Consider the following 54,277-nt stretch of genomic DNA (forward strand, 5'->3'; position numbering starts at 1 on the left):
GGACCGCCGCCGTGCTGGGCGACTCGGCGGAGCCCCTCCGCGCCCGACGCGAAGTCGGGGAAGGTCCAGGCCTCGAACACCCGCTCGCGGGGCACTCGGTGCACGCGCACCCGGACCTCGGTGATGACCCCGAAGATGCCCTCGGAGCCGAGGAACACCCGGACGAGGTCGGGGCCGGCGGCGGAGCCGGGGGAGCGGCCGAGCTCGAGCTCGCCGGTGGGGGTGGCGACGCGCAGTCCAGTGACCATGGTGTCGAAGCGGCCGTAGCCGGCCGAGTTCTGCCCGGAGGAACGGGCGGCGGCGAAGCCGCCGATCGTCGCGTAGCGGAAGCTCTGCGGGAAGTGGCCGAGCTCGAAGCCGTGCTCGGCGAGCAGCGCCTCCGCCTCGGGGCCGGTGGTGCCGGCGGCGAGGACGGCCTCGCCGCTGAGTTCGTCGAAGGAGCGGAGGCCGGTGAGCCGGCGCAGGTCGAGGCTCACGACGGCGTGGTGGGCGCCGCGTTCGGGGTCGAGGGCGCCCACGACGCTCGTGCCGCCGCCGTAGGGGATGACCGCGATGCCGTGCGCGTCCGCCACGGCGAGGCAGGCGAGCACCTCGTGGTGGTCGGCGGGACGCACGACGGCGTCGGGGGCGAGCTGCTCCGCCGCCCGGCGACGGAGGAGGTCCGGCGTGGAGCGGCCGCCGGCGTGCCGGAGCCGGGCCTCGGCCGAAAGCTCGACGTGGGCCTCGCCGACGACGGCGCGGAGCGCGTCGAGCTCCTCGGCGGTCAGGGCGGGCGGCGCCAGTCGCACGGCGTCGAGCTCCGCGGCCGGGGCGGGGCGCCGCACCCGGCCGAGCAGGAGCGGCAGCAGCGTGCGCACGGCGAGCGGCAGTTCCTTGGCCTTGGCGGGGTCGCCCCAGCCGTTCCACCGCATCGGCGGGTCCGCGGCGACTCTGTCGCGTGCATCGCTCATGCATTACAGTGTGACAGATCATGGAAGAACGTCAAGCAATGTTGCCGCCGTTCGGCGCCGAGCTCCCCGAGTGGGACGCCACGCAGTCGCGCGTGCTCGACGCCGCGGACGAGCTCATCCGCCGTCGCGGCGTCGGCGGGGTGACGATCGCCGAACTCTCGCGCCGGTCCGGGCTGAGCCGCCCCACCGTCTACCGCAGCTGGAGCGACGCCGACGACGTCGTCCGTTCGGCACTGCTGCGCCGGGTCATCCGCATCCTCGGCTCCTTCGAGACCCCCGCGAGCACGCGCGCGGGCCTCGTCGACGACGTGCTGCGCTTCTCCGCCCGGTTCCGCACCGACGCGGTCTACGGCCGGTTGCTCGACGACGAGCCGGAGGCGTTCACGCGGTACACCCTGCAGCGCGTCGGCTCGAGCCAGCGGATGATCCTCGCCTGGCTCGCCGCGGCGATCCGGGCGGCGCAGGACGAGGGCTCGGTGCGTCGGGGCGAGCCCCGCGAGATCGCCGTCATGCTCCTGCTCATCGCCCAGTCGGCCGTGCTCTCGCACGGCACCGTCACCGAGCTCATCGACGAGGACGCCTGGGAGCGCGAGCTCTGCGCGGCCCTCGACGGGCACCTGCGGCCATGACCGCGTCCGACGCGCTCGACGCGCGCCGCCGCGGCCGGGAGCTCGAGCGGGCCGCCGGCGAGACGGCGGATCTGCTCGTCGTCGGCGGCGGCATCACGGGGGCCGGAGTCGCGCTCGACGCGGCCGCGCGCGGGCTCCGCGTCGTGCTCGTCGAGGCGCAGGACCTCGCCTTCGGCACGAGCCGGTGGAGCTCCAAGCTCGTGCACGGCGGCCTCCGCTACCTGGCCACCGGCGACGTGGCGACCGCCAGGGAGAGCGCCGCCGAGCGCCAGCTGCTGATGACCGCGATCGCGCCGCACCTCATCCGCCCGCTGCCGCAGCTGCTCCCGTTCCTGCCGGGCGTCTCGCTCCCTCAGCGCGCCGCCGGGGCGGTCGGCATGGGCCTCGGCGACCTCCTCCGCGTGCAGGCACGCACCCCGCGGGCCGTGCTGCCGCCGCCGCGGCCGGTCACGGCGGGGACGGCGCGACGGCTCGTGCCGGCGCTCGAGCGGCGCGGGCTCCGCGGCGGGATGCTCTCATACGACGGGCAGCTCCTCGACGACGCGAAGCTCGTCGTCACCGTCGCCCGCACGGCCGCCGCGCACGGGGCGCGGATCCTCACGCGCGTCCGCGCGCTCCGGCTGCGCGCCGACGGGGCCGAGGTGGCGGACGCGCTGAGCGGGGAGCGGTTCGAGCTCCGCGCGCGGGCCGTCGTGAACGCGACGGGCGTCTGGGCCGGCGGCCTCGACGGGGGCCTCACCGTGCGGCCGAGCCGCGGGACGCATCTCGTGCTCGACGGCGCGGTCCTCGGCGACCCGTCCGCGGCGCTGACGATCCCGCACGAGGGCTCGATCAGCCGCTACGTGTTCGCCCTGCCGCAGCGCTCCGGCCGTGTCCTCGTCGGCCTCACCGACGAGGAGGCCCCGGGGCCCGTGCCGGAGGTGCCGGAGCCGAGCGAGGCCGAGATCGCCTTCCTGCTCGCGAGCCTCAACCGGGTCGTCGCCACGCCGGTCCGGCGGGAGCAGGTGCTCGGCGCGTTCGCCGGGCTGCGGCCGCTCATCGACAGCGGCGCCGACCGCACGGCCGACCTCTCGCGCCGCCACCTCGTCGCCGTGTCCGACGCCGGATTCGTCTCCGTGCTCGGCGGCAAGCTCACCACCTACCGGCGGATGGCCGAGGAGGCGGTCGACCTCGCGGTCGCGACGCGGGCGATCGCGGCGCCGCCGAGCCGCACCGCCCGGCTGCGGCTCGTCGGGGTCGACGACGCCCTCGTCCGCGCGCGGCTGAGCGAGCCGGCCGCCGCGATCGGCGAGGGCGTCGCCGTGCGCCGCGCCGACGTGGAGTACGCCGTGCGCGTCGAGGGTGCGCTCACCGCGGCCGACGTGCTGGATCGGCGCACGAGGATCGGCTTCGTCGCGGCCGACCGAGCGCGCTGCCTCCCCGTCGTCGAGCAGCTCGTCGCCGAGGCGCTCGCCGAGGAGTGACCCCGCTCGGCCGTCGGGAGCGCTCGGGGTTCGGGGTGCTCGGGGTCGGGAATCGGGGGATATCCCCATACCGACCGCGCCGCGGCATCCGTAGCGTTGGAGCCATGACCACCACCATCGATCCCACCGTCACCCCCGTCCACCCGGCGGGCGGGGCTCAGCAGCCCGCCCCGGCGCAGCCCCAGGCGGCCGAGACGAACGGCTTCTCGATCGCGAGCCTCGTGCTCGGGCTCGTGTCGATCGTCGCCGGCTTCACCTTCCTGGTGCCGATCGGCGGTCTCGTGCTCGGCATCGTCGGCCTCCAGCGGGAGCCCGCCTCGCGCACCATGGCCATCTGGGGCGTCGTGCTCAACACCGTGATGCTCGTCGGCACCGTGCTCGTCGGCTTCGGCATGCTCGCCTTCGGCGCGCTCACGCTGCCGTTCCTCCCCTTCTTCGCGACCGCGTTCTGACGCTCGCACCACGGACGGGGGCGCGCCGACGGCGCGCCCCCGTTCCGCGTGTGCGCGAGTTCAGCCGTAGAAGCCGCGCAGCAGCGCCTCGGTGCCGATGAGGTGCTCCGCCATCGCCTGCGCCGCCTCGTCGGGACTGCCCTTCAGGATCGCCGACACGACCGCGCCGTGCTGCTCGTCGGAGTGCGCGATGTTCGGCGCGAGCAGGGGGATGCCGTCGAGCAGCTCGTTGATGCGCATCCGCACCTCGGCCACGAGCGGCGTCACCGACTCCGCCCCGACCACCTCGGCGATGACGAGGTGCAGCCGGGAGTCCGCGACCCGGTAGCCCGCCTCGTCCGCCTGGCCGCAGGCGAGGTGCGCCTGCCAGAGGCGTTCCCGGTCGGCGGCGCTCAGCTCGCTCTCGGCCGCCCGCCGCGCCACGCCGACCTCGACGACGGCGCGCAGCGCCAGGGTGTCGTCGAGCGCCCGCCGCTCGATCGGCCTGGGCACGCCGGGCCCGGGCTCGGGCAGCGGATCGGAGACGAAGGTGCCGCCGTAGCGGCCGCGCCGGGCGACGACCCAGCCCGCGTCCGCGAGCGAGCCGATCGCCTCGCGGAGGGTGTCGCGGCTGACCTCGAGGGTCGCCGCGAGCTCGCGCTCGGCCGGCAGGCGCTCGCCCGGCGCGATGAGCCCGAGCCGGATGGTCTGCAGCAGCCGCTGCACGGTCTCCTCGAAGGCGTTCGCCGGGCGGGCGGGTCGCAGCAGCAGGCCGGCGTCCAGCATGCCCGGCTGCTCCGCTCCCCGCTCGTCCATGCTTCCGAGCCTAGAGGGGCGTGACGTAGGCGGCGCTGATGCCGCCGTCGACGAGGAAGGTCGACCCCGTGATGAACGAGGCGTCGTCGCTCGCGAGGAAGGCGACCGCCGCCGCGAGCTCCTCGGGGTTCGCGAAGCGCCCGACCGGCACGTGCACGAGCCGGCGCTGCGCCCGCTCGGGGTCCTTCGCGAACAGCTCCTGCAGCAGCGGCGTGTTGACCGGGCCCGGGCAGAGCGCGTTCACCCGGATGCCCTGCCTGGCGAACTGCACGCCGAGCTCGCGGCTCATCGCGAGCACGCCGCCCTTCGACGCCGTGTAGGAGATCTGCGAGGTGGCCGAGCCCAGCACCGCGACGAAGGAGGCGGTGTTGATGATCGAGCCGCGGCCCTGCGCGACCATGTGCCGGAGCGCGGCCCGCGAGCACAGGTACACGCTCTTCAGGTTGACGTCCTGCACCTTCTGCCAGGCCGGCAGCTCGGTCGTCTCGATGGAGTCGTCGTCGGGCGGGGAGATGCCCGCGTTGTTGAAGGCGATGTCCACCGAGCCGTAGACGCGCGCGGCCTCGTCGAAGAGGTGGTCGACCTGCGCCTCCTCGGTGACGTCGAGCTGCACGAAGAGGCCGTCGACCTCGCTCGCCGCGGCCGCGCCGCTCGTCGGGTCGAGGTCGCCGATGACGACCTTCGCGCCTTCGGCTGCGAGGCGGCGGGCGGTGGCGAGGCCGATGCCCGAGGCGCCGCCGGTGATGACGGCGACGCGCCCGGCGAGGCGCTGGGTGAGGTCGAGCGGGGTGACGGTCATGGTGCTCCCTGGGTTGCGGTGGTCGGATCGGGGCGTGCGGGCCGGCTCAGTCGACGGCGATGAAGACGTTCTTCGTCTCGGTGAAGGCGGCCGGTGCGTCGGGCCCGAGCTCGCGGCCGAGCCCGGACTGCTTGAACCCGCCGAAGGGCGTCGAGTAGCGCACGGAGGAGTGCGAGTTCACGGAGAGGTTGCCGGACTCGACGCCGCGGGCGACGCGGATGCCGCGGCCGATGTCGCGCGTCCAGATCGAGCCGGACAGACCGAACCGGCCGGCGTTCGCGAACGCGACGGCATCCGCCTCGTCGTCGAAGGGGAAGACCGACACGACCGGGCCGAAGATCTCCTCCGTCGCGGCGCGGGCGTCGCGGGCGGGGGTGAGCACCGTCGGCGGGAACCAGAACCCCGGGCCGTCCGGTGCGCTGCCGCGGAACGCGACGTCGTGGTCGTCGGGCACGAACTCCCGCACCCGCTCGCGGTGCGCCGCCGCGACGAGCGGCCCCATCTCGGTGGCCTCGTCGCGCGGGTCGCCGACCTTCACGCCCTGGACGGCCGGTTCGAGCAGCTCCATGAAGCGCTCGTACACGCTGCGCTCGACGAGGATGCGGCTGCGCGCGCAGCAGTCCTGGCCGGCGTTCTCGAACACGCCGTACGGCGCGGTGGCCGCCGCGCGCTCGAGGTCGGCGTCGGCGAAGACGATGTTCGCGCTCTTGCCGCCGAGCTCGAGGGTCACCCGCTTCACCTGCGCCGCGCAGCCGGCCATGATGCGCTGACCGACCTCCGTGGAGCCGGTGAAGACCACCTTCCGCACCGTCTCATTCGTGACGAAGCGCTCGCCGACCACCGAGCCCCGGCCCGGGACGACCTGGAACAGCCCCTCCGGCAGCCCGGACTCGAGCGCGAGCTCGGCGAGCCGGAGGCTCGTCAGCGGCGTCCATTCCGCGGGCTTCAGCACCACCGCGTTGCCGGCGGCGAGCGCCGGCGCGAAGCCCCAGGAAGCGATCGTCATGGGGAAGTTCCACGGCGTGATGACGCCGACCACGCCGAGCGGCTCCTGGAAGGTGACGTCGAGGCCGCCGGCGACCGGGATCTGCCGGCCGAACAGCCGCTCGGGCGCGGCGGAGTAGTACTCGAGCACGTCGCGGACGTGCCCCGCCTCCCAGCGGGCCTGAGCGATCGGATGCCCCGAGTTGCGCACCTCGAGCGCCGCGAGCTCCTCGACGGCGCCGTCCACGGCCTCGGCGAAGCGGCGGAGCGCTCGCGCCCGGTCGGCGGGCGCCGCGGCGGCCCAGCCGCGCTGCGCCAGCGCGGCGGCGGCGATCGCGGCATCCGTCTGCTCGACGTCCGCGCCCTCGACAACGGTGACGAACTGCTCGTCGGCGGGATTCACGATGGTGTGCGTCATGGCGCGGTCCTCTCGGAGGCAGGGGAGGCGGGGGATGCGGGGGAAGCGGGGGCTGCGGCGGTGCGCTCGCGCGCCGCCCGGTGCGCCCGGGCGGCCTCCACGAGGCCGGCGAACAGCCGGCGGTCGCGGGCGTTCTCCTCCGGGTGCCATTGCACGGCGACGCCGAACGGGGCGGCGGGCAGCTCGACGGCCTCGATGATCCCGTCGTCGCTGCGCGCGGTGACGACGAGGCCGTCGGCGACGCGGTCGAGCGCCTGGTGGTGGTAGACGTGCACGGGCAGGGCGTCGGTCTCGCCGACGAGTCCCGCGAGGCGGGAACCCGGGGCGATCCGCACGGTGGTCTCGCCGAAGACGGCGGGCGCGGGCTGGTACGCCTCGGTGCCGACGACGTCGGGCAGGTGCTGGTGCAGCGTGCCGCCGAGGGCGACGTTCAGCATCTGGGCGCCTCGGCAGATGCCGAGGAACGGCACGCCGTCGTCGATCGCGGCGGTCAGCAGCGCGTCCTCCCAGTCGTCGCGGTCGACCCTGGGCGCACCCGTGCGCTGGTGGGCGGCCTGCCCGTAGCGGGCCGGGTCGACGTCGGCGCCGCCGGCCACGATCAGCCCGTCGAGCGAGGCGAGCACCCGGCGCGCGAGCGGCGCGTCCGCGGGCTGCGGCGGCAGCAGCACGGCGATGCCGCCCGCGTCGGTGACGGCGTCGAGGTAGACCTTCGGCAGGAAGGAGGCGGGGACGTCCCACACCCCGGTCTGCGCCCGTTCCAGGTAGGTCGTGATGCCGATGACGGGCGCATCCGCGTTCGCCGCGCGCGGGCGCTGCGGCTCAGAGTCGTTCGAAGCCACGAACCCGCTCCCAGTCCGTCACGGCCGCGTCGTAGGCGGCGATCTCGACGCGCGCGTTGTTCAGGTAGTGCTCGACGACCTCGTCGCCGAAGGCGTCGCGGGCGACGGCCGAGCCCGCGAAGAGCTCGGCGGCCTCGCGGAGGGTCGCGGGCACCCGGGCGACGTCGGACTCGTAGGCGTTGCCGGCGAAGAGCTCGTCGGGCTCGAGCTCCTGCTCGATGCCGTGCAGGCCCGCGGCGATGAGCGCGGCGACGGCGAGGTACTGGTTGACGTCGCCGCCCGGCACCCGGTTCTCGACGCGCATGCCGTGGCCGTGGCCGACAACGCGGAGGGCGCAGGTGCGGTTGTCGAGCCCCCACGCGATCGCGGTCGGGGCGAAGCTGCCGGCGACGTAGCGCTTGTAGGAGTTGATGTTCGGCGCCGAGAAGAGGGTGAGCTCGCGCATGGCGGCGAGCTGCCCGGCCAGGAAGTGCCGGAACAGCTTGGACATGCCGTGCGGGGCGGACTCGTCGGCGAAGACCGCCTCGCCGTCGGCGCCGCGGAGCGAGATGTGGATGTGGCAGCTGTTGCCCTCGCGCTCGTCGTACTTCGCCATGAAGGTGAGCGCCTTGCCGTGCCGGTCGGCGATCTCCTTCGCGCCGTTCTTGTAGAGCGAGTGGTTGTCGCAGGTCGTGAGCGCGTCGGCGTAGCGGAACGCGATCTCCTGCTGTCCGAAGTTGCACTCGCCCTTGACGCCCTCGCAGTACATCCCGGCGCCCTCCATCGAGCGGCGGATGTCGTGCAGCAGCGGTTCCATGCGGGTCGAGGCGAGCAGGGCGTAATCGATGTTGTAGTCGCTCGCCGCCGTGAGCTCGCGATAGCCCTTGCGCCAGGCCTCGCGGTACGAGTCGTCGAAGACGATGAACTCGAGCTCGGTGCCGACGAAGGCGGTGAGGCCGCGCTCGGCGAGGCGCTCGAGCTGGCGCTGCAGGATGCGTCGGGGCGAGGGCTCGACGGGGGAGTCGTCGAGCCAGCGGAGGTCGGCGGTGACGATCGCGGTCTGCTGCAGCCACGGCGCCATCCGCAGGGTCGCGAAATCGGGGATGAGCGCCATGTCGCCGTAGCCGCGCTCCCAGCTCGACATCGCGTAGCCGTCGACGGTGTTCATCTCGACGTCGACCGCGAGCAGGTAGTTGCACGCCTCGACGCCGTGCGCGGCGGCGTCCTCGAGGAAGAGCCGGGCCGAGACCCGCTTGCCGACGAGGCGCCCCTGCATGTCGGTGAACGAGACGATGACCGTGTCGACGTGGTCGTCGGCGATCGCCTGGCGCAGCTGGTCGAGCGTGAGGGGTCCCGTGGGTGCCGACATTCGATGCTCCTCCTCGAGTGGAATGGTCGGTTGTGGCGACCATTACATCATGAGTGCGCGCCGCTGGGAATGGATGCCTCGCACTCGATCTGGAAGTTTCCGGGAGATTTCTTCGCGAAAGGTCTGTACGGCCGACCATTGACGCCCCTATCATCGTGGCCAACACACCGCACCCCCGCGCTCGCCCCCGAACGGCGCGCGCCATGAATGCAAGGGAGCACCATGGCCAAGGACACGCTCAAGGTGTCGGGCGTCACGTATTCGACGGCCGACGAGGGCTACTTCGAGAAGCGCAGGCTCAAGCGTTCGGCGGGCGTCTGGGGGCTCTGGGGCCTCGCGGTCGCCGCCGTCATCTCGGGCGACTTCTCGGGGTGGAACTTCGGCATCGACTTCGCCGGCTTCGGCGGCATGCTGATCGCCTTCGCCGTGCTCATCGTCATGTACTACGGCCTGATCTTCTCCATCGGCGAGATGAGCTCGGCGATGCCCCACACGGGCGGCGCCTACTCCTTCTCGCGGGCGGCGATGGGCCCGTGGGGCGGCTTCATCACGGGCCTCGCCGAGACGATCGAGTACGTCGCCACCACCGCGGTGATCGTCTACTTCTCGGCCGCCTACGCCGACGGCATCACGAGCGAGCTGCTCGGCTTCTCGATGCCGGCGCCGATCTGGTGGGCCATCCTCTACCTCGCCTTCATCGCGCTCAACGCGGCCGGGGCGAGCATCTCGTTCAAGTTCGCGATCGTCGTGTCGATCATCTCGATCGCGATCATCCTCGTGTTCTCGGCGATGGCGCTGTTCTCCGGCCAGTTCTCCTGGGACGCGCTCTGGAACATCGCGCCCGACGCCGGCCAGACCGCGTTCCTGCCGCACGGCGTGCTGCCGATCCTCTTCGCACTGCCGTTCGCGATGTGGTTTTTCCTCGGCATCGAGGAGCTCCCGCTCGCCGCGGAGGAGTCGCACGACCCCGTCCGGGACATCCCGCGCGCCGGCCTCATCGCCCGCGCGACGCTCATCATCACCGGCCTGCTCGTGCTGTTCCTGAACACCGGCGTCATCGGTGCGGAGGCCACCGGCACCGCGGGGGAGCCGCTGCTCGACGGCTTCCGGGCGATCGTCGGCGACGGCGCGGCCGCCGTGCTCGCGCTCTTCGCGCTCGTCGGCCTGCTCGCCTCGCTCCAGGGCATCATGTTCGCCTACGGACGCAACATGTACTCGCTGTCCCGCGCGGGCTACTACCCGAAGTTCCTCTCGCTCACCGGATCGCGGCAGACCCCGTGGGTCGCGCTCGTCGCCGGCGCGATCATCGGCTTCGTCGCGCTCAACATCGTCGACCTCGCGGGCGGAGCCGGCGGCGTCGCGGGCGCGATCGTGCTCAACATCGCCGTGTGGGGCGCGGTGCTCGCGTACCTCATGCAGATGGTCGCCTTCGTGCTGCTGCGCCGCAAGTTCCCGAACGCGAGCCGGCCCTACCGCAGCCCGTGGGGCGTGCCAGGGGCGATCGCCGCGGCGGTCATCGCGGCGCTCATCTTCGTCGGCTTCCTGCTGAACCCGACCTTCGTGCCGGCGATCATCGCGATCGCGGTGGTGTACCTCGTGATGCTCGTCATCTTCGGCGTCTGGGGCCGGCACCGCCTGGTGCTCTCCCCGGAGGAGGAGTACGCGGTGTCCGGCGGCCTGCACGGCGACCCGCAGGCCGAGGGCTACGGCGGCACGGTCGAGGAGCAGCTGCTCGCGAGCGACGGCGTCGACGCGCCCGTCGAGGAGCGGGGCACGGGCGGACCGGGCGGGGCGACCCCGCTCGGCTGAGCGGGCGACGGATCCCGGCGTGGGGGCGCCGGTGGAGCCGAGCGGCGGGGCTCGGGGGCGCTCCGCCGTTCGGCGCTTCGGGCTAGGCTCGGAGGAGGCGCGGAACCGCGCCGGTACCACCCGCCGGGCGATCCCCGGCGGCCGAGGCGATGGAGCCAGCGTGTCGATCTCCGCACACCCGACCCACGAGCGCCGCCTGGAGGCGAACATGATCGGACCCGACGTCCCCACCCGAGTCGAGCGGGACTCGCTCGGCGAAGGCCACGTGCCCATCGACGCCTACTGGGGCGTGCACACGCTCCGCGCCCTCGAGAACTTCCCGATCACGAAGCGCCCGATCTCGGTCTACCCGGAGCTCGTGGTCGCCCTCGCCTCCGTGAAGCAGGCCGCCGCCCGCGCCAACCGGGAGCTCGGCGTGCTCACCGAGCAGAAGGCCGCGTGGATCGACGAGGCCTGCCAGCGCATCATCGACGGCGAGCTGCACGACCAGTTCGTCGTCGGCGTCATCCAGGGCGGCGCCGGCACCTCGACGAACATGAACGCGAACGAGGTCATCGCGAACTTCGCGCTCGAGATCGGCGGCTACGAGAAGGGCCGCTACGACGTCCTGCACCCGATCGACGACGTCAACCGCAGCCAGTCGACGAACGATACCTATCCGACCGCGGTGAAGCTCGCGATGGCGTTCTCGCTGCGCACGATGCTCACCGAGCTCGACCTGCTGCGCATCGCCTTCGGCAAGAAGGGGCGCGAGTTCCACGAGGTGCTGAAGGTCGGCCGCACGCAGCTGCAGGACGCCGTGCCGATGACGCTCGGGCAGGAGTTCCACGGCTTCGCGACCACGCTCGGCGAGGACGTCGACCGGCTCCGCGAGACCATCAAGCTGCTGTCCGAGGTGAACCTCGGCGCCACCGCGATCGGCACCGGCATCACCGCGGAGCCCGGCTACACCGCCGCCGTGGTCCGCAGGCTCAGCGAGATCACCGGGCTCACCCTGGAGACCGCGCCCGACCTCATCGAGGCCACGAGCGACACCGGCGTCTTCATGACCTTCTCGAGCGCGCTGAAGCGCAGCGCCATCAAGCTCTCGAAAATCTGCAACGACCTGCGCCTGCTCTCCTCCGGGCCGCAGGCGGGGCTCGGCGAGATCAACTTGCCGCCGAAGCAGGCCGGCTCGTCGATCATGCCGGGCAAGGTCAACCCCGTCATCCCCGAGGCGGTCAGCCAGGTCGCGTACGCCGTCGCGGGTGCCGACCTCACGGTCACGATGGCGGCCGAGAGCGGCCAGCTGCAGCTGAACGCCTTCGAACCGGTCATCGCGCACTCGCTGCTGCAGTCCATCACGTGGATGCGCCAGGCCTGCTGGACGCTGCGGGTGAACTGCGTCGACGGCATCACCGCCAACACCGACCGGCTCGAGCACATGGTCTCGACGAGCGTCGGTGTCATCACCGCGCTCATCCCGTTCATCGGCTACACCGAGGCGGCGACGCTCGCGAAGCTCGCGCTCGCGACCGGCCGCCCCGTTGCCGATCTCGTCGTCGAGGCCGGGCTGATGAGCCGCGAGGACGTCGAGCGGCAGCTCTCGCCGTCGAAGCTCTCCGGCATCCGCCCGATCACGACCGCGATCCCGGTGCAGCAGCTGCAGGCCGAACCGAGCGAGTAGTCGAGACGCGAACGGCGCCCCGGCCGAGGCCGGGGCGCCGTGGTGCGTTCGGTGTGCGGCGTCGCCTCAGACGACGCGGCAGTGGGTCGTGAGCGAACCGATGCCCTCGACGGTGATCGTGACGGTGGAGCCGTCCTGCAGGAACACCTGCGGGTTGCGCGAGTAGCCGGCGCCGCCCGGGCTGCCCGTGCTGATGAGCGTGCCGGGCGGGATCGTCGCCGAGCGCGACAGGTAGGAGATGATCTCCGCGACGCTGCGCACCATCTCGTTCGTCGAGGCGTCCTGCAGGATGCGGCCGTCGAGGTTCGTCGTGAGCCAGAGGTCCTGCGGGTCGGCGATCTCGTCGGCGGTGACCACCACGGGCCCCGTCGGGGTGAAGCCGTCGAAGGACTTGCAGCGCGACCACTGCGCCTCGCTGAACTGGATGTTGCGCGCCGTGATGTCGTTCACCACGGTGTAGCCCCAGACGTAGTCGAGTGCGTCGCGCACGTGCACGCCGCGTGCCGGCCGACCGATGATGACGCCGAGCTCGGCCTCGTAGTCGACCTGCGTGGAGAGGTCCTCCGACCAGCTCGTCGTGGCGCCGTGCGCGGTGAGCGAGTTGGGCCAGAGCGAGAAGATCGTCGGGGCGGTCTCGTGGCGCAGCTTCAGCTCTTGCGAGTGGGCGGCGTAGTTCGCGCCGATCGCGAGGATGTGCGGCGGGCGCAGCACTGCCGAGGCGTGCCGCAGCTCGGAGACGGGGGTGAGTCGCGCGCCCGCCTCGAGGGCGACGTCGACCGCGACACGGACCGCGGCGAGCCCGTCGGGGCCCCGCTCGATGAGGTCCTGCAGGTCGCGAGGGGCCGGATCGAGCACCTCGTCGAGGAAGAGCGCTGCTTCGGCGATCACCACCGCGAGCCGGGGGGTCGTCTGGCCTTCGACTCTCAGGTGCGCGAATTTCACCATTCCAAGCTATCGGGTGGCATCCAGGCGAAACCTGACGGCATGTACAACACTCCGGCGCGATCCTTCCACAATGGCGACAGTCGCTTCCGCCATCCGAAAGGGACGCGTCACGTGGCGGCGCGCCAGAGGTGCATCGAGGCGTAACTGCGCCAGGGCGCCCAGGCCGCACCGCGCCGGTCGAGCTCGCCCACCTCGCCCGGCAGGCCGAGCGCCCGCGCACCGGCGCGCAGCGCGAGGTCGCTCGTCAGCAGGACGTCGGGCGCTCGGGTGACGCGCATCGCCACGTAGCCGGCGGTCCAGGGGCCGATGCCGCGGATGGCGAGGAGGTCGGCGGCCAGCTGCTCCCGCGAGCGCTCGGCCGAGACGAGGAGCTCGCCGCTCGCGAGGCGTTCGGCGACGTCGAGGATGGTCGCGATCCGCGCCTTCGGGCCGGCGAGCACCTCGGCGCCGCGCGCCGCGATCGCGGCCGCCGTGGGGAAGAGCAGGGCGAGCTCGCCGGGCGCTGCGGACGGCATGGGCTCGCCGAGCGCGGCGGCGAGGCGGCTGAGCGCGGTGCGGGCGGCGGCGACGGAGATCTGCTGGCCGATGAGGGCGCGGAACAGGAGCTCGTGCGGGTCGAGGCAGCCGGGGACGCGGATGCCGGGCACCCGCGCCACCGCCGGGGCGAGCGCCGGGTCGTCGGCGAGTGCCTCGTCGATCGCGACCGCGTCCGCGTCGAGGTCGAAGAGCCGGCGCACCCGCGCGACGAGCGGCGGCAGGTCGCCGAGGGCGGCGAGCCGGGCCTCGACCTCGACCGCGGCGCCGCCCTCCGCCTTCGTGAACGAGAGCAGGGCTGGGCCGCCCGGCAGTCGCAGGGTGCGCTCGAAGCCGCCCTCGATCGCTCGCTCGACGCCGGCGACGGCGCGGACCGCGAGCCAGGTGAAGACGCCGTCGGCGTCGAACGGCTCGCGAGCGGGCAGCCGCAGCCGCACGTGGGCGCCGCCGTCCGCGGTGGCCTCCGGCGGCGCGCCGCCCGCTCCCGCGCGGTGCGCCGCGTGCCGCAGCTCGAGCGGGCTGCGGTCGTAGACCTCGCGGATCGTCTCGTTGAACTGGCGCACGCTGCCGAAGCCCGCGGCGAACGCGATGTCGGCCGCCGGCATGTTCGTGGAGAGCAGCAGCGTGCGCGCCGTCTGGGCCCGGTGCGCCCGGGCGAGGGCGAGGGGGCCCGCGCCGAGCTCGGCGCCGAGGACCCGGGTGAGGTGGCGGGTGGTGTAGCCGAGCCGAGCGGCGAGGCCGGGCACGCCCTCGCGCTCGACGACACCGTCGGCGATGAGGCGCATCGCGCGGGCGGCCAGATCGTCGCGGAGGTCCCACTCGGGGGAGCCGGGCACGGCGTCGGGCAGGCAGCGCTTGCAGGCGCGCAGCCCCGCCTCGTGCGCCGCGGCCGCGGTGAGGTAGAAGGTGACGTTCGACGGCTTGGGGGAGACAGCCGGGCAGCTCGGTCGGCAGTAGATGCCGGTGGAGTGCACCCCCGTGATGAACTGCCCGTCGAAGCGGGCGTCGCGGGCGCGCATCGCCCGGTACCGCTCGGCGAAGACCGGGTCGGCGAGCGCGGCTTCGTCGCGGGCGGCGGACCGCTGCGGGCGGTCGGTGGTGACGGTCATGACTCCACCCTGCCACCCTCCGCCGACAACGACTCGCGGGAATCGGACACGAGCGGCGCGGCTAGGCTGCATCCATGTCGAACGAGGTCGTCCAGCAGCTGATCGCCGAGCTCGGGGGCGCCGTCGCCCTCGACGAGGCCGCGCTCGACGCGAGCCGAGAGGACCGTTCGGGGCACCGCGCCGCCGCCCGCCCCCTCGCCGTCGTGCGTCCCGGCAGCATTGCGGAGGTGCAGGCGACGATGCGGATCGCGCACGCGAGCCGCACCCCGGTCGTGCCGCGCGGAGCCGGCACCGGGCTCGCCGGCGGCGCGATCGCGAGCCCGGGCGCCATCGTGCTCGACGTCTCCGGCATGGACCGCATCCTCGAGATCGACGAGGACGACGAGCTCGCCGTCGTCGAACCCGGTGTCCTCAACGGCGCCCTGAACGCCCGGCTCGCGCAGCGCGGACTCTGGTTCGCGCCCGACCCGGCGAGTCGGAAGATCTCCTCGATCGGCGGCAACATCGCGACGAACGCGGGCGGCCTGCTCTGCGCGAAGTACGGCGTCACGCGCGAAGCGGTGCTCGGGCTCGCCGTGGTCCTCGCCGACGGGCGGCTGATCCGCACGGGCCGCCGCACGGTCAAGGGTGTGACCGGCTACGACCTCACCGCGCTCTTCACCGGCTCCGAGGGCACGCTCGGCGTGATCGTGGAGGCGACGGTGCGGCTGCGGCCCATCCCGCTCGGCGGACCCGTGACGATCGCCGCCGCCTTCCCCGACGTCGAGGCGGCCGCCGCGGCGTGCACCGCGGTCACGGCGGCGAAGCTCCGGCCGGCCATCCTCGAGCTCCTGGACGCCGGATCGATCTCCCGCATCGCGGAGCACCTCGGCGAGGCGGCGCTCGTCGGCACCCCGCTGGCCGGGCTCGCACCCGGTGAGGCCTTCGTCGTCGCCCAGTGCGACGACGCCGGGGCCGAGGCCGACGCGGTCGCCGTCGCCGCCGTGTTCGAGGCGGCGGGCGGGCGCACCCGCCGCTCGGGCGACGTGGTCGATGGGGAGCGGCTGCTCGGCATCCGCCGCGCGATGCACCCCGCGATGGCCGCGCGCGGCGAGGTGCTCATCGAGGACGTGGCCGTGCCGCGCTCGAAGCTCGCCGAGATGTTCCGCGCCATCGAGGAGATCGGCGCCCGGCACGGCGTCGAGATCCCGACGATCGCGCACGCCGCCGACGGCAACCTGCACCCGAACTTCGTCTACTCCGGCGGCGAGGTCCCCGCGCACCTCTGGGCCGCCGCCGACGAGATGTTCCGCACCGCCGTCCGCCTCGGCGGCACCCTCACGGGCGAGCACGGCGTCGGCATCCTGAAGCGCCGCTGGCTCGCCGAAGAGCTCGGCCCCGACGGCTTCGAGCTGCAGCGGGGCGTGAAGCGGCTGTTCGACCCGCTCGGCATCCTGAACCCGGGGGGTGATGTTCGAGCCGGCGCCACCCGCTCGATAAGCTGCGCGCGTGAGCTTCCATCCGCAGGCCCAGCCCCAGTTCCTGCCGCCCGCCGCGACGCCGCCGCGACGCTCGTCGGGCCTCGTCTTCGCGATCGTCGGCATCTCGATCGCCGGGCTCGTGGGCCTCCTCGTCCTCGCCTACCTCGCGGTCGCGCTCGGCGTGTCGAGCCTCGTAGTGGGCTCGGTGCTCGCCCTCGTGCCGCTCGCCATCGTGCTGCTCGCGGTGCGCTGGGTGGACCGCTGGGAGCCGGAGCCGCGCTGGGCGCTCTGGTTCGCGTTCCTGTGGGGCGCCGCGGTCTCCGTCGCGATCGCGCTGATCGCGGACCTCGGCGTGCAGATCGCCGTCGCGGTGACGACGCCGGGCGGTGCCGGCGACGAGGTGCTGCAGTCCGTGGTGCAGGCGCCGATCGTGGAGGAGACGGCGAAGGGCGTCGGCGTGCTCCTCGTCTACCTGTTCTCGCGTTCGCACTTCGACGGTCCGGTCGACGGGCTCGTGTACGCCGCGACCGTCGCTGCGGGCTTCGCCTTCACCGAGAACGTGCTGTACTTCGGCGTCGCGCTCGCCGAGGGCGGCGCTGAGGAGCTCGGTGCGACGTTCGTCGTGCGCGGCCTCTTCTCGCCCTTCGCGCACGTGCTGTTCACCGCGTGCACGGGACTCGCCCTCGGCATCGCGGCGAACCGCGGCGGCGGCGCGCGGGTCGTCGGCTGGTTCCTTGGCGGGCTCGCACTCGCGATCGGGCTGCACGCCCTCTGGAACGGCTCGCTCGCGTTCGCCGACGCCGTGCTGCTGTACACGACCGTGCAGGTGCCGATCTTCGTCGCCGCGATCGTGCTCACCGTGCTGCTGCGGCGTCAGGAGGTGCGGATCACCCGCGTGCGCCTCGGCGAGTACCAGGCGGCGGGATGGTTCGACGCGGGCGAGGTCGAGGGGCTCTCGACCCCGGCGGGCCGCCGGGCCGCCCTCGCCTGGGCGAAGGCCCAGCGCCCGCCGCGCACCGCCGCCGTGCGGAGCTTCATCGCGGATTCCACGCGACTCGCCTTCACGAGGAACGCGATCGCCACGGGCCGGGCCGATGTGCGCCGGCTCGAGGACGAACGAGTGCTCCTCGAACGGGTCACCGCCGCCCGCCGAGCGATCATGGGGTAGCGGCGGGCCGGGACGGAAGAAGCTCGTCGCCCTGGGCCGGTGATGGGCACAGTGCGCTGCCGTGTCTTGCCACGGACGGAAGAAGCTCGTCGCCCTGGGCCGGTGATGGGCACAGTGCGCTGCCGTGTCTTGCCACGGACGGAAGAAGCTCGTCGCCCTGGGGTGTGGCACTGCCGACAGCTCTCCTGGGCGACGAGCTCCTTAGGGTTCCAGGGTGCACGCTGTTCGCAGTCAGCGCAAGAGCGGAGTGGACGCCCGTCCGCGATTGCTCTCGGCCAGGCCATCCGTTTGGATGGAGGCATGACCGACACCAACAGCAAGCCTGAGATCGACGCCCCCGAGGGGCCCGCCCCCACCGAGCTCGTCATCGAGGACATCGTCGTCGGCGACGGCGCCGAGGCGCAGCCCGGTTCGACCGTCGATGTGCACTACCTCGGCGTCGAGTACGACTCGGGCGAGGAGTTCGACTCCTCGTGGAGCCGCAACCAGTCCATCAACTTCCCGCTGCAGGCGCTCATCGCCGGCTGGCAGGAGGGCATCCCCGGCATGAAGGTCGGCGGGCGCCGCAAGCTCATCGTTCCGCCGCAGAAGGCGTACGGTCCCGCGGGCGGCGGCCACCGCCTCTCGGGCCAGACCCTGATCTTCGTGATCGACCTGCTTGGCGTCAGCTGAGCGACCACGACCAACGACGAGGGCCGGCGGGGATTCCGCCGGCCCTCGCCGCATCCGCCCCGCGCTACGATGCCTGCTGTGCTGCCGCCGTTCCTGCCCTATCTGGTGCTCTCCGTCGTGCACCTCGTGCTGCTCTCGATCGGCCCGGACTGGTCGGTGACCGTGACGAAGGCGCTGCTGATGCCGGCGCTCGCGCTCGCCGTGGTGCTCGCCGCACCGCGGCCGCGAGGCGCGGCGTGCTGGCTCCTCGTCGCGGGGCTCGGCTTCTCCTGGGGCGGCGACGTGGCGCTGAGCTTCCCCGGCGACGGCTGGTTCACGATCGGCCTGGGCTCGTTCCTCGTCGCGCATCTCGTGTACCTGGCGCTGTTCCTGCGGCTCGGCCGCGGGGCGGGCGAGGTGCGCCTGCGTCGACGCCGGCGGGTGCCGCTCTGGGCGCTCGTCGTCTACCCGGTGTGGTTCGTCGGCTTTCTCGCGCTGCTCGGCCCGCACACGGGCGCGCTCCTCGTGCCGGTGGCCGCCTACGGGCTCGCGCTCGGGGCGATGGCGGCGTTCGCGGCCGGCAACGGTGCGATGCTCGCCGCGGGCGGCGCGCTGTTCGTCGTGTCCGACTCGGTGCTCGGGCTCGGACGCTTTCTGCCGGGCTACGACTTCGCGTGGCACGATGCCGTCGTGATGGTGAGCTACCTGGCCGCGCAGGGCCTCATCGCCCTGGGCGTCGTGGTGCACCTCCGCGTCGCGGCGTCGCGGTTTGCCGCACCCGTTCGACCAGCTGCTGCCACGGCCCGGTGAGCTGACGCTCGGCGAGCTCGACCTCGTTCGGCGGGCAGCTGATGCGGTAGACGTAGCGGTCGGGCTCGGGCGGTGCCGCGGGCACCTCGTGCCAGGGCAGCTCGTCGAGGAGCAGCACCCAGTCGTCGCGGTCGGGCTGCGCGTCGACCTCGACCTGCCAGGTGAGGCGGAGCCCGGCGAGCCCGCCGCTGCGTTGCACGATGACGTCCATCGCGCCAGATGCTACTCCGCCGGACGGGGCGCCGGGCGGTCGGCTCCGGCGTCGTCGCTCGCCTCGGGCTCGACGCCCACCGCCTGCCAGCCGCGGAGCACCGCCTGCCGTTCGCGGGATTCGGCGCCGAAGCGCTCGCCGGCGGTGCGCAGCGTCTCGGCGGCGAAGCCGGCGAAGGTCTCGTCTTCGCGGAGCCGGCCCGACACGAGCGCGTCGTACCAGATGCGGCCCACGTGCTCCCAGGCGAAGCCGCCGAGCTCGCGCGCCGCGAGGGCGAACGCGCGGTTGGGGATGCCGGAGTTCAGGTGCACCCCGCCGTGGTCGTCGCTCGTCTCGACGTAGTCGCGGAAGTGGCCCGGCTGCGGGTCGCGGCCGAGCACGTCGTCGTCGTACGCGGTGCCGGGCTCGAGCATGGAGCGCAGCGCCCGCCCCTCGACCTCTGGCGTGAAGATGCCCTCACCGATGAGCCAGTTCGCGGCCTCGGCGTCCTGGCCGAGGGCGTACTGCTCGACGAGAGCGCCGAACGCGTCGGAGACATGCTCGTTGAGCGCGCCCGACTGGCCCTCGTAGCGGAGCCGCGCGGTGTGCTCGGTGACGCCGTGCGCGAGCTCGTGCCCGATGACGCTGAGCGAACCGGTGAACCCCTGGAACACCTCGCCGTCACCGTCGCCGAACACCATGCGCTCGCCGTCCCAGAAGGCGTTGTCGTAGCGGTCGCCGAAGTGCACGGTGGCCTCGAGGGGCATGCCGGCGCCGTCGATCGAGTCGCGGCCGAACACCCGCTCGAACAGGCGGTGGGTGTCGCCGAGGCCGTTGTACGCCTCGTCGACGGCGTCGTCGCCGGTGGCGGGTTCGCCCTCGCGCCGGACGAGTCGCCCGGGCAGCTTCTCGAGGCCTTCGGCGTCGGAGATGCGGCGCACCGGGGCGGAGGGTGCGTCGGGCAGCACGCTCGGCAGCTCGGGCAGCGGGCCGGGGCCGAGCCGGGGCGACGGCGGCCGCAGCAGCGCTCGGCGGGCGGCCTCCGCGGCGAGCGGGAAGCGCGGGCCGGCGGCTTCGGCGATGCGATCGAGGAGGTAGGGCGGGACGATCTCCGGCATGCCTCGATGCTGCCACCGACCGCCGACGGCGGCCACCCTTAGGGTGGGAAGGTGCCAACGCTTCCGACGGGCGAGCTCCGCCGCCATGCGATCGGTCTGCTCCCCGCCGCCGCGGTCTGCGGTGCGGCGGTGCTGCTGTTCGGCGTGCAGCTCGTCTGGCCGGGCTACGCGCTGCTCGCCGCCGGCCTCGTCGGCGCCTGGCTCTGCGACCGCAGCGGCCGCACCGAGCGGCTCGCCGCCGATCTCGCGCTCATCGCGCTCGGCCAGCTGATCATCTCCACCGTCTCGCTGAAGGCCGACCTCTCGAACGAGGGGATGGTCCGCTTCGCCGTCGTGCTCGGGCTCGCCGTCGCCGTGCCGTACCTCGTCTCGCGCTTCCTCTACCGCGAGAAGGTGATCCGATTCCCGTGGCGCACGGGACAGCGCTGGACGCCCGCGCAGTGGGGCTACCTCGCCGCGGTCGTCGTGGCGGGATGGCTCATCCTGCCGTTCTACTTCATCACCTCCGGGGTCTACACGAACTGGCCGACCGTGGTCGCGCCCGACGAGATCGCCCGTCTCTTCGTCGGCGTGAACGCCGTCGGCACCTGGGACGAGCTGTTCTTCATCTGCACGGTGTTCACGCTGCTCCGGCGGCACTTCCCGGTCTGGCAGGCGAACCTGCTGCAGGCGACGGTGTTCGTCTCCTTCCTCTGGGAGCTCGGCTACCAGTCCTGGGGGCCGCTGCTCACCATCCCCTTCGCCCTCGTCCAGGGCTGGACCTTCACCCTCACGAAGTCGCTCACCTACGTGCTGACCGTGCACCTGCTGTTCGACGCGGTGGTCTTCGCGGTCATCGTGTACGCGCACAACGGCTGGCCCGCGATCTTCCTGCTCGCGCCCTGACGCTCCCACGGGCGGGGGAGGCGATTCCGCCGCACGGGGGAGGCGGGCCATCCGCCCGCTCCGCTTCGATGGGACGCATGAGCGATTCCGAGACCACCACCACGACGGTGCCGGGCGCGGCCGGGGCGGGCGCCGTGAGCGCCGCCGACCGCCAGCGGGCGAAGAACTCCGAGCGCGGGCCGGTGCTGCCGAGTGCGGTGCCGTGGCGGGCGGTGATGGTCTTCCTCGTCATCGCGCTCGGCGGCGCCTGGCTCGTCGAACTGCCGGTCTGGCTCTCGGGCGAGGGGCTCGCGAGCCCGTGGTTCGGTCCGCTGACGCTCGCGATGATGTTCACCCCGACGATCGCCGCCCTCGTCGTGGCGTTCTGGGTGCAGCGCGCCCCGAGCGTGCCGCGCTGGCTGGGGCTCTGGCCGCTGCGGCCCGCGGGGCGGACCTGGCTCTTCGTCGCGCTCGGCGCGGTCGGCTTCACCGTCATCCCGTTCGCCGCGCTCCTCCTCGGCGACGCGATGGGGCTCATCCGGCTCGACCTGAGCGGCGTCAGCGGCGTCGCCGCGGCGCTCGCCGCGAGCGGCGGGCAGGGCGCGGATGCCGCGACCGTCGTGACGATCACCCTCCTGATGCTGCCGATCGTCACGCTCGTCAACTGCGGGGCGACGTTCGGCGAGGAGCTCGGCTGGCGCGGTTGGCTGCTGCCGGCGCTGCGCCCCCTCGGCACCTGGGCGGCGCTCGTGGCGAGCGGGGTCGTCTGGGGCGTCTGGCACGCGCCGGTCGTGCTGCTCGGCTACAACTACGGCCGCACCGACGTGCTCGGCGTCCTCTGCATGGTCGTCTTCTGCGTGCTCGTCGGCACGGTGATCGGCTGGCTGCGGCTGCGCAGCGCCTCCGTGTGGCCCGCGGTGATCGCGCACGCGGCGCTCAACACCGCCGGCTCCCAGTTCCTGATCTTCGTCGACGCGAGCGACCTCCCGGCCGATCCGTGGGGGTCGATGCTCGGCTGGCCGGGCTGGATCCTCTACGCCGCGATCATCGTGCTGCTCGCCGTGACGGGCCAGTTCCGGAAGCAGCCGCAGCCCGGCCTCACGCTCGCCGAGTCGCGCGCCTGAGCGGCTCGGGCTCCGGCCAGCCTGGGTTCAGGCCGGCCGCTCGACCTCGGCGCCGTGCGCGGCGAGCCAGTCGAGCAGCACCGCGGCGTGGTTCACCCGCTCGTCGCGCGCGCCGAAGAGGAGGGTCACCCGCGGATGCTCGCGGCCGAGCTCGAGGAGCTCGGTGCCGGCCGTGCCCGCGTCGAGCTCCCGCCGGTACTGCGCGGCGAAGTGGGCGAAGTCCTCGAGCCGGTGATGCCAGGCGGTGCGCAGCTCGGGGGAGGGGGCGACCTCCTTCGCCCAGCGGTCGAGCTCGGCCCGCTCCCGGCTCACCCCGCGCGGCCAGAGCCGGTCGACGAGCACCCGGACTCCGTCGTCGGCGGAGGCGGCCTCGTAGACGCGCTTGATGGCGAACACCATGCTTCCAGTCTGGGGCAAGCCGGGCGCCCGCGCTCTGCTAAGCTTGTTCGGTTGCCGTCCACCGGCCGCGCATGAAGAGAGCCCAGGCATCAGGCCCCGGGCAGCGCGCAACGAGAAGAAAGGGGATCCCTCTATGGCACTGGATTCAGAGACCAAGAAGGCGATCATCGAAGAGTACGCGACGCACCCCGGTGACACTGGATCCCCTGAGGTCCAGATCGCGATCCTCACCAAGCGCATCAAGGACCTCACCGAGCACCTGAAGGAGCACAAGCACGACCACCACTCGCGTCGTGGTCTGCTGCTCCTCGTCGGTCAGCGCCGTCGTCTGCTCGGCTACCTCGCCGACGTCGACATCGAGCGCTACCGTGCGCTCATCGAGCGTCTCGGGCTGCGCCGCTAAGTGCCGCCGGCGCCGCCCTCGTGCGGCGCGCCGAAGTCCGGCATGGCTCTCGATGAGCCGCGAACTTCTTGCGAAGGCCCCCGCACCTGCTCCTCGGAGCAAGGCCGGGGGCCTTCGTCATGCCCGCGCGCGGTAGGCGCGCACGGCCATGCGGTTGCCGCAGCGGGTCGAGCAGAAGCGGCGCGAGCCGTTCTTCGAGAGGTCGAGGTAGGCGGCCTCGCAGTCGTCGGCGTCGCAGGTGCGGAGCCGCTCGAGCTGGTCGGCGCGCACGACGTCGACGAAGGCCATGGCGACCTCGACGAGGATGCGCTCCGCGAGCGGGGCCTCGGCCGAGGTCGCGTGGATGTGCCAGTCGAGCGCGTCGTGCCGGACGAGCCGGGGGACCGCGTTCGACTCGGCGAGGATCGCGTTCACCTCGTCGACCGCCTCGTCGCGGTCGCGCGACCACAGCGCGCGCAGTCGCGCCCGGGCGGCGGCCACCTCGGCGAGCTCCCTGGCGTCGCCGTCGCGCCGGCCCGAGTACCACCACCGGTCCAGGATCGCGACGAGGGCGGCGGGGTCGCCCAGCTCATCGGTGCCGGAGGCGCTGGCCTCTGGAACCGTGTTCGCGAGGGCGGCGGCGAAGTGCAGGGCATCGATCGTGTCATTGGTGAAAATCATTTGACTCCTGACTTCGGCGTGCCGTACTGTCACGAGCATAACGACGTTCACCCATGACTTGGTGGACGTCTCGGCATCGGAGTCGAGGAGGGCTCGTGCGCGGATCGCGCGGCGTGACGGGAATCGCCCTGGGGGTGGCGGCGGGGCTCGCCTTCGGCGTGGGCGGCGTGTTCGTGAAACCGCTGCTCGAGAACGGCTGGAGCCCCGGCGCGGCGGTGCTCGCCCGCATCTCGATCGCCGCCGTCATCCTCGCCGTCCCCGGCGTTCTCGCCCTCCGCGGCGACCTCCGCCCGCTCTGGCGGGCGCGCTGGACCGTGCTGCTGTTCGGCCTCATCGCCGTCGCCGGCGTGCAGTTCTTCTTCTACGCCTCGCTCGAGCGCATCCCGGTCTCGCTCACGCTCCTCATCGAGTACCTCGCACCGATCGCGCTCGTGCTGCTCGCCTGGGCGCGCTCCCGGCGGATGCCGCAGCGCATCGTGCTCGCGGGCTCGGTGCTCGCGCTCGCGGGCCTCGTGCTCGTCATCGGCCCGGGCGGCGGCCGGCTCGACCCGCTGGGACTCGCCTTCGCCGCGCTCGCGATGCTGGGGGTCTGCGTCTACTACCTCGTCGGCGAGTCCTCGGCCGCCCGGCTGCCGCCGCTCGCCCTCATCGCCGCCGGCTTCGTCGTCGGGGCCGTCGCGCTCGCGCTGCTCGGCGTCACGGGCCTGCTGCCGATGCGCTTCGTCTTCGACGACGTCGCGTTCCTCGGCGCCGAGGCGCCGTGGTTCGTGCCGCTGATCGCCGTGGGCGTGCTCTCCACGGCCTTCGCGTACAGCGCCGGGCTCGCCGCGATCGGCCGGCTCGGCTCCCGGCTCGCAGCCTTCCTCGGGCTGTCCGAGGTGGTCTTCGCGGGCATCGCCGGCTGGGTGCTGCTCGGAGAGGTGCTGAGCGCCCTGCAGATCCTCGGCGGGGTGCTCATCCTGGCGGGCATCGTCTGCGTCAAGCTCGAGCGCGGCCAGGCCGCGCCCGGCGGCACCCGCGGCGGGCCGGGCGACGAGGCCTCGGCACCGGCCGTGGAGCTCGGCGCGGAGCCGATCCCCGTCACCGCCGCGCTGCCGCTTCCGCCGCGTGCGGGCGAGGAACGAGGGGCCTAGGCTCGCCCCATGCGCTTCGGCATCGTCATCCTTCCCCAGTTCGCGTGGCCGGAGGCCGCCCGCCGTTGGCAAGCGGCGGAGGCGTACGGCTTCGACGTCGCCTGGACGTACGACCACCTCTCCTGGCGTTCGCTCGCCGACGAGCCCTGGCACGCGACCGTGCCGACGCTCACCGCGGCGGCGACGGCGACCTCGACGATCCGGCTCGGCACCTTCGTCGCGAACCCGAACTTCCGTCACCCGGTGCCGTTCGCGAAGGAGCTCGCGACCCTCGACCAGATCGCCGGCGGACGCGTGGTCGCCGGGCTCGGCTCCGGCGGCACGGGCTTCGACGCCCACGTGCTCGGGCAGGAGGCCCTGTCGCCCCGGCAGCGGCACGAGCGGTACGTCGAGTTCGTCGAGGCGCTCGACCGACTGCTGCGCTTCGAGCAGCCGGGCTCGGGCGGCATCTCGTTCGCCGGGCAGTGGTTCGCCGCGGACCATGCCCGCATGGTCGGCGAGCCGGCGCAGTCGCCGCGGCTGCCGCTGCAGCTCGCGGCCAACGGTCCGCGCGGCCTCGCGCTCGCGGCACGGCTCGCCGACGGCTGGATCACGACGGGGCGCGCCGAGCTCGACGCCGAGGCATGGTGGCGGCACGTCGGCGAGCTGTCGCAGCGCTTCGCGGAAGCGTGCGCCGAGCAGGGCCGCGACATCGCCGGCGTCGCGCGGGTGCTCTCGCTCGACGAGGGCGACCGGTACTCGCTCGCGAGCGCCGCCGCCTTCGAGGACGCCGTCGAGCGGGCCCGCGAGCTCGGCTTCGACGAGGTGGTCGCGCACTGGCCGCGCGAGTCCGGCATCTACGCGGGCGACGAGCGGGTGCTCGAGGAGGTCGCGGCCCGGCTGCCCGGGCTGCGCTGAGCGCTGGGAAGCCGCCGTGAGTCGGCGGCGATCGAGCAGATACCGTTGAGGGCATGCCAGCCCCCCGCCGCAAGCCCCTGCTCCTGTGGGAGCCGTTCCCCTACCTCACGCTCTTCGTCGTGCTGCTCGCGACGAGCTTCGTGCGGCCGGGCGCCGAGCCGTGGCTGTTCTGGCCGCTCATCGTGCTGCTCGCGGCCGCGCTCGTGTACCTCGTGGTCTCGATCGGCCGAGAGAAGCGCGGCGCGAACCCCGACCAGTGGGGCAATCTGCTCGGCGTCGACGACCTCACCCTCGTCGAGGCGCCGTCGGCCGATCGCGAGGTGCGCACCGTCGTCCCCGTCGACGGTGCGGCGCACCGGCAGGCTGCCATCGAGATCGCGCGCACCCAGGGCGGGCCCGAGCAGGCGGCGGTCCTCGTGCCGCGGGCGAGCCGGTGGATGGCCCGTCGGTACCGGGTGGGCGTGCAGCTCGTCGGCGGGCAGCGGCCCCGGCACGCGGGCTACCTCGGCCAGGCGGCGGAGGATCGCTACGTCGACCGGCTCGACGCGCTGCGCGGGGAGGGCAAGTACGTTCGGGTGCCGGCGCGCATCGTGGGCGACGGCCGGCCGTTCAAGGTCGAGCTCGACCTCAGCGGGATCGACGAGACGGTCTGACGGTCCGAATCCGGGCGCGCGGCGCGCGCCCGGCGGGGGTCAGGAGGCCTGACCGCCCTCCTCGCGCGCGAGCTGCTCGCGGACCTGGTCCATGTCGAGCTCGCGCACCTGCGAGACGAGGTCGTCGAGCACCGGGCGGGGGAGCGCCCCGGCCTGCGCGAAGACGCCGATGCCGTCCTTGAACGCCATGATCGTGGGGATCGAGGTGATGTTCATCGCCGCGGCGAGCTGCTGCTGGTCCTCGGTGTCGACCTTCGCGAAGACGAGGTCGGGATTCGCCTCGGCCGCCGCCTCGTAGTTCGGCGCGAACTGCAGGCAGGGGCCGCACCAGGACGCCCAGAAGTCGACGAAGACGGTGCCGCCTTCGAGGATCGTCTTCTCGAAGGTGTCCATGGTGAGCGCGACGGTAGCCATGGGCGCCAGCCTACGGGCCGCAGCTTCGAAGCCGCCCAGTGTTCGCTCTCGGCGATGGCTCGGCGAGGGATCGCCGAGGGGTCGCCGAGTCCCGGCGTCGCGCCCGCGTTCCGCCGATTCGAGCAGCCTCGGCGCTATCGTGAGGGCGTGACTGAGCGCGGTCCAGATGAAGCGGAGCGGGCGACGGATGCCGCCTTCCGGAGCACGCCGGCGGGTGTGCTCGCGCCACCGCCCGCGGGCTGGCAGGCGCACGCGGCCGAACTCGACGCCGCGATCCCCGACTTCGACTGGCGCTCGCTGCCGGACGGTGCCGAGCGCTGCTGGTTCGACGTCCCGAGCGGGCGGCTCGCGGGGCTGACCATGGGCCCGGCCGACGGGCCGAGAGTGCTGCTCGTGCCCGGCGCGACCGGCTCCAAGGAGGACTTCGTCCTCATGCTGCCGCTGCTCGCCGACGCCGGCTACCGCGTCGAGGCCTTCGACCTCGCGGGGCAGTACGAGTCCGCCGGAGCGGGCCCCTGGCGGCTCGACCCGCCGGCCGCGCGCTACGAACGCACGCTCTTCCTCGACGACCTCCTCGCGGTGCTCGCCGCGGGGAACGGGCCGGCGCACGTGCTCGGCTACAGCTTCGCGGGCACGATCGCGCAGGAGGCGCTCACCCTGGCACCGGAGCGCTTCGCGAGCCTGGCGCTGCTGTCGAGTCCACCGGAGCCCGGGCAGGCGTTCCGCGGGGTGAAGCGGATCGGCGCGATCTCCGGCTTCACGACGCCCAGGCAGGGCGCCGCACTCATGCTCTGGGGCATCCGCAACAATCTGAACCGGGTGCCGCCGGGCCGTCTCGCCTTCGTGCGCGAGCGGTTCCGGCTCACCCGCCGCGACAGCGTCGACGATCTCATCGCGTGCATGATGGCAACCCCCGACTTCCGGCGCGAGGTCGCGGCCTCCGCCGTCCCGAAGCTCGTGGCGGTCGGGGCGCACGACCTGTGGCCGCTCGAGCTGCACGAGCGCTCGGCCCGGGAGCTCGGCGCGCGCTTCGCCGTGTACCGGACCGGGCACAGCCCGTGCGAGACGACCCCGCACCAGCTCGTGCGCGACCTGCTCGAGCTCTACGCGACCGCCTGATCGCCCTCGTCCGCGATGGCGGTGTCCGTCGCCGCCGCGCGGTGCTCGGCCCGCCGCTCGAGCGCCGGCCATTCGCGCCACTCGACCGCGAGGGTGTGGAACGCCATCCGCAGCCGGCGTCCGAGCGCGCCCCAGCTGTCGAACGGCCGCGCCGAGACGCCGACGAGCAGCCCGCGCTCGTAGGCGACGGACATGCCGGGGCGCAGCCACCAGGCGAGGTCGAGGTCGTCGTGCACGTCGGCGCGGTCGCGGTGCACGATCCCGCGCAGCTCGCGCCACGCCTCGCTGCGCAGCGCATAGTTCGAGCCGAAGAGCGGGGGATGGCCGAGCAGGATGCCGATGGCCCAGAAGTAGCCGCCGATGTAGAGGTGCCTGGCGACCCAGCGCGTGAACGCGGTGCCCCCGTAGAAGCGGCCGGGGCCGGTGACCGCGGTGGGGGCGTCGGGTTCCGACATCCGCCGCTCGACGCGGGCGAGCCAGTCGGGCGGGGGCACCGAGTCCGCGTCGAGCCGGGCGAGTAGCTCGCCGCGGGCCGCGTCGAAGCCGGCGGCGGTTGCGGGCCAGATGCCGCGGCGCGGCTCCGTCACGACGCGGGCGCCGGCGGCGCGGGCGACGGCGGCCGAGTCGTCGCGCGAGCCGTTGTCGACGACGATGATCTCGTCGGCCGGGCGGGTCTGCACGGCCAGCGCGGCGAGGCAGGCCCGAAGCATGGCGGCATCGTCCAAGCAGGGGATGACGACCGAGATGCTGCCCATCACTCCGGAGTCTAGCCCCCGGGTGTCCGCGGACGGCGGCGGCAGGGCAGACTGGATCCGCTGCGTCATCCGCCGCTGGTTCGATCGAATCGGTGAAGCGGGAATAGCTTCGGGGGCGAGCCCGTTCCCTATCTATGCAAACGCATTGAAAGCACTCGACCCGCACCCCAGGAGGACGCCGTGCAGTTCGGAATCTTCACCGTCAGCGACATCACGCAGGACCCGACGACCGGCCGCACGCCGACCGAGGCCGAGCGGATTCAGGCGACCATCGCGATCGCCAAGCACGCCGAAGAGGTCGGTCTCGACGTCTTCGCCCTCGGCGAGCACCACAACCCGCCGTTCTGGTCGTCCTCGCCCACGACGACGCTCGCCTACATCGCCGGGCAGACCTCGACGCTGCAGCTCTCCACCGCAACGACGCTCATCACCACGAACGACCCGGTGAAGATCGCCGAGGACTACGCGATGCTGCAGCACGTCTCCGGCGGCCGCGCCGACCTCATGCTCGGCCGCGGCAACACGGGGCCGGTCTACCCCTGGTTCGGCAAAGACATCCGGCAGGGCCTGCCCATCGCGGTCGAGAGCTACGAGCTGCTGCACCGACTCTGGCGCGAGGACGTCGTCGACTGGGAGGGCAAGTTCCGCACCCCGCTGCAGGGCTTCACCTCGACGCCGCGCCCGCTCGACGGCGTGCCCCCGTTCGTCTGGCACGGCTCCATCCGCACCCCGGAGATCGCCGAGCAGGCCGCCTACTACGGCGACGGCTTCTTCGCGAACCACATCTTCTGGCCCGCCTCGCACACCCAGCGTATGATCGCGCTGTACCGGCAGCGCTTCGAGCACCACGGCCACGGCACCGCCGCGCAGGCGATCGTCGGCCTCGGCGGCCAGGTCTTCATGCGCCGCAACTCGCAGGACGCGGTGCGCGACTTCCGGCCGTACTTCGACAATGCGCCGGTCTACGGCCACGGCCCGAGCCTCGAGGAGTTCACCCAGCAGACCCCGCTGACCGTGGGCAGCCCGCAGGAGGTCATCGACCGCACGCTCGGCTTCCGCGACTACGTGGGCGACTACCAGCGCCAGCTGTTCCTCGTCGACCACGCGGGGCTCCCGCTGAAGACCGTGCTCGAGCAGCTCGATCTGCTCGGCGAGGTCGTCGGCGTGCTGCGCACCGAGTTCGCGAAGAACCGCCCGGCGGACGTCCCCGACGCCCCGACGCACGCCTCGCTCGTCGCCGCGAAGTACGGCGACCAGGCGCCCCGCCAGGCGACCCCGAACGCCAACCGCGGCGACAACCTGACCGCGGGCGCCTCGCCCTACCAGGACGCGCCCGCGCCCGCCGGCTCGGCCTTCGGCCCCGCCGCGACCCGTGCAGGAGGTGCACGATGACCACCAAGCAGATCGTCGTCGTCTCGGCGGGGCTCTCCACGCCGAGCTCGACCCGCCAGCTCGCCGACCGCCTCGCCCAGGACTCGGTCGCCGCCCTCGCCGAGCGCGGGGTCGAGGCCGAGGTGCGCACCTTCGAGCTGCGGGAACTCGCCCACGACATCACGAACCACCTGCTCATGGGCTTCGCGCCGCCGAAGCTCGAGGAGGCGCTCGACGCCGTGGCCTCGGCCGACGGGCTCATCGCCGTCACACCGATCTTCACGACGAGCTATGCGGGACTGTTCAAGTCGTTCATCGACGTGATCGACCCGCAGGCCCTCACCGATCTGCCGGTGCTGCTCGGCGCGACCGGCGGCACGCCCAGGCACTCGCTCGCGATCGACTACGCGATGCGCCCGCTGTTCACCTACCTGCACGCGGTGCCGGTGACCACCGGGGTGTTCGCCGCGACGAGCGACTGGGGCGGCGCGGAGGGCGACGGTGTGCGCTCGCTGCCCGACCGGATCTTCCGCGGCGCGAAGGAGTTCGCCGAGCTCGTCGAGCGCACCGACCGCTCGCAGCTCGTGAGCGACCCGTTCCGGCTCGACCGGCCGATGGGGCACCTCATCGGCGGCCTCGCCGGCGAGTAGCCCCACCCGCCCGCCCAACCAACCGAGTTGCCCGACTTTCATGAAAGTCGGGCAACTCGGCGGTTGAGCGGGATCAGGGGGCGAGGCGGCGGACGAACGCGTCCACCCCGAGGCCCGCGAGGATCGCGACGGGCACCGAGACCGCGAGGGCGAGCAGCGGCTGGTCCGCGAACGCGGAGCCCACGACCGCCCCCATCGCGGTGTTGAAGACCGCCCACGCGAGCCCAGCGCACGCCGACAGCGGCAGGTATCGGCCGAGCGGGATCCGCACGGCGCCGGCGGCGAGGTTCACGGCGATCCGGGCGAAGGGCACGTAGCGGGCGGTGAACACGAGCACGGCCGTGCGCCGGCCCACGGTGCGCCGGACCCGCGAGATCGCGGCGGCGACCCGGGGCTTCCGCTGCCACGCCCATCGCTCGAGGCCGCCCGCGCGGCCGATCCCGTAGCAGGCGAGGTCGCCGACGACGGCGCCGACCGCGGCGACCGGGATCACCACGAACGGGTTCGGATGCCCCGTGGTCGCCGCGAGCGCCCCCAGGGCCACGACCAGGGTCTCGCTCGGCAGCACCACGAGGAAGGCATCGCCGACGACGAGCGCGAAGAGCGCGGGCAGCAGCCACGGCGAGGCCGCGAGCTGGGCGAGGGCGTCGTCTGACACCCCGCCTTGCTATCCCGGCGGGGTGAACGGCGGGTGGCCGGGCGGCGAGCGCCGTCAGTCGTCGAGCACGAAGGTCACTTCGAGCGTCACCGACCAACCGGTGATCACGCCGTCGCTCGCCTCGATCTTCTGCTCCTTCACCCAGGCGCCGGAGACGTTGCGCAGCGTCTCGGACGCCCGGGCGACGCCCGCGGAGATCGCGTCGTCGAAGCTCTGCTCGGAGCGGGCGGTGATGGTGGTCACGCGCGCGACGGATGCCATGAGGTCCTCCTCGATCGATGGAGCGGTGCCAGGATTCGGCGCCGCCCTGCCATGCAACGCCGCTCCCGGCACGGCGGCAAGGCTCGAGCGCCGTCCGTCCGGCGACCGATTCGCGACCGGGCGGCGAACGCTCGCCGACGCGGCGGTGAATCCTCGGTGCCCCGGCCCGTGTTCGTACCGAGCGGCGGTGCGGCCGGGGCACCCTGGTCTTGTGAAGGTCGCGATCCTCGCCGAATCGTTCCTCCCGCACATGAACGGGGTCACCCACTCGCTCCTCCAGGTGCTGGGGCACCTGGAGCGCGCCGGGCACGAGGCCCTCGTCATCGCGCCGCGCGCCGGCCGCGTCGACGAGACGGAGCTCCGCGGCGCGCACCTGCTGCAGCTGCCGTCGACGCCGCTGCCGCGCTATCCGCAGGTGCGGATCGCGGTGCCGGGCCTGCGCCGGCTCACCGCGGCGCTCGCGGAGTTCTCGCCGGACGTCGTGCACCTCGCCTCGCCGTTCGTGCTCGGCTGGCAGGGTGCGCGCGCCGCCGAGGCGATCGGCGTACCGAGCGTGGCGGTCTACCAGACGGATGTCCCGGCCTACGCCGCCCGCTACGGGATTCCGGCCGCGGCGCCGGCGCTGGAACGGCACGTCGCGCGGCTGCACGGCCGGGCGACGCTCACGCTCGCGCCCTCGAACTCGGCGCTCGAGCGGCTCGACGCGCTCGGCGTCTCCGGCGCCCGGCTGTGGCGGCGCGGCGTCGACCTCGTACGATTCCGGCCGGGACGTCGCGACGAGGCATGGCGGCGGCGGATCGCGCCGGGCGGCGAGGTCGTCGTGGGCTACGTCGGCCGGCTCGCGCCGGAGAAACAGGTCGAGGATCTGCGCGCGCTCCGCGGCGTGCCCGGCATCCGACTCGTCGTCGTCGGCGACGGGCCGTCCCGCGACGAGCTCGAGGCGCTGCTGCCCGACGCGGTCTTCACCGGGTTCCTCGGCGGCGAGGAGCTCGCGACGACGCTCGCGAGCTTCGACGTCTTCGTGCACCCGGGGGAGAGCGAGACGTTCTGCCAGACCGTGCAGGAGGCGCACGCGAGCGGCGTGCCGGTCGTCGCCACCGGCGCCGGCGGCCCGCTCGACCTCGTGCGGCAGAGCGTCGACGGCTGGCTCTACCGACCGGGCGACCTCGACGAGTTCGCCGCCCGTGTCACCGACCTCGCGGGCGACGCCGCCAAGCGCCGCGCCTTCGGCCGGGCGGCCCGCCGGGGCGTCGAGGGCCGGGGGTGGGACGTGCTCTGCGAGGAGCTCCTCGGCCACTACCGCGACGCCAGGGCGCGCGCCGCGGGGCTCGTGCCGGCCGAGCTCCCGGCCCCGGCCGCACCCGACCCGGCCCGCGCCGTCGGCGCGCCGCTCCGCTTCGTCGCGGTGGGCGACTCGCTCACCGAGGGGCTCTGCGACGACTCGCGCACCGCCCCCGGCGAGTACCGCGGCTGGGCCGACCGTCTCGCCATGCTGCTCGCGATGAGCCGGCCGGGGCCCGGCGTCGAGTACGCGAACCTCGCGGTGCGCAGCCGCCGCATCCGCGACGTCGTCGACGAGCAGCTGCCCGCGGCGCTCGCCCTCGGGGCGGAGCTCGTCGGCATCTTCGTCGGCGGCAACGACCTCGTGCAGCGCAGCGCCGACCCCGTCGCGCTCGCCGATCAGCTCGGGGAAGGCCTCCGCGCGGCCGCCGCCGCCGGATGCCGGGTGCTCGTCGTCACCCCGTTCCTGCCCGAGCGCTGGGAGGTGCGCGGCCTGCGGGCCCGCTTCGCCCGCTTCGACGAGCGGCTCCGCGCGCTCGCCGCGGAGCACGGCGCCGTGCTGGTCGACGTCGAGCACGCGCCCGAGCTGCGCGCCCGCTCCAGCTGGGCGGCCGACCGGGTGCACTTGAACCCCGCCGGCCACCGCACGCTGGCCTACGCCGCGGCGCGCTCGCTCGGCATCCCGGACGCCGCGGTGCTCGCCGACCTCGAGCTCGCGCTGCACGACGGCGCGCACCGGACGCGGGTCTCCGGGCCCACCTGGATGGCGTTGCACGTGCTGCCCTGGGTGGTCCGCCGACTGCGCGGACGGACCGCGGGGGAGGGTCGCTCGCCCAAGCGGCCGGAACTCGCCCTGCTCCGGATTCCCGCTCCGACCGGGGCCGCTCTGCTAGAGTCGAAGCGGTTGCCCGAGTGGTCACCGCCTCGCAGCTCTGCCTCGCAGCGGGCCGCGAACCGCAACTGAACACCGAGCACCTTCGGAGCAGGCCGGCAGGAAGCTGGTCCCCTGTGGTGGCTTACCGACTCGATTCGGTGGACTTCTACTGGTGGCCAGCGTGAGCGCATCGTCCTGATGCGATTCGTATTGCCTGTTCCTGCTCCTTCGTATGCAGTCGTGCCCACACGGGGTGCGACGGGAAACAAAGGAGAGAGACCTCTTGGAAGGTCCTGAAATCACGTTCGCCGAGACCGTCATCGACAACGGCAAGTTCGGCACCCGCACCATCCGCTTCGAGACCGGACGCCTCGCCCAGCAGGCGCAGGGCTCCGCCGTCGCCTACATCGACGAAGAGACCATGCTGCTCTCGGCGACGAGCGTCTCGAAGCAGCCGAAGGATCACTTCGACTTCTTCCCGCTCACGATCGACGTCGAAGAGCGCATGTACGCCGCGGGCCGCATCCCCGGCTCGTTCTTCCGCCGTGAGGGCCGCCCCTCGACCGAGGCGATCCTCACCTGCCGCCTCATCGACCGCCCGCTCCGCCCCTCCTTCGTCGAGGGCCTGCGCAACGAGGTCCAGGTCGTCGTGACCGTCCTCGCCATCGAGCCCGACGAGCTCTACGACGTGCTCGCCATCAACGCCGCGTCGCTCTCGACGCAGCTGTCCGGCCTGCCGTTCTCCGGCCCGGTCGCCGGCGTCCGCGTCGCGCTCATCGACGGCCAGTGGGTCGCGTTCCCGAAGCACGGCCAGCTCGAGGAGGCCGTGTTCAGCATGGTCGTCGCGGGCCGCGTCGTGTCCGAGGCCGACGGCTCCGAGGACGTCGCGATCATGATGATCGAGGCCGAGGCGACCGACAACGCGTGGAACCTCATCCAGGGCGGCGCCGTCAAGCCCGACGAGACCGTCATCGCGCAGGGCATCGAGGCCTCGAAGCCCTTCATCAAGCAGCTCGTCGAGGCGCAGCAGCAGGTCGCCAAGACCGCCGCGAAGCCCGTCGCTGACTACCCGACGTTCCCGCCGTACCAGCCTGAGGTCAAGGAGGCCGTCGAGGCCTTCGCGGCCGCCGAGCTGAAGGACGTCTACCAGATCGCCGGCAAGGTCGAGCGTCAGGACGCCGACGACGCACTCAAGGCGCGCGTCAAGGAGCACATCGCGGCCAAGGTCGAGGCGGGCGAGCTGCCCGAGTCGGCCAACGCCGAGGTCTCCGCGGCGTACAAGTCGGTCACCAAGAAGGTCATGCGTACGCGCGTGCTCGAGGAGGGCGTCCGCATCGACGGCCGCGGCCTCGCCGACATCCGTCCGCTCGACGCCGAGGTGCAGGTCGTGCCCCGCGTGCACGGCTCGGCCATCTTCCAGCGCGGCGAGACCCAGATCCTGGGCGTCACCACGCTGAACATGCTGAAGCTCGAGCAGCAGATCGACTCGCTGAGCCCGGTCACCAAGAAGCGCTACATGCACAACTACAACTTCCCGCCCTACTCGACCGGTGAGACCGGCCGCGTCGGGTCGCCGAAGCGTCGCGAGATCGGGCACGGCGCTCTCGCCGAGCGCGCGCTCGTGCCGGTGCTGCCCACGCGCGAAGAGTTCCCCTACGCGATCCGTCAGGTGTCCGAGGCCCTCGGCTCCAACGGCTCGACCTCGATGGGCTCCGTCTGCGCCTCGACCCTGTCGCTGCTGAACGCCGGTGTGCCGCTGCGCGCCCCGGTCGCCGGCATCGCCATGGGCCTCATCTCCGACACCGTGAACGGCGAGACCCGCTACGCGGCGCTCACCGACATCCTCGGTGCCGAGGACGCGCTCGGCGACATGGACTTCAAGGTCGCCGGCACGAGCGAGTTCGTCACGGCCATCCAGCTCGACACGAAGCTCGACGGCATCCCCGCCTCGGTGCTCGCCGGCGCGCTCACCCAGGCCAAGGAGGCCCGCACCACCATCCTCGCCGTGCTCAACGCGGCGATCGACGGCCCGGACGAGATGGCCCCGACCGCTCCGCGCGTCATCAGCGTGCAGATCCCGGTCGACAAGATCGGCGAGCTGATCGGCCCGAAGGGCAAGACGATCAACGCGATCCAGGACGAGACCGGCGCCGACATCTCCATCGAGGAGGACGGCACCGTCTACATCGGCGCCACCGACGGCCCCTCGGCCGAGGCGGCCCGCGCCCAGGTGAACGCGATCGCGAACCCCACCAACCCGGAGGTCGGCGAGCAGTTCCTCGGCACCGTCGTGAAGATCGCCACGTTCGGCGCCTTCGTGTCGCTGCTGCCGGGCAAGGACGGCCTGCTGCACATCTCCGAGGTGCGCAAGCTCGCCGGCGGCAAGCGCGTCGAGAACGTCGAGGACGTGCTGGGCGTCGGGCAGAAGCTGCTCGTCGAGATCACCAAGATCGACGACCGCGGCAAGCTCTCGCTCGCCCCGGTCCTGCAGGAGGACGCCGACGTCGAGGGTCGTGCCGCCACTGGCGAGCACACCGACGCGCCGGCCGAGGGTTCCGAGGTCGAGTGACCGCGGTTCCCGCCTGACACGCGGATGCCCCGCCCGATTCGTTCGGGCGGGGCATCCGTCGTTTCGCTGGGCCGCAGCGCGGCGTGAGGCTCAGAGCGGGAGGTAGCCCGCGCTGCGGAACAGCTCGTCGCGCTCGGCGAGGGCGCGCTCGGCGGCGGCCCGGGCCTCGGCGCGGCCGAGCAGCTGCTCGCGGTCGGTGCGCCGGCTGGCGCGGCGCAGGCCCCAGCTCGCGAGCCCGAGGCCGCTGCGGACGGCGAGGTCGGCGAGGCGGCCGGCGCCGGGGGAGAGGGTGGCGGTGGTCATGGTGATCACTCCTTCCGAGTGTGGTCCTGGGTGGCCTCGCCGCGCACGAGCGGGAAGGCGTTGAGGTGGATCTGGACGGGCATGGAGCCCGGCGTGGGCGTGCGCTTGTAGCGCTCGCCGAACTTCAGGAACACCGCGTCGATCTCGGCGACGAGCTCGGCGAGCTGTTCGACGGTGAGCCGGAGGTTGATCGTGTCGCTCGTCGCGACCTCGAGCCACTCCTTGCCGAAGACGTGCGGGCCGTCGGCGACGAAGTCCCGGTAGTTGCGGTCGCGGATCGTGAGCCACTCGTCTTCGACGAGCTTCGCGGCCAGCCGCTCGGCGCTGCCCGGGGGCAGGTCCTGCGGGTCGGGCACGGCGACCGAGCCGGGCGTGCGCTCCCACCACCGTTCACGGCCGGTGCCGCGGCTGGTGTCCTCGCGGACGAGGCCGGCGCGTTCGAGCTGGCGGAGGTGGTAGCTCATGGACCCGCTCGACTCGCTCAGTCGTTCGCCGAGCCCGCTCGCGGTGAGCGGCCCGTAGGAGGACAGTTCGTCGTAGATGCGGATGCGCAGCGGGTGCCCGAGCGACTTCAGGGCCGTCGCCGACAGCACGTGGTCGATGCCGGGATGCCGGGTGCTGCTCGGCTGGGCCTCGATGTGGCTCGGAGTCGTCTCGCTCATGGCTGCAAAGATAGCGTTGCAAAGAAAGCTTTGCAAGCATTTGTTTGCAATTATTCGTTTGCAACGGATTCTTGGCGATCGCCGGCGAGGATCGGACGCGGGCCGGTGCTCGCCGGCGCTGCGCGAGCGGGCTAGCGATCGAGCAGCGGCCCGAGTCGATAGGGGATGAGCTCGCCCATCGAGAGCGAGGTCTCGGTGCGCTCGACCCCGTCGATCGCGAGGATCTCGCCGTCGATGCGGAAGAGGTCGTGCGCGTCGCGGCAGACGACGCGCGCGAGCAGGTCGACCGAGCCGGAGAGTCCGTGAGCCTGCAGGACCTCGGGGATCTCGGCGATGCGGGCCACGACCTCGCCGAGCTCCTTCTGCCGCACGTGCACCGAGACGAAGGCCTCGAGCGGGTAGCCGAGCGGCGCCGGATCGATCGCCCGCTCGAAGGACGCGAAGGCGCCGGATGCCTCGAGCCGGGCGAGCCTGGCCTGCACCGTGTTGCGGCTGAGGCCCAGGCGCTCCGCGAGGGCGACGACGGTCGCGCGATGGTCGGCGGCGAGGGCGGCGAGGAGGGCTCGATCGAGGTGGTCGAGAGTGCTCATGCTGCGCAGTGTAGCGAGGTTCGGCGCCCGCCGCCTTGGCAACATGCTCAATGATTCTGGCAATGCTTGAGCTGTGTGACCTTCCGACGTAGCCTCAGGCGTATCCGGCGACGTGGCCGGAGTCGGAGCGCCCACGAAGCGCCCCGCCGAACCAGGAGGATCGACGATGACCCTTTCCGACCGTGATGCGACCGGGCTCTTGACGAGGCCCGAGTCGTTCGTGCAGCTCGTCGACGAGACGGGGGCCCGGCGCCACGACGCCGAGTTCGACCCCTGGGTCGCCGACGTCGACGCGGCCGCCCTCGGCCGGCTCTACCGCGACATGGTCATCGTCCGCCGGCTCGACGCGGAGGGGGTCGCGCTGCAGCGTCAGGGCGAGCTCGGGCTCTGGCCGCCGCTCGCCGGGCAGGAGGCCGCGCAGATCGGCTCCGTGCGCGCCCTCCGCGACGACGACTTCGCCTTCACGAGCTACCGGGAGCTCGCCGTGGCCTGGGCCCGCGGGGTCGCCGCCGAGGGCCTCGTGACCACCTGGCGCGGCACCGCGTCGTCCGGCTGGGACCCGGCCGCGCACCGCGTGGCGGTGCCGCAGATCATCATCGGCGCGCAGGCGCTGCACGCCACCGGCTACGCGATGGGGTTGCGCTGGGACCACTCGGACGCCGCCGCGATCGCCTACTTCGGCGACGGCGCCACGAGCGAGGGCGACGTCAACGAGGCGTTCGTCTTCGCCTCGAGCTTCGACGCGCCCGTCGTCTTCTTCTGCCAGAACAACCACTGGGCGATCTCCGAGCCGGTCGGGCTGCAGTCGAAGCAGGAGCTGGCCCGCCGCGCCGACGGCTTCGCGATGCCCGGTATCCGGGTCGACGGCAACGACGTGCTCGCCGTGCTCGCCGTCACCCGCATGGCCCTCGAGCGCGCCCGCCGCGGCGAAGGACCGAGCCTCATCGAGGCCGTCACCTATCGCATGGGCCCGCACACCACCGCCGACGACCCCAGCCGCTACCGCGACGAGGCTGAACTCGCCGCCTGGCGGGAGCGCGATCCGATCGCTCGGCTGCTCGCCCTCCTCGACGGGCTCGGGGTCGACGTCGCCGGCCTCGAGCGCGAGACGGCCGAGGCGGCCGACGCCGCCGCGGCCGAGCTCCGCACCGCCTGCCTCGGCCTCGCCGATCCGCCCGCCCTCAGCGTGTTCGACCACGTCTACGCCGAGCCGAACAGCCACCTCGCCCGCCAGCGCGAGCAGTACGCGCGGTATCTCGCGCTCTTCGCCGACGAGGCATCCGACGAGAATGGAGCCGGGCGATGACCACCCTCACCCTCGGCAAGGCCCTGAACCGGGGCCTGCGCAACGCCCTCACCGCCGACCCGCGCGTCGTCCTCCTGGGCGAGGACATCGGCACGCTCGGCGGCGTCTTCCGCATCACCGACGGGCTCCAGGCGGAGTTCGGCCGCGAGCGAGTGGTCGACTCGCCGCTGTCGGAGGCGGGGCTCATCGGCACTGCGGTCGGGCTCGCCTACCGAGGCTTCCGCCCAGTCGTCGAGATCCAGTTCGACGGCTTCATCTATCCCGGCTTCGACCAGATCGTCGCGCAGGTGGCGAAGCTGCACTACCGCTCGCGCGGCGCGGTGAAGGTGCCCATCACGATCCGGGTGCCCTTCGGCGGCGGCATCGGCGCAGCCGAGCACCACTCCGAGTCGCCCGAGGCGTACTTCGCGCACACCGCTGGGCTCCGCGTCGTCGTCTGCTCGAACCCGGCGGACGCGCACGTCATGATCCAGCAGGCCATCGCCTGCGACGATCCGGTGATCTTCTTCGAGCCCAAGCGCCGCTACCACGCGAAGGGCGAGGTCGACGAGACCGCGAGCCTCGCCGACGCGAAGCCGATGGGCATCGCGACGGTGGTCGCCCCCGGGGACGACGTGACGCTCGTCACCTACGGCGCCCTCGTGCAGACGGCCACGGACGCCGCGGTCGCCGCGGCCGAGGACGGGATCTCCATCGAGGTCATCGATCTGCGCTCCTTGGCGCCGGTGGACTACCCGACCCTCGAGGCCTCCGTGCGGCGCACCGGCCGGCTCGTCATCGCGCACGAGGCGGGCCAGCAGGGCGGGGTCGGCGCCGAGATCGCCGCGAGCCTCACCGAGCGCTGCTTCGACTACCTGGAGCACGCGCCCGTACGGGTCACGGGCCACGACATCCCGTACCCGCCGGCGAAGCTCGAGCAGCACCATCTGCCGGACCTCGACCGCATCCTCGACGGCGTCGACCGCGTGCTCGGCCGCGCCAACTCGCTCTCGGAGGTCGAGGCGTGAGCGGCGTGCGCGCGTTCGCGCTGCCCGACCTCGGCGAGGGGCTCACGGAGTCGGAGCTCGTCGCCTGGCGCGTGTCGGTCGGCGACCGCATCGAGCTCAACCAGATCGTCGCCGACGTCGAGACGGCGAAGGCCGTCGTCGAGCTGCCGTCGCCCTTCGCCGGGGTGATCACGGCCCTGCACGCCGAGCCCGGCCAGACGGTCGAGGTCGGCGCGCCGTTGTTCTCGTGCGAGACCGGCGACGGAGGCCCAGCCGGCGGTCCGGGCGACGACGAGGCGGATGCCTCGGGCGGCGCCGGGGCCGAAGCCGACGCGCAGGCCGAGCCGAAGCGCGAGCCGACGCTCGTCGGCTACGGCGCCGCGGCCGATCGCGGGCCACGCCGTCGCCGACGCGTCCCGCCCCCCGGCGGGGCGGCACCGGCAGCAGCCGGCGGCGAGGCATCCGCCGCGACCCCTGCGACCGCGCTCACGAGCCCTGCCCCCGGGCCCTCGCGGCGCGGCGACCGGCCTCGCTCGACGCCGCCGGTGCGCCGGCTCGCGCGCGAGCTCGGCGTCGACCTCGACGCGGTCGAGGGCACGGGGGAGCGCGGCCTGATCACGCGCGACGACGTCGAACGCGCGGCGAACGCCGTCCGGCCGTCCGCCGCCGCACCGGCGGCGCCCCGCCCGGCGGCGGGCGAACGACCGGCCGAGACGCGCATCCCCATCCGCGGCGTCCGCAAGCACACGGCCGCCGCGATGGTGCGCAGCGCCTTCACCGCGCCGCACGTGACCGAGTTCCTCACCGTCGACGTGACCGCGACGATGGAGCTCCTGCGCGGCCTGCGCGAGGATCGCGCCTTCGCCGGGCATCGGATCACGCCGCTCGCCGTCGTCGCGAAGGCGGTCTGCCTCGCCGCGGCGCGCACCCCGGAGGTCAACGCGCGCTGGGACGAGGAGGCGCAGGAGATCGTGCAGTTCGCGGGCGTGAACCTCGGCATCGCCGCGGCGACGGATCGCGGGCTCGTCGTACCGGTGATCCCCGGCGCCGAGCGGATGACCCTCGTCGAGCTGGCCGACGCGATCGGCGCGCTCGCCGAGACCGCCCGCGCCGGCCGCACGAGCCCGGCCGAGTTGTCCGGCGGCACGATGTCGATCACGAACATCGGCGTCTTCGGGATCGACGCGGGCACGCCGATCCTGAACCCGGGGGAGGCCGCGATCCTCGCGACCGGCCAGGTGCGCCGGCTGCCGTGGGAGCACCGCGGCGAGATCGCGCTGCGCGAGGTGATGACCCTCTCGCTCTCCTTCGATCACCGACTCGTCGACGGCGAGCAGGGCTCGCGCTTCCTCGGCGACGTCGGCCGGCTCCTGCGGGAGCCGGGGTTCGCCCTCACGATGTGAGCGGGCCGCGGGGGATGGCGGCACCGTCCCCCGCGGCGTAGCCTCGCCCGCAGGGCCGCAGCTGCGGCCGGGGACGAGGGACGGGATGGACGACCGCACACTGCTGCTCGCGGAGGACACGGCCGAGGCACTCGCCGGCACGCCGTTCGAACACGCCGTGGACCACCTCGTCGCGAGCTACGAGACGGGGGACTTCTCGGCCGGGGTGCGCCTGCTCGACCGCGTCGCGGTCGTCGCCGACGAGCTCGCGCACCATCCGGACGTGCACGTGCGCTGGGGCTCGATCACCTTCGAACTGCGCTCGCACGACGTCGGCGGGGTGACCCGGCGCGACGTCGTGCTCGCGCAGCGCATCCACGCGCTCGCGAGCGAGTAGCGGCCCGCGGTCCTCGCGGCGCCGGGCTCAGTCGAGCTCGTAGACGAGGCGCTCCGTCTCGCCGCCGCGGGCGGGCGCGTAGACGAGTTCGCGGGCGACCTCCGCGAAGCCGAGCTTCGCGAGCACCGCCCGGGAGCCCTGGTTGTCGGCTGCGACCCGGGCGCGCACGGGGCGCTCCGGCAGCCCGTCGAGCAGGAGTCGCAGGGCGCGGGTGGCGATGCCGAGGCCCCAGTGGTCGGGATCGATCCAGGAGTCGAGCACGGCCACGCCGTGCTCGCGGCGCACCTCCACGTCGCCGACGATGCGGCCGTCGGCGCGCACGGTGCGGGTGGTGAGCTCGGGATCGGCGAGGCGCTCGGCCCAGCGGGCGTCGAATGCGGGGCGGTCGTCGTCGCCCGGCGCGAACGCGGCCTGGTGGACGGCGGTCTCGTCGTGGTGGAAGCGGAACAGTGCGTCGAGATCGGCGGCGCGGGTGGGGCGCAGCGTCACGACATGAGGCTCGCCCATGTCATTTCCTCCAGAATGCCGCGGATGGTGGTCGCGGCGGGTCGGCGCCCAGGGGTGCGGGCGCTGTGCGGAGTGGAGTTCATGAGGCCGAAGGCGGCGTGTGCCCTGACCCTGAGCTCCTCTTCGGCCAGATCCGGCCGGAGTCGATCGAGCACGCCGACCCAGTGTTCGACGTACCTGCGCTGGAGGGTGCGCATCTCGTGCCGTGCGGCGGGGTCGAGCTGGGTGACCTCGCGCTCCTGCACGGCGATGACGTCGGCGTCGCCGACGGCGAACTCGACGTGGAAGCGGATGAGGGCGCGCAGCGCCGCGTCCGGGGTCGCATCGACGGCGAGCACGCGTTCGGCTCCGTCGAGCAGCGCCCGGCTCGCGTCGACCAGGATGGCAGCGAGCACGGCGCCCTTGCCCGGGAAGTGCCGGTAGACGGCCGGGCCGGAGACCCCGACGGCCGCGCCGAGCTCGTCGAGGGTGACGCCGGCGTAGCCGCGCGCCGCGAAGAGCGCGGCGGCGGCGTCGAGGATGGCGGCGCGCCGATCGGCCTTGCGGAGGCTCCGCTGCGTGGGGGCCTCGACCTCGGTGCCGCTCGTCATCCGTGCTCCGCGTCGTCGGGTGTTCAGTGAGTGCAGGTTAACCGGGTCGCGCTCGAGCGGTCAACCTGGCGCACGCGGGCGGGAGGGGATTCGCGCCGGGGGAGGGGGCTGCGCGCCCCATCCGCCTCCCGTGGACTCGATCTCCTCCGGCGGCGCGTGCCGCGCTTGCCGTTTCGGTTAGTCGCCACTAACATCAAATCGAGTTAGCGGGCATTAACCGAAGTGCCCGCCCACGCCACGACGGAGAGGCGGACATGGGCGCGTTGCAGTCAGCAGTCGACCCGGCATCCGAGCGCGCGATCGCGAACGCCGCCGGTCACGCCGAGCTCGCCGCCGAGCTGCGCGAGCGGCTGGCCCGCGCCGCTCTCGGCGGGCCCGAGGCTTCCCGCGAGCGCCACGTCGCCCGGGGCAAGCTGCTGCCGCGCGACCGCGTGGCGCGGCTCCTCGACGAGGGCAGTCCCTTCCTCGAACTCGCCCCGCTCGCCGCCGAGGGACTGTACGGCGGCGACTCGCCCGGGGCCGGCCTCATCACCGGCATCGGGCTCGTGCACGGGCGCCCCGTCATGGTCGTCTGCAACGACGCCACCGTCAAAGGCGGCACCTACTACCCGATGACGGTCAAGAAGCACCTCCGGGCGCAGGAGGTCGCGCTCGAGCAGCGGCTGCCGTGCATCTCGCTCGTGGACTCCGGCGGGGCGTTCCTGCCGATGCAGGACGAGGTGTTCCCCGACCGCGAGCACTTCGGCCGCATCTTCTTCAACCAGGCGACGATGTCGTCGCTGCGCATCCCGCAGCTCGCCGCCGTGCTGGGCTCGTGCACCGCGGGCGGCGCGTACGTGCCCGCGATGAGCGACGAGACCGTCATCGTGCGCGGGCAGGGCACCATCTTCCTCGGCGGCCCGCCGCTCGTGAAGGCCGCGATCGGCGAGGTCGTGACCCCGGAGGAGCTCGGCGGCGGCGAGCTGCACGCGCGCACCTCCGGCGTCGTCGACCACCTCGCCGAGGACGACGAGCACGCGCTCGAGCTCGTCCGCGACATGGTCGCCACGCTGCCGCCGCCCGCCGAGCGGGCCTGGGCCGTTCGCGAGCCGCGACCCCCGGCCGTCGACCCGGCGGAGCTCACGAGCGTCGTCCCGGTCGACGTGCAGCAGCCCTACGACGTGCGCGAGGTCATCGCCCGGCTCGTCGACGGCAGCGAATTCGCCGAGTTCAAGCCGGAGTACGGCGACACCCTCGTCGCCGGCTTCGCCCACCTCGACGGCCACCCGATCGGCGTCGTCGCGAACAACGGGGTGCTGTTCAGCGAGTCGGCGCTGAAGGGCGCGCACTTCATCGAGCTCTGCGATCAGCGGGGCATCCCGCTCGTCTTCCTGCAGAACATCTCGGGCTTCATGGTCGGCCGCGACGCGGAGGCCGGCGGAATCGCCAAGGACGGCGCGAAGATGGTGACCGCCGTCGCGACGACGCGCGTACCCAAGTTCACCGTCGTCATCGGCGGCTCCTTCGGCGCCGGCAACTACTCGATGTGCGGGCGCGCGTACTCGCCCCGCTTCCTCTGGATGTGGCCCAACGCCCGCATCTCGGTGATGGGCGGGGAGCAGGCCTCCTCGGTGCTCGCCACCGTGAAGCGCGACCAGCTCGCCGCGCGGGGCGAGGACTGGCCGGAGGCGGACGAGGCGGCGTTCCGTGCCCCCATCCGCGCGCAGTACGAGGAGCAGGGCAGCCCGTACCACTCGACCGCGCGGCTCTGGGACGACGGCATCATCGAGCCCGGCGACACCCGCACCGTCCTCGCGCTCGCCCTCGAGCTCGCGAGCCGCACCCCGCTGCCCGAGCCGCGCTTCGGCCTCTTCAGGATGTGATGGCGATGACCAATCAGCAGCTGCGCCGCTCCGCCGGCCCCCGGCCCTTCGACCGTGTGCTCGTCGCCAATCGCGGCGAGATCGCCGTGCGGGTCATCCGCACCCTGCAGCGGCTCGGCATCGAGGCGGTGGCCGTGTACTCCGACGCCGACCGGGACGCCCCGCACGTCGCCCTCGCGGACCGCGCGGTGCGCATCGGCCCGGCGCCGGCGGTCGAGAGCTACCTCGATCCCGAGCGCCTCGTGCGCGCCGCGGTCGAGAGCGGAGCCGAGGCCGTGCACCCGGGCTACGGCTTCCTCTCCGAGCACGCCGGCTTCGCCCGCGCCTGCGCCGAGGCCGGGCTCGTCTTCGTCGGCCCCGGCGAGCGCGCGCTCGAGGTCATGGGCGACAAGATCCGCGCGAAGCGCCACGTCGCCGCGAGCGGCGTCCCCGTGGTGCCCGGTGTCGCCGATCCCGCGCTCGACGACGCGGCCCTGCTCGACGCCGCCGAGGCCGTCGGCTACCCGATCCTCGTGAAGCCGTCGGCCGGTGGCGGGGGCAAGGGCATGCAGCTCGCGCGCGACCGCGGGGAGCTCGCCGAGGCGCTGCCGACCGCGCGCCGCGTCGCGTCGGCCGCGTTCGGCGACGACACGCTGCTGCTCGAGCGCTTCATCGAGCGGCCCCGGCACATCGAGGTGCAGGTGCTCGCCGACGCGCACGGCGGGGTGGTGCACCTCGGCGAGCGCGAATGCTCCCTGCAGCGCCGGCACCAGAAGGTCATCGAGGAGGCGCCCTCGGCGCTGCTCGACGATGCCACGCGGGAGCGCATCGGCCTGGCGGCCTGCGAGGCCGCCAGGAGCGTCGACTACCGCGGCGCCGGCACGGTCGAGTTCCTCGTCTCGGATGCCGCGCCGGGCGAGTTCTTCTTCATCGAGATGAACACCCGCCTGCAGGTCGAGCATCCCGTCACCGAGCTCGTGACCGGGGTCGACCTCGTCGAGCAGCAGCTGTGCATCGCCGCGGGCGAGCCGCTCGCGCTCAGCCAGGACGCCGTGCACCTCGACGGGCACGCGATCGAGGCGAGGCTCTACGCCGAGCGGCCCGCGGACGGCTTCCTGCCCGCCACCGGCCCGGTGCTCGTGTGGCGCCCGGCGGGCGGCGAGGGCGTCCGCATCGATGCGGGCCTGCGGGAGGGGCAGGAGATCACGGCCCACTACGACCCGATGCTCGCGAAGCTCATCGCCTGGGGGCCCGACCGCGCGACCGCGCTCGATCGGCTCCGGGCGGCGATCGACGAGACCGTCGTGCTCGGGGTCGACACGAACCTCGAGTACCTCGGCGAGCTGCTCGACGATCCTGAGGTGCGCGCCGCGCGGCTGCACACCGGTCTGATCGATCAGCGTCAGGCGCCGGCGGGAGCGGAGCCGAGTGCCGCGGCGCTCGCCTCGGCGACCGCGCTCGCCGAGGCCGAGGCGCTCGCCGCCGCCGGGCCGGCCGCGCACGCCTGGCAGCGCGAGCGCGGCTGGCGAGCCTCCGCGCCCGCTCGGGCCGGCGAGGCATCCGCCACCCGTGCGGAACCGCACGCCCTCGCCGTCCGCGCTCCCGACGGGGCGATCTGGGTGCACGCCGACGGCCGCGCCCAGCGCATCGTCCCGGTCGACCGTCGTGCCGCGCTCGACCGCCGTCTCGCCGCCGCGGAGCGCGGGGGAGCGGCCGACCCGGTGCTCCGGGCACCCATGCCGGGCACCGTCACGGCCGTGCTCGTGCGCGACGGTGACACCGTCGCGGCGGGCGCTGCGATCCTCGCCATCGAGGCGATGAAGATGGAGCACCGCGTCGTCGCCCCGTTCGCCGGTGTGGCCCGCATCTCCGTCGCGGTCGGCGCGCAGGTCTCCCGCGAGCAGGCCGTCGCCGCCGTCGAGCCGGCCGCCGCCGATCCCGACCACGGCCCCGCCGATCCCGGCGTCGCCGAGCCCCAGGCCCACGAGGCCACGACCCACGAGCAAGGAGCACCGCAGTGGACTACCAGCTGAGCGACGAGGAGCAGGCGCTCTTCGACCGCGTCAAGGACTTCGCCGACACGGTCGTCGCGCCCGCCGCGTACGAGTACGACACGAAGCGCCGGCTGCCGCTCGAGATCATCGCGCAGATGGGGGAGCTCGGCCTGTTCGCCCTGCCGTTCCCGGAGTCCGTCGGCGGGCTCGGCAAGTCCTACTTCCAGCTCTGCCTCGCGGTGGAGGCCCTCGGCCGCGTCGACCAGTCCATCGGCGTGACCCTCGAGGCGGGCGTCGGCCTCGGCGTCATGCCCATCTACCGCAACGGCACCCCCGAGCAGCACGCCGAGTTCCTCCCCGACCTCGTCGCCGGTCGTGCGCTCGCCGGATTCGGCCTGACCGAGGCGAGCGCCGGCTCGGACGCCGGCGCCACGCAGACGACCGCGGTGCTCGACGGCGACGAGTGGGTGATCAACGGCTCGAAGCAGTTCATCACGAACTCCGGCACGCCCATCACGAAGCTCGTCACCATCACCGCGGTCACCGGCGAGCGCGAGCTCCCCGACGGCACCGTGAAGAAGGAGCTCAGCTGCATCATCGTGCCGAACGGCACCCCGGGCTTCACCGTCGAGGAGAGCTACGACAAGGTCGGCTGGCACACGAGCGACACCCACCCGCTGACGCTCCGCGACGTGCGGGTGCCGGCCGCGAACCTGCTCGGCGAGCGCGGCCGGGGCTACGCGAACTTCCTGCAGCGGCTCGACGAGGGGCGCATCGCCTTCGCGGCGCTCGCGACGGGCGCGGCGCAGGGATGCCTCGAGGAGGCGCTGCGCTACGCGAAGAGCCGCGTGGTGTTCGGCCACGAGATCGGGCGCAACCAGCACATCGCCTTCAAGATCGCCAAGATGCAGGCCCGGGTGCACCAGGCGCGGCTGGCGTGGCACGACGCCGCGCGCAAGATGGACGCGGGGCTGCCCTTCAAGATGGAGGCCTCGATCGCGAAGATGGTGTGCGGGGAGGCGGCGATGGACAATGCCAGGGACGCGACGCAGATCTTCGGCGGCTACGGCTTCATGAACGAGAACCCCGTGGCCCGCCACTACCGCGACTCGAAGATCCTCGAGATCGGCGAGGGGACCACCGAGGTGCAGTTGATGATCATCACGAGGGAGCTCGGGCTCGTCGCCTGAGCGCGAGGAGGTCGCCATGACGGATGCCGCCGCCGAGACGCCCGCGCTGCGCGAGATCGTGCAGCGGGGCCTCTGGTTCGAGGAGTTCGAGGAGGGCGTGCGCTACGTGCACCGGCCCGGTCGCACCGTGACCGAGGCCGACAACGTCCTGTTCACGACGCTGACGATGAACCCGCAGCCGCTGCACCTCGACCGGGCGTTCGCCGAGACGCAGCCGTTCGGGCGGGTGCTCGTGAACTCGATGTTCACCCTGTCCACGCTCGTCGGGCAGTCGGTCGCGCAGCTCACGCTCGGCACGCTCGTCGCGAACCTGGGCTTCGGCGAGATCGCGTTCCCGGCGCCGGTGTTCGTCGGCGACACGCTCTCGGGCGAGAGCCTGGTCGAGGGCAAGCGGCTGTCGTCGTCGCGGCCGGGCGAGGGCGTCGTGACGCTGCGGCACACTTCGCGCAACCAGGACGGCGTCGTCGTGGCGCGGTGCACGCGCAGCATGCTCGTCTGGACCCGCGAGGCGGGGGAGCGGGCCGCGGCGGGCGGGGCGCGATCGTGAGCGGCGGCTTCCGCTTCGGCCCGGCGCTGCTGTTCTGCCCGGCCGACCGACCCGATCGCTACGAGAAGGCGCTCGCGCGCGCGGACGCGGTGATCCTCGACTTGGAGGACGCGGTCGCCGGCCAGGCGAAGCCGGCGGCGCGCCGGGCGCTCGTCGATCACCCGCTCGACCCGGAGCGGGTGATCGTGCGGGTGAACCCGGCGGACAGCGGGCAGCTCGAAGCCGACCTCGAGGCGCTCGCCCGCACCGAGTACCGCACGGTCATGCTCGCGAAGTGCGAGGGCACCGCCGACCTCGTCGAGCTCGGCGACCTCGAGGTGATCGCGCTGTGCGAGACCGCCCGCGGCGTGCTCGCCGCCGCGGAGCTGGCGGCGCTCGCCCCCGTGATCGCGCTGATGTGGGGCGCGGAGGACCTCGTCGCCTCGCTCGGCGGCACCTCCAGCCGCTTCCCCGACGGGCACTATCGCGACGTCGCGAGGCACGCCAGGTCCCAGGTGCGCCTCGCGGCGGCCGCGCACGGCGTCGCCGCGATCGACGCCGTCCACCTCGACCTCGACGACGAGGCCGGGCTGCGGGCCGAGGCCGACGACGCGGTCGCGCTCGGCTTCGAGGCGACCGCCTGCGTGCACCCGCGCCAGGTGGAGCTCGTGCGGGCGGCGTACCGACCGCATCCGGACGCCCTCGCGGAGGCCCGGGCCATCCTCGCCGCGGCTTCGGGGGAGCGCGGCGTGTTCGCGTACGAGGGCCGCATGGTCGACGCCCCGCTGCTCAGGCAGGCCGAGGCGGTGGTGCGCCGCGGGGGCGGTTCGCCAACGATTCGGTAACGCTTCGGCCGCCATTCACGGCCAGTGGTATCCCCGCCCCGTACGCTCGAAAGCGATCCTGGGGAGGAGGAGCGGTGGCACGCCACACGATGACGAGAGACGCCCAGCGCGGGCGCGAAGCGGTCGAGCTCGAGTTCGACGCCGAGGTCATCGACGAGCCCATCGACGTCCTGGTCCAGTCGAACCCCGTCTCCGGTCCCATCCGGGTGCCGCGGAAGGCCGCCCTCGGCGACACCGGCATCGCGGTGCACCCGCTCGCGCTCGGCGGCAGCGTCTTCGGCTGGACGCTCTCGCACGAGGCATCCTTCGCCGTCCTCGACCGCTTCGCCGGCCTCGGCGGCGAGCTCATCGACACGGCCGACGCCTACGCCTCGGGTCGCAGCGAACAGATCATCGGCGCCTGGCTGGCCGACCGCGGACTCCGCGACCGCATGACCGTGATGACCAAGGCCGGCCGCCACCCCGAGTACCGCGGCCTCTCGCCGCGATCGCTCCAGGGCGCGGTGGATGCCTCGCTCTCGCGTCTCGGCGTCGAGCGCATCGACGTGCTCTTCTTCCACGGTGAGGACGCCGAGGTGCCGCTGGAGGAGAGCCTCGGTGCCGTCGACCGGCTGATCGCAGCCGGCAAGGTGCGCTCCATCGGCGCCTCCGACTTCTCGCCGGAGCGGCTCATCGAGGCTCGGGTGCTCGCCGCCAACGGCCTGCCGAGGTTCCAGACCGTCACGACGGCCTACAACCTGATGGATCGCCGCGGCTTCGAAGGCGCGCCCGAACTGGTCGCGCACGCCCAGGGACTCGCCGTGCTGCCGTACTTCGCCCTCGCGGGCGGCTTCCTCGGCGGCGGGGTGCGCCGTCGCGCCGAGCTCCGGCACGACGCGCGCGGCGCGCGCGTGGCTCGCCACCTCGGCCGCCGCGGTCAGCGCGTGCTCGCCGTGCTCGACGACATCGCCGCGGAGCACGGCGTCACCACGGCGACGATCGCCGTCGCCTGGCTGCAGTCGCGCCCGACGGTCGCCGCGCCGGTCGCGGGCGTCTCGCGCCCCGAACAGGTCGACGCGCTCCTCGCGGCCGGCTCCGTGCAGCTCCAGCGCTCCGAGCTCGTCGAGCTCGACCGCGCCTCCGCCTGAACCGCGGCCGCCCGGACTGGGGCGACCCACCTCCGGGGGACGTGGCTTAGGCTGTTCGGGATGAACGGCGCTGTCGACCTCCCTCTCGGCCTGGCCGAGCTCTCCTTCCGGGCGGCCGGGGAGTCGCTCGTCCGGCGCAGCGTCCTCCCCTCCGGGGTGCGGGTCCTGAGCGAGCAGGTGCCGGGCGCCCGCAGCGCCACGATCGGCTTCTGGGTCGCGGTCGGCTCGCGCGACGAGCAGCCCACCGGGGCGGGGCATCCGGCCACGTACGGCTCGACGCACTTCCTCGAGCACCTGCTCTTCAAAGGCACCGCCGGGCGCAGCGCGCTCGACATCGCCGTCTCCTTCGACGCGGTCGGCGGCGAGCACAACGCGCTCACGGCGAAGGAGCACACCTGCTACTACGCCAAGGTGCAGGACCGCGATCTGCCGATGGCCGTCGAGGTGCTCGCCGACATGTTCACCTCGTCCCTGCTCGACGCCGACGAGTTCGAGACCGAACGCGGCGTCATCCTCGAGGAGCTCGCGATGGCCGGCGACGACCCGGCCGACGTCGCGGGCGAGCGCTTCTTCTCCGCCGTGCTCGGCGAGCACCCGCTCGGCCGTCCCATCGGCGGCACGCCGGAGACGATCCGCGCGGCGACGCGCGACGCCGTCTGGGAGCACTATCGCGCGAACTACCGGCCGCAGGACCTCGTCGTCACCGTCGCGGGAGCGGTCGACCACGACGAGCTCGTCCGGCTGCTCGAGGGCGCACTGGCGAACGCCGGCTGGCGCATGGACGAGCCGGGCACCCCGGTCGAGCGCCGCACGGCGGTGCCGGCCCCGCTCGAGCGCGGCCCCGAGCTCACGGTCGTCGAGCGGCCGATCGAGCAGGTGAACCTGCTCGTCGGCGTGCCCGGCCTCGTCGCCTCCGACGAGCGGCGCCCGGCGATGAGCGTGCTGAACGCGATCTTCGGCTCCGGCATGAGTTCGCGCCTGTTCCAGGAGGTGCGGGAGCGTCGCGGCCTCGCCTACTCCGTGTACTCCTTCGCCCCCGCGTACTCCGACGCCGGGCTCTTCGGCATGTACGCCGGGTGCGCACCGCAGAAGGCCGGCACCGTCGTCGAGCTGCTCCGCGGCGAGCTCGAGCGGCTGGCCGAGCACGGCGTCACCCCGGAGGAGCTCGCCCGGGCGGCGGGCCAGCTCGGCGGCGCCTCGGCGCTCGCCCTCGAAGACTCCGACACGCGCATGTCGCGTCTCGGCCGTGCCGAGCTGACGCTCGGCGAGTTCCAGGATCTCGATGAGGCGCTCCGGCGCATCGCACTCGTCACCGTCGACGATGTGCGGGCGCTCGCAGCAGACCTCGTCTCGCGGCCCTTCTCGGTCGTCGCCGTTGGCGCGACCGACGAGGCCGCCCTCAGCGGAGCGGCCGAGGCCGTCTCCGCGACCAGCGTCGCCTGAGCGCGGCATCCGATCGACGACAGGGAATCGAAACCTCGTGGCACACCACCTCTACCTCGTACGCCATGGCGAGCAGCTCGACGCCGAGCACGGCATGCCGGACGGACCGCTCTCACCGAGGGGCCGCCGTCAGGCGGAGCTGCTCGCCGAGCGGCTCGGCGGCATCCCCTTCGACGCCGCCTGGCACTCGCCCCTGCAGCGTGCGGCGGAGACGGCGGGGATCATCGCTGCGAAGCTCCCGGCGGTGACCCCCGAACCCTCGGCCCTGCTGTTCGACTGCATCCCCTCGGGCCCGGCCCCCGAGACCCCCTCGGCGTACGCGCCCTTCTTCGGCGCCGTGACCGACGCCGAGATCGAGGCCGGCAGCGCGCAAATGGCCGACGCCGTGGCGGAGTTCCTCCGCTCGCACCGAGACGACCGGCACGAGCTGCTGATCACGCACAACTTCGTCATCGCGTGGTTCGTCCGGGAGGTGCTCGGCGCCCCCGACTGGCGCTGGGTCTCGATCAACCAGGCGAACTGCGGCCTCACGGTGCTCACGCAGAAGCCGGGCCGGCCGTGGAGCCTCGTCGTGCACAACGACCTCTCGCACCTGCCGCCCGAGCTGCGCACCGGCCTGCCCGAGCCCTACGCGCTCTGAGCGGCTCGCGTCGCCGGCTCGGCGGCCCGACGGCCGCGGGATGGCTCAGCCGAGGCGCTTGCCGAACCAGTCCGTCGCGTTCGGGTTCGCGTTGTACGGCTCGATCGGCGTGAAGCCGCTCGCGCGGTAGAGGCCGCCGGCCGCCTCGAGACTCCGGTTGGTGTCGAGCACGAGCTCCTGCGCACCGAGCTCGCGCGCCCGCTGCTCGAGGGCGTCGAGCAGGCGCCGGCCCTCGCCGCCGCCGCGCGTGGCCGGGGAGAGCCAGAGGTGCTTGACCTCGAAGCGGATCAGCCGATCGGGCTCGGGGGAGCGCTGGATGCGCCGCACGCCGCCGCAGCCGACCGGCTGCCCGTCCTCGCGGACGACGAGCAGGAAGGCGCCGGCCGGCGGGGCGAACTGGGCCGGATCCGGGAACGTCGGGCGGTACTCGCCCTGCTCGGGCGGGAATCCCTCGGCCCGCTCGGCGAAGTACGCCGTGAGCATGGCCTGCGCGTCCGCGTCGGCGACGTCGACCTGTCGGTGCTGCAGCATGGGCCCAGCCTACGGCCGTCGCAGCGACCGGCCGGCCGGGCGCCGGCCCGCCCGCGATAGGCTGGTCGGGTGACGATACGGGTCGCGGTGGCCGGGGCCACCGGCAAGATGGGACAGCTCGCGACGAAGCTCATCGAGGCAGCCGACGACCTCGAACTGCACGCCGGGCTCGACTCCCGCACGCCGCTGAGCGCCCTCGACGGCGCCGACGTCGTGCTCGACGTCACCCACCCTGCCGCCAGCGCGGCGATCGTCGAGCACGCGGTGCGCGGCGGCATCCCCGTCGTCGTCGGCACCTCCGGCTGGTCGGCCGACCGCATCGTCGGCATCGAGCGGCTCGTCCGCGACACCGAGGGCGCGCGGGCCGTGCTCTTCGTCCCGAACTTCTCCATCGGCAGCGTGCTCGGCACCGCCTTCGCCGCGCTCGCGGCGCGCTTCTTCGACTCGATCGAGGTGGTCGAGGCGCACCACGCCGGCAAGGTCGACTCGCCCTCGGGCACCGCGGTGCGCACGGCCGAGCTCATGGGCGAGGCCCGCGCCGCCGCCGGCGAGCCGCCCGTCGCCGCGCCGCACGTCGACCAGCGCGCCCGCGGGCAGCTCGTCGCCGGCATCCCCGTGCACAGCCTCCGCATGACCGGGCTCCTGGCCGAGCAGCGGGTGCTCCTCGGCGGCGACGGCGAGACCCTGCAGATCACGCACTCGACGCTCTCCTCGAGCTCCTACGAGGCGGGCATCCTGCTGGCCCTGCGCCGCGCGCCGGAGGCGGAGGGCGTGAGCGTCGGGCTCGACGCCCTGCTCGAGCTCGGGCTCGGCGCACGATGAGCGTGCGCATCGGCGCCGTCGTCATGGCGGTGCTGCTCGGCGTGTACCTCGTGCTCGTCGGCTGGCGGGCGGTGCAGTTCATCGGCACCGGCGAACCCATCGCCGTCGCGATCGGCGTGGCCCTGCTCGTGCTGCCGCTGATCGGCGCCTGGGCGCTGTGGCGCGAAGTCCTCTTCGGCGCCCGCTCGCAGACGCTGATGACGAGCCTCGCGGAGGAGGGCGGCACCGAGCTCGGACTGCCGACGCTGCCGAGCGGCCGCCCGGAGCGGCAGGCCGCGACCGAGCGCTTCGACGAGTTCCGGCTCGCGGTCGAGGCCGAGCCCGAGTCGTGGCGCGCCTGGCTGCGGCTCGGCCTCGTCTATGACGCCGCGGG

At 73.3% G+C, this 54,277-nt stretch carries 55 protein-coding genes and 1 pseudogene (2 of these 56 running past the window's edge); 34 read left to right on the forward strand and 22 right to left on the reverse strand.

Going from position 1 to position 54,277, the window contains the following annotated elements:
* Positions 1–950: the 5' portion of an FAD-binding oxidoreductase gene (locus tag ACFWE1_RS10475; RefSeq protein WP_376933394.1), read on the reverse strand. Its footprint begins 703 nt before the window's first position; 950 of the gene's 1,653 nt are visible here — the first part of the coding sequence; the start codon lies at positions 948–950; its stop codon lies off the left edge, out of view.
* Between the two features lie 20 nt (positions 951–970).
* Between ACFWE1_RS10475 and ACFWE1_RS10480 the strand changes: the two genes are divergently transcribed.
* The 3 genes from ACFWE1_RS10480 (at position 971) to ACFWE1_RS10490 (ending at position 3,494) form a co-directional block, all read left to right on the forward strand.
* Complete coding sequence (locus ACFWE1_RS10480) at positions 971–1,579, forward strand: TetR/AcrR family transcriptional regulator (protein ID WP_376933395.1); 609 nt, start codon at positions 971–973, stop codon at positions 1,577–1,579.
* A complete protein-coding gene (locus tag ACFWE1_RS10485; protein WP_376933396.1) occupies positions 1,576–3,042 on the forward strand; it encodes a glycerol-3-phosphate dehydrogenase/oxidase in 1,467 nt (488 codons plus the stop codon). Before ACFWE1_RS10480 ends, ACFWE1_RS10485 begins: the two co-directional genes overlap by 4 nt.
* A 104-nt stretch (positions 3,043–3,146) precedes the next feature.
* Complete coding sequence (locus tag ACFWE1_RS10490) at positions 3,147–3,494, forward strand: DUF4190 domain-containing protein (RefSeq protein WP_376933397.1); 348 nt, start codon at positions 3,147–3,149, stop codon at positions 3,492–3,494.
* A gap of 60 nt (positions 3,495–3,554) precedes the next feature.
* Here ACFWE1_RS10490 and ACFWE1_RS10495 read toward each other — a convergent pair whose 3' ends face one another.
* From ACFWE1_RS10495 to ACFWE1_RS10515, 5 genes are read right to left on the reverse strand one after another with little or no spacing between them, the layout of a single operon-like run.
* Positions 3,555–4,289: a FadR/GntR family transcriptional regulator gene (locus ACFWE1_RS10495; protein ID WP_376933398.1), complete on the reverse strand. Its 735-nt coding sequence runs from the start codon at positions 4,287–4,289 to the stop codon at positions 3,555–3,557.
* A gap of 10 nt (positions 4,290–4,299) precedes the next feature.
* Complete coding sequence (locus ACFWE1_RS10500; RefSeq protein ID WP_376933399.1) at positions 4,300–5,088, reverse strand: 3-oxoacyl-ACP reductase; 789 nt, start codon at positions 5,086–5,088, stop codon at positions 4,300–4,302.
* Between the two features lie 46 nt (positions 5,089–5,134).
* The gene (locus ACFWE1_RS10505) at positions 5,135–6,490 is read right to left on the reverse strand and encodes an aldehyde dehydrogenase family protein (RefSeq protein WP_376933400.1); all 1,356 of its coding nucleotides are present in this window, start codon (positions 6,488–6,490) and stop codon (positions 5,135–5,137) included.
* A complete protein-coding gene (locus tag ACFWE1_RS10510; protein WP_376933401.1) occupies positions 6,487–7,329 on the reverse strand; it encodes a gamma-glutamyl-gamma-aminobutyrate hydrolase family protein in 843 nt (280 codons plus the stop codon). The genes ACFWE1_RS10505 and ACFWE1_RS10510 overlap by 4 nt, the downstream gene beginning before the upstream one ends.
* A complete protein-coding gene (locus ACFWE1_RS10515; RefSeq protein WP_376933402.1) occupies positions 7,310–8,677 on the reverse strand; it encodes a glutamine synthetase family protein in 1,368 nt (455 codons plus the stop codon). The genes ACFWE1_RS10510 and ACFWE1_RS10515 overlap by 20 nt, the downstream gene beginning before the upstream one ends.
* Positions 8,678–8,899: 222 nt before the next feature.
* Between ACFWE1_RS10515 and ACFWE1_RS10520 the strand changes: the two genes are divergently transcribed.
* Complete coding sequence (locus ACFWE1_RS10520; protein WP_376933403.1) at positions 8,900–10,486, forward strand: amino acid permease; 1,587 nt, start codon at positions 8,900–8,902, stop codon at positions 10,484–10,486.
* 208 nt (positions 10,487–10,694) lie between these two features.
* On the forward strand, positions 10,695–12,152 hold the full coding sequence (locus ACFWE1_RS10525) for an aspartate ammonia-lyase (protein WP_376933505.1): 1,458 nt from the start codon (positions 10,695–10,697) through the stop codon (positions 12,150–12,152).
* 66 nt (positions 12,153–12,218) lie between these two features.
* Here the strand turns inward: ACFWE1_RS10525 and ACFWE1_RS10530 are convergent, their stop codons facing one another.
* Positions 12,219–13,094 carry a fumarylacetoacetate hydrolase family protein gene (locus ACFWE1_RS10530; protein WP_376933404.1) on the reverse strand — a complete coding sequence of 292 codons (876 nt, stop codon included), beginning with the start codon at positions 13,092–13,094 and terminating at the stop codon, positions 12,219–12,221.
* Positions 13,095–13,204: 110 nt separating this feature from the next.
* On the reverse strand, positions 13,205–14,740 hold the full coding sequence (locus ACFWE1_RS10535; protein ID WP_376933405.1) for an AlkA N-terminal domain-containing protein: 1,536 nt from the start codon (positions 14,738–14,740) through the stop codon (positions 13,205–13,207).
* Positions 14,741–14,814: 74 nt separating this feature from the next.
* Here ACFWE1_RS10535 and ACFWE1_RS10540 point away from each other — a divergent pair.
* The 4 genes and pseudogenes from ACFWE1_RS10540 to ACFWE1_RS10555 form a co-directional block, all read left to right on the forward strand.
* Positions 14,815–16,185, forward strand: a pseudogene (locus ACFWE1_RS10540) (FAD-binding oxidoreductase); the annotation flags it as partial.
* A 43-nt stretch (positions 16,186–16,228) separates the two neighbouring features.
* Positions 16,229–17,368: a PrsW family intramembrane metalloprotease gene (locus ACFWE1_RS10545; RefSeq protein WP_376933406.1), complete on the forward strand. Its 1,140-nt coding sequence runs from the start codon at positions 16,229–16,231 to the stop codon at positions 17,366–17,368.
* A 300-nt stretch (positions 17,369–17,668) separates the two neighbouring features.
* Positions 17,669–18,040, forward strand: coding sequence for an FKBP-type peptidyl-prolyl cis-trans isomerase (locus ACFWE1_RS10550; protein ID WP_376933407.1), 372 nt, complete (start codon positions 17,669–17,671; stop codon positions 18,038–18,040).
* Positions 18,041–18,118: 78 nt separating this feature from the next.
* Complete coding sequence (locus ACFWE1_RS10555) at positions 18,119–18,829, forward strand: lysoplasmalogenase (RefSeq protein ID WP_376933408.1); 711 nt, start codon at positions 18,119–18,121, stop codon at positions 18,827–18,829.
* On the opposite strand, the gene ACFWE1_RS10560 is transcribed toward ACFWE1_RS10555, so the two are convergent.
* Together ACFWE1_RS10560 and ACFWE1_RS10565 are read right to left on the reverse strand one after the other, a co-directional pair.
* Entirely contained in the window at positions 18,741–19,040 is a 300-nt protein-coding gene (locus ACFWE1_RS10560) for a protealysin inhibitor emfourin (protein WP_376933409.1), read from the reverse strand. The genes ACFWE1_RS10555 and ACFWE1_RS10560 overlap by 89 nt on opposite strands.
* A gap of 11 nt (positions 19,041–19,051) precedes the next feature.
* Positions 19,052–20,137: a M4 family metallopeptidase gene (locus ACFWE1_RS10565; RefSeq protein WP_376933410.1), complete on the reverse strand. Its 1,086-nt coding sequence runs from the start codon at positions 20,135–20,137 to the stop codon at positions 19,052–19,054.
* A 51-nt stretch (positions 20,138–20,188) separates the two neighbouring features.
* On the opposite strand from ACFWE1_RS10565, the gene ACFWE1_RS10570 reads away from it, so the two are divergent.
* Together ACFWE1_RS10570 and ACFWE1_RS10575 are read left to right on the forward strand one after the other, a co-directional pair.
* Positions 20,189–21,022, forward strand: coding sequence for a type II CAAX prenyl endopeptidase Rce1 family protein (locus ACFWE1_RS10570; protein WP_376933411.1), 834 nt, complete (start codon positions 20,189–20,191; stop codon positions 21,020–21,022).
* A gap of 77 nt (positions 21,023–21,099) precedes the next feature.
* Positions 21,100–22,125 carry a CPBP family intramembrane glutamic endopeptidase gene (locus ACFWE1_RS10575; protein WP_376933412.1) on the forward strand — a complete coding sequence of 342 codons (1,026 nt, stop codon included), beginning with the start codon at positions 21,100–21,102 and terminating at the stop codon, positions 22,123–22,125.
* A gap of 27 nt (positions 22,126–22,152) precedes the next feature.
* On the opposite strand, the gene ACFWE1_RS10580 is transcribed toward ACFWE1_RS10575, so the two are convergent.
* Complete coding sequence (locus ACFWE1_RS10580) at positions 22,153–22,524, reverse strand: DUF488 domain-containing protein (protein ID WP_376933413.1); 372 nt, start codon at positions 22,522–22,524, stop codon at positions 22,153–22,155.
* A 133-nt stretch (positions 22,525–22,657) separates the two neighbouring features.
* Here ACFWE1_RS10580 and rpsO point away from each other — a divergent pair, with 133 nt between their 5' ends.
* The gene (gene rpsO, locus ACFWE1_RS10585) at positions 22,658–22,927 is read left to right on the forward strand and encodes a 30S ribosomal protein S15 (RefSeq protein WP_189086083.1); all 270 of its coding nucleotides are present in this window, start codon (positions 22,658–22,660) and stop codon (positions 22,925–22,927) included.
* A 117-nt stretch (positions 22,928–23,044) separates the two neighbouring features.
* Here rpsO and ACFWE1_RS10590 read toward each other — a convergent pair whose 3' ends face one another.
* Positions 23,045–23,587, reverse strand: a complete 543-nt coding sequence (locus tag ACFWE1_RS10590; RefSeq protein ID WP_376933414.1) for a CGNR zinc finger domain-containing protein — start codon at positions 23,585–23,587, stop codon at positions 23,045–23,047.
* Between the two features lie 113 nt (positions 23,588–23,700).
* Between ACFWE1_RS10590 and ACFWE1_RS10595 the strand changes: the two genes are divergently transcribed.
* From ACFWE1_RS10595 to ACFWE1_RS10605, 3 genes are read left to right on the forward strand one after another with little or no spacing between them, the layout of a single operon-like run.
* Positions 23,701–24,720, forward strand: coding sequence for a DMT family transporter (locus ACFWE1_RS10595; protein WP_376933415.1), 1,020 nt, complete (start codon positions 23,701–23,703; stop codon positions 24,718–24,720).
* Positions 24,721–24,729: 9 nt separating this feature from the next.
* Positions 24,730–25,617: an LLM class flavin-dependent oxidoreductase gene (locus ACFWE1_RS10600; protein WP_376933416.1), complete on the forward strand. Its 888-nt coding sequence runs from the start codon at positions 24,730–24,732 to the stop codon at positions 25,615–25,617.
* Between the two features lie 53 nt (positions 25,618–25,670).
* Complete coding sequence (locus ACFWE1_RS10605; RefSeq protein ID WP_376933417.1) at positions 25,671–26,270, forward strand: hypothetical protein; 600 nt, start codon at positions 25,671–25,673, stop codon at positions 26,268–26,270.
* 39 nt (positions 26,271–26,309) lie between these two features.
* Here the strand turns inward: ACFWE1_RS10605 and ACFWE1_RS10610 are convergent, their stop codons facing one another.
* Positions 26,310–26,684 (reverse strand): thioredoxin family protein, encoded by a 375-nt coding sequence (locus ACFWE1_RS10610; protein ID WP_376933418.1) that lies wholly within the window; start codon positions 26,682–26,684, stop codon positions 26,310–26,312.
* A 147-nt stretch (positions 26,685–26,831) separates the two neighbouring features.
* On the opposite strand from ACFWE1_RS10610, the gene ACFWE1_RS10615 reads away from it, so the two are divergent.
* Entirely contained in the window at positions 26,832–27,803 is a 972-nt protein-coding gene (locus tag ACFWE1_RS10615; protein WP_376933419.1) for an alpha/beta fold hydrolase, read from the forward strand.
* On the opposite strand, the gene ACFWE1_RS10620 is transcribed toward ACFWE1_RS10615, so the two are convergent.
* Positions 27,788–28,558 carry a glycosyltransferase family 2 protein gene (locus tag ACFWE1_RS10620; RefSeq protein WP_376933420.1) on the reverse strand — a complete coding sequence of 257 codons (771 nt, stop codon included), beginning with the start codon at positions 28,556–28,558 and terminating at the stop codon, positions 27,788–27,790. The genes ACFWE1_RS10615 and ACFWE1_RS10620 overlap by 16 nt on opposite strands.
* Positions 28,559–28,738: 180 nt before the next feature.
* Here ACFWE1_RS10620 and ACFWE1_RS10625 point away from each other — a divergent pair, with 180 nt between their 5' ends.
* Positions 28,739–29,950, forward strand: a complete 1,212-nt coding sequence (locus tag ACFWE1_RS10625) for an LLM class flavin-dependent oxidoreductase (RefSeq protein ID WP_376933421.1) — start codon at positions 28,739–28,741, stop codon at positions 29,948–29,950.
* Positions 29,947–30,579, forward strand: coding sequence for an FMN reductase (locus ACFWE1_RS10630; RefSeq protein ID WP_376933422.1), 633 nt, complete (start codon positions 29,947–29,949; stop codon positions 30,577–30,579). Before ACFWE1_RS10625 ends, ACFWE1_RS10630 begins: the two co-directional genes overlap by 4 nt.
* Positions 30,580–30,652: 73 nt before the next feature.
* Here ACFWE1_RS10630 and ACFWE1_RS10635 read toward each other — a convergent pair whose 3' ends face one another.
* On the reverse strand, positions 30,653–31,237 hold the full coding sequence (locus ACFWE1_RS10635; protein ID WP_376933423.1) for a DedA family protein: 585 nt from the start codon (positions 31,235–31,237) through the stop codon (positions 30,653–30,655).
* A gap of 54 nt (positions 31,238–31,291) precedes the next feature.
* Complete coding sequence (locus ACFWE1_RS10640) at positions 31,292–31,498, reverse strand: dodecin family protein (RefSeq protein ID WP_243568674.1); 207 nt, start codon at positions 31,496–31,498, stop codon at positions 31,292–31,294.
* Between the two features lie 211 nt (positions 31,499–31,709).
* Here ACFWE1_RS10640 and ACFWE1_RS10645 point away from each other — a divergent pair, with 211 nt between their 5' ends.
* Positions 31,710–33,743 (forward strand): GDSL-type esterase/lipase family protein, encoded by a 2,034-nt coding sequence (locus ACFWE1_RS10645; RefSeq protein ID WP_376933424.1) that lies wholly within the window; start codon positions 31,710–31,712, stop codon positions 33,741–33,743.
* A 193-nt stretch (positions 33,744–33,936) separates the two neighbouring features.
* Positions 33,937–36,222, forward strand: coding sequence for a polyribonucleotide nucleotidyltransferase (locus tag ACFWE1_RS10650; RefSeq protein ID WP_376933425.1), 2,286 nt, complete (start codon positions 33,937–33,939; stop codon positions 36,220–36,222).
* A gap of 90 nt (positions 36,223–36,312) precedes the next feature.
* On the opposite strand, the gene ACFWE1_RS10655 is transcribed toward ACFWE1_RS10650, so the two are convergent.
* The 3 genes from ACFWE1_RS10655 to ACFWE1_RS10665 form a co-directional block, all read right to left on the reverse strand.
* Entirely contained in the window at positions 36,313–36,525 is a 213-nt protein-coding gene (locus ACFWE1_RS10655; RefSeq protein ID WP_376933426.1) for a hypothetical protein, read from the reverse strand.
* A 5-nt stretch (positions 36,526–36,530) separates the two neighbouring features.
* Entirely contained in the window at positions 36,531–37,187 is a 657-nt protein-coding gene (locus ACFWE1_RS10660) for an ArsR/SmtB family transcription factor (RefSeq protein ID WP_376933427.1), read from the reverse strand.
* A gap of 131 nt (positions 37,188–37,318) precedes the next feature.
* On the reverse strand, positions 37,319–37,777 hold the full coding sequence (locus ACFWE1_RS10665; protein WP_376933428.1) for an Lrp/AsnC family transcriptional regulator: 459 nt from the start codon (positions 37,775–37,777) through the stop codon (positions 37,319–37,321).
* Positions 37,778–37,943: 166 nt separating this feature from the next.
* Between ACFWE1_RS10665 and pdhA the strand changes: the two genes are divergently transcribed.
* The 4 genes from pdhA to ACFWE1_RS10685 all read left to right on the forward strand — a co-directional run bounded on the left by pdhA (position 37,944) and on the right by ACFWE1_RS10685 (position 41,848).
* On the forward strand, positions 37,944–39,083 hold the full coding sequence (pdhA, locus tag ACFWE1_RS10670; protein WP_376933429.1) for a pyruvate dehydrogenase (acetyl-transferring) E1 component subunit alpha: 1,140 nt from the start codon (positions 37,944–37,946) through the stop codon (positions 39,081–39,083).
* A complete protein-coding gene (locus tag ACFWE1_RS10675) occupies positions 39,080–40,090 on the forward strand; it encodes an alpha-ketoacid dehydrogenase subunit beta (protein WP_376933430.1) in 1,011 nt (336 codons plus the stop codon). The genes pdhA and ACFWE1_RS10675 overlap by 4 nt, the downstream gene beginning before the upstream one ends.
* Complete coding sequence (locus ACFWE1_RS10680; protein ID WP_376933431.1) at positions 40,087–41,472, forward strand: dihydrolipoamide acetyltransferase family protein; 1,386 nt, start codon at positions 40,087–40,089, stop codon at positions 41,470–41,472. Before ACFWE1_RS10675 ends, ACFWE1_RS10680 begins: the two co-directional genes overlap by 4 nt.
* 85 nt (positions 41,473–41,557) lie before the next feature.
* Positions 41,558–41,848, forward strand: a complete 291-nt coding sequence (locus tag ACFWE1_RS10685; protein ID WP_376933432.1) for a 4a-hydroxytetrahydrobiopterin dehydratase — start codon at positions 41,558–41,560, stop codon at positions 41,846–41,848.
* Between the two features lie 27 nt (positions 41,849–41,875).
* Here the strand turns inward: ACFWE1_RS10685 and ACFWE1_RS10690 are convergent, their stop codons facing one another.
* Positions 41,876–42,355 carry a GNAT family N-acetyltransferase gene (locus ACFWE1_RS10690; RefSeq protein WP_376933433.1) on the reverse strand — a complete coding sequence of 160 codons (480 nt, stop codon included), beginning with the start codon at positions 42,353–42,355 and terminating at the stop codon, positions 41,876–41,878.
* Complete coding sequence (locus ACFWE1_RS10695; RefSeq protein ID WP_376933434.1) at positions 42,334–42,945, reverse strand: TetR/AcrR family transcriptional regulator; 612 nt, start codon at positions 42,943–42,945, stop codon at positions 42,334–42,336. The genes ACFWE1_RS10690 and ACFWE1_RS10695 overlap by 22 nt, the downstream gene beginning before the upstream one ends.
* A 254-nt stretch (positions 42,946–43,199) precedes the next feature.
* On the opposite strand from ACFWE1_RS10695, the gene ACFWE1_RS10700 reads away from it, so the two are divergent.
* The 8 genes from ACFWE1_RS10700 (at position 43,200) to ACFWE1_RS10735 (ending at position 52,551) form a co-directional block, all read left to right on the forward strand.
* Complete coding sequence (locus tag ACFWE1_RS10700) at positions 43,200–44,807, forward strand: carboxyl transferase domain-containing protein (protein WP_376933435.1); 1,608 nt, start codon at positions 43,200–43,202, stop codon at positions 44,805–44,807.
* Between the two features lie 5 nt (positions 44,808–44,812).
* Complete coding sequence (locus ACFWE1_RS10705) at positions 44,813–46,819, forward strand: biotin carboxylase N-terminal domain-containing protein (protein WP_376933436.1); 2,007 nt, start codon at positions 44,813–44,815, stop codon at positions 46,817–46,819.
* On the forward strand, positions 46,804–47,970 hold the full coding sequence (locus tag ACFWE1_RS10710; protein WP_376933437.1) for an acyl-CoA dehydrogenase family protein: 1,167 nt from the start codon (positions 46,804–46,806) through the stop codon (positions 47,968–47,970). The genes ACFWE1_RS10705 and ACFWE1_RS10710 overlap by 16 nt, the downstream gene beginning before the upstream one ends.
* 16 nt (positions 47,971–47,986) lie before the next feature.
* On the forward strand, positions 47,987–48,517 hold the full coding sequence (locus ACFWE1_RS10715) for a MaoC family dehydratase (protein WP_376933438.1): 531 nt from the start codon (positions 47,987–47,989) through the stop codon (positions 48,515–48,517).
* The gene (locus tag ACFWE1_RS10720; RefSeq protein WP_376933439.1) at positions 48,514–49,341 is read left to right on the forward strand and encodes an HpcH/HpaI aldolase/citrate lyase family protein; all 828 of its coding nucleotides are present in this window, start codon (positions 48,514–48,516) and stop codon (positions 49,339–49,341) included. The genes ACFWE1_RS10715 and ACFWE1_RS10720 overlap by 4 nt, the downstream gene beginning before the upstream one ends.
* 74 nt (positions 49,342–49,415) lie before the next feature.
* Complete coding sequence (locus ACFWE1_RS10725; RefSeq protein ID WP_376933440.1) at positions 49,416–50,468, forward strand: aldo/keto reductase; 1,053 nt, start codon at positions 49,416–49,418, stop codon at positions 50,466–50,468.
* 60 nt (positions 50,469–50,528) lie between these two features.
* A complete protein-coding gene (locus tag ACFWE1_RS10730) occupies positions 50,529–51,911 on the forward strand; it encodes a M16 family metallopeptidase (protein ID WP_376933441.1) in 1,383 nt (460 codons plus the stop codon).
* A gap of 37 nt (positions 51,912–51,948) precedes the next feature.
* Positions 51,949–52,551: a histidine phosphatase family protein gene (locus tag ACFWE1_RS10735; protein ID WP_376933442.1), complete on the forward strand. Its 603-nt coding sequence runs from the start codon at positions 51,949–51,951 to the stop codon at positions 52,549–52,551.
* Between the two features lie 45 nt (positions 52,552–52,596).
* Here the strand turns inward: ACFWE1_RS10735 and ACFWE1_RS10740 are convergent, their stop codons facing one another.
* Positions 52,597–53,082, reverse strand: coding sequence for a GNAT family N-acetyltransferase (locus ACFWE1_RS10740; RefSeq protein WP_376933443.1), 486 nt, complete (start codon positions 53,080–53,082; stop codon positions 52,597–52,599).
* A gap of 69 nt (positions 53,083–53,151) precedes the next feature.
* On the opposite strand from ACFWE1_RS10740, the gene dapB reads away from it, so the two are divergent.
* A complete protein-coding gene (gene dapB, locus ACFWE1_RS10745; protein WP_376933444.1) occupies positions 53,152–53,904 on the forward strand; it encodes a 4-hydroxy-tetrahydrodipicolinate reductase in 753 nt (250 codons plus the stop codon).
* A protein-coding gene (locus ACFWE1_RS10750) for a hypothetical protein (protein ID WP_376933445.1) crosses the window boundary here: on the forward strand, positions 53,901–54,277 show its 5' portion. Its footprint extends 58 nt past the window's final position; 377 of the gene's 435 nt are visible here — the first part of the coding sequence; its start codon is at positions 53,901–53,903; the stop codon falls past the right edge of the window. Before dapB ends, ACFWE1_RS10750 begins: the two co-directional genes overlap by 4 nt.

The organism is Agromyces sp. NPDC060279 (assembly GCF_042726785.1).
Lineage (GTDB): Bacteria > Actinomycetota > Actinomycetes > Actinomycetales > Microbacteriaceae > Agromyces.

Excerpts from the sequence above, each read along its gene's own strand:
- ACFWE1_RS10480 (WP_376933395.1), top strand. The coding sequence starts at position 971 with ATGGAAGAACGTCAAGCAATGTTGCCGCCGTTCGGCGCCGAGCTCCCC.
- ACFWE1_RS10485 (WP_376933396.1), top strand. The coding sequence starts at position 1,576 with ATGACCGCGTCCGACGCGCTCGACGCGCGCCGCCGCGGCCGGGAGCTC.
- ACFWE1_RS10490 (WP_376933397.1), top strand. The coding sequence starts at position 3,147 with ATGACCACCACCATCGATCCCACCGTCACCCCCGTCCACCCGGCGGGC.
- ACFWE1_RS10495 (WP_376933398.1), bottom strand. The coding sequence starts at position 4,289 with ATGGACGAGCGGGGAGCGGAGCAGCCGGGCATGCTGGACGCCGGCCTG.
- ACFWE1_RS10500 (WP_376933399.1), bottom strand. The coding sequence starts at position 5,088 with ATGACCGTCACCCCGCTCGACCTCACCCAGCGCCTCGCCGGGCGCGTC.
- ACFWE1_RS10505 (WP_376933400.1), bottom strand. The coding sequence starts at position 6,490 with ATGACGCACACCATCGTGAATCCCGCCGACGAGCAGTTCGTCACCGTT.
- ACFWE1_RS10515 (WP_376933402.1), bottom strand. The coding sequence starts at position 8,677 with ATGTCGGCACCCACGGGACCCCTCACGCTCGACCAGCTGCGCCAGGCG.
- ACFWE1_RS10520 (WP_376933403.1), top strand. The coding sequence starts at position 8,900 with ATGGCCAAGGACACGCTCAAGGTGTCGGGCGTCACGTATTCGACGGCC.
- ACFWE1_RS10525 (WP_376933505.1), top strand. The coding sequence starts at position 10,695 with ATGATCGGACCCGACGTCCCCACCCGAGTCGAGCGGGACTCGCTCGGC.
- ACFWE1_RS10535 (WP_376933405.1), bottom strand. The coding sequence starts at position 14,740 with ATGACCGTCACCACCGACCGCCCGCAGCGGTCCGCCGCCCGCGACGAA.
- ACFWE1_RS10550 (WP_376933407.1), top strand. The coding sequence starts at position 17,669 with ATGACCGACACCAACAGCAAGCCTGAGATCGACGCCCCCGAGGGGCCC.
- ACFWE1_RS10560 (WP_376933409.1), bottom strand. The coding sequence starts at position 19,040 with ATGGACGTCATCGTGCAACGCAGCGGCGGGCTCGCCGGGCTCCGCCTC.
- ACFWE1_RS10565 (WP_376933410.1), bottom strand. The coding sequence starts at position 20,137 with ATGCCGGAGATCGTCCCGCCCTACCTCCTCGATCGCATCGCCGAAGCC.
- ACFWE1_RS10575 (WP_376933412.1), top strand. The coding sequence starts at position 21,100 with ATGAGCGATTCCGAGACCACCACCACGACGGTGCCGGGCGCGGCCGGG.
- ACFWE1_RS10580 (WP_376933413.1), bottom strand. The coding sequence starts at position 22,524 with ATGGTGTTCGCCATCAAGCGCGTCTACGAGGCCGCCTCCGCCGACGAC.
- rpsO (WP_189086083.1), top strand. The coding sequence starts at position 22,658 with ATGGCACTGGATTCAGAGACCAAGAAGGCGATCATCGAAGAGTACGCG.
- ACFWE1_RS10590 (WP_376933414.1), bottom strand. The coding sequence starts at position 23,587 with ATGATTTTCACCAATGACACGATCGATGCCCTGCACTTCGCCGCCGCC.
- ACFWE1_RS10600 (WP_376933416.1), top strand. The coding sequence starts at position 24,730 with ATGCGCTTCGGCATCGTCATCCTTCCCCAGTTCGCGTGGCCGGAGGCC.
- ACFWE1_RS10605 (WP_376933417.1), top strand. The coding sequence starts at position 25,671 with ATGCCAGCCCCCCGCCGCAAGCCCCTGCTCCTGTGGGAGCCGTTCCCC.
- ACFWE1_RS10610 (WP_376933418.1), bottom strand. The coding sequence starts at position 26,684 with ATGGCTACCGTCGCGCTCACCATGGACACCTTCGAGAAGACGATCCTC.
- ACFWE1_RS10620 (WP_376933420.1), bottom strand. The coding sequence starts at position 28,558 with ATGGGCAGCATCTCGGTCGTCATCCCCTGCTTGGACGATGCCGCCATG.
- ACFWE1_RS10630 (WP_376933422.1), top strand. The coding sequence starts at position 29,947 with ATGACCACCAAGCAGATCGTCGTCGTCTCGGCGGGGCTCTCCACGCCG.
- ACFWE1_RS10640 (WP_243568674.1), bottom strand. The coding sequence starts at position 31,498 with ATGGCATCCGTCGCGCGCGTGACCACCATCACCGCCCGCTCCGAGCAG.
- ACFWE1_RS10655 (WP_376933426.1), bottom strand. The coding sequence starts at position 36,525 with ATGACCACCGCCACCCTCTCCCCCGGCGCCGGCCGCCTCGCCGACCTC.
- ACFWE1_RS10660 (WP_376933427.1), bottom strand. The coding sequence starts at position 37,187 with ATGAGCGAGACGACTCCGAGCCACATCGAGGCCCAGCCGAGCAGCACC.
- ACFWE1_RS10665 (WP_376933428.1), bottom strand. The coding sequence starts at position 37,777 with ATGAGCACTCTCGACCACCTCGATCGAGCCCTCCTCGCCGCCCTCGCC.
- pdhA (WP_376933429.1), top strand. The coding sequence starts at position 37,944 with ATGACCCTTTCCGACCGTGATGCGACCGGGCTCTTGACGAGGCCCGAG.
- ACFWE1_RS10675 (WP_376933430.1), top strand. The coding sequence starts at position 39,080 with ATGACCACCCTCACCCTCGGCAAGGCCCTGAACCGGGGCCTGCGCAAC.
- ACFWE1_RS10685 (WP_376933432.1), top strand. The coding sequence starts at position 41,558 with ATGGACGACCGCACACTGCTGCTCGCGGAGGACACGGCCGAGGCACTC.
- ACFWE1_RS10690 (WP_376933433.1), bottom strand. The coding sequence starts at position 42,355 with ATGGGCGAGCCTCATGTCGTGACGCTGCGCCCCACCCGCGCCGCCGAT.
- ACFWE1_RS10695 (WP_376933434.1), bottom strand. The coding sequence starts at position 42,945 with ATGACGAGCGGCACCGAGGTCGAGGCCCCCACGCAGCGGAGCCTCCGC.
- ACFWE1_RS10700 (WP_376933435.1), top strand. The coding sequence starts at position 43,200 with ATGGGCGCGTTGCAGTCAGCAGTCGACCCGGCATCCGAGCGCGCGATC.
- ACFWE1_RS10705 (WP_376933436.1), top strand. The coding sequence starts at position 44,813 with ATGACCAATCAGCAGCTGCGCCGCTCCGCCGGCCCCCGGCCCTTCGAC.
- ACFWE1_RS10715 (WP_376933438.1), top strand. The coding sequence starts at position 47,987 with ATGACGGATGCCGCCGCCGAGACGCCCGCGCTGCGCGAGATCGTGCAG.
- ACFWE1_RS10730 (WP_376933441.1), top strand. The coding sequence starts at position 50,529 with ATGAACGGCGCTGTCGACCTCCCTCTCGGCCTGGCCGAGCTCTCCTTC.
- ACFWE1_RS10740 (WP_376933443.1), bottom strand. The coding sequence starts at position 53,082 with ATGCTGCAGCACCGACAGGTCGACGTCGCCGACGCGGACGCGCAGGCC.